Here is a 43,892-nt window from a genome sequence, read left to right on the forward strand (position 1 = left end):
GGGCTGCGGGAGGGCGGCGTCAGGCCGGGGCGCCCACCGCGACGTCCGTCGGGCCGTCCGGGCGCACCTCGCCGTCGTCGTCGACGTCCGGCGGGATCGTCGACAGCGCGGTGGCGTGCAGGTCCTTCGTGCGCAGCATCGTGAAGCCGATGATCGCGGCGATGAACCCGAGGATCGCGCTGAGGGTCATGGCGCCGTGGAAGGCGCTCATGAACGCGTCCTGCCCGGTGGCCAGCACCTTGTCGCGCAGGGGTCCCGCGGACTGGGCGACGGCGTCCAGGGAGCCGGCGCTGATGCCGTGGGCGGCCTGCTCCGCGGCGTCTGCGCCCAGCTGCTTGCCGACCGCCGACGAGGTGACGTCCTCGGACACGCTGTGCTGGAAGAAGGCGCCGACGCCGGCGATGCCGACCGCGATGCCGACCTGCTGGAAGGTCTCGTTGATGCCGGAGGCGACACCGGACTTGGCCGGCTCCGCGACCCCGATGGCCAGCGCGGCCCGGGCCGGGTTGAAGGCGCCCATGCCGAGGCCCGCGATGACCAGGGCCGGGATGAGCACGGTCCAGGACGAGTCGGCCTCGGTCAGGTTCAGGCACAGGATGCCGATCGCCATGACCAGGGTCGAGCCGCCGAGCAGCACCCGGAAGGACACCTTGCCGATGAGTCCGCCGCCGATGGCGCCGGCCAGGAACATCGCGCCCGTCAGCGGCAGGAACCGCAGGCCCGTGCCCCAGGCGTCCACGTGCAGGATGTTCTCCAGGTAGCTGGTCTCGAAGAACACCGACGGCAGGGCCCCGGCGTTGCCGATCATGGCGACCAGGGAGATGCCGACGAAGGTCCGGTTGCGGAAGAACGCGGGGTCGATCAGGGCGCGTTCGCCCAGGCGCCGCTGGATGGCGACGAACAGGACCAGGAAGAGCGCGCTGGCCGCGTAGACACCGAGCGTGGTGCCGCTGGTCCAGCCCTCCACGGGCCCGCGGATGGTGGCGAAGACCAGTGCCCCGAGCGCGAGGCTGAAGGTGGCGAGGCCGGCCCAGTCGGTGGGATGGGCCCGCTTGTTGAGCGACTCACGGACGCGCACGGCGCCGATGATGATGGCGATCACGCCGACCGGCACGTTGATGTAGAAGATCCAGCGCCAGGACAGCGAGTTGATCAGCGCGCCGCCGATGAGCGGGCCGGTGGCGACGGCGAGACCGACGGCGGCGCCGAACGCGGTGAACGCGGTCGCCCGCTCCTTGCCGTGGAACTCGTGGCTGAGCATCGCCGGACCGACCGCGAACATGATGGCGGCACCGACGCCCTGGACGGCGCGGGCCCAGCTCAGCTCGGCGGATCCGTCGGCCAGACCACAGGCCAGGGAGGCCGCGGTGAAGACAGCGAAGCCCACCTGGAAGACCTTCTTGCGGCCGATCCGGTCGGCCAGCGAGCCCGCCGCCACCAGGAAGATCGCCAGCGTGAGGGCGTAGGCGTCGAACACCCATTGCAGGTCGGCGAAGCTTCCGCCCAGGGACCGGTGGATCTGCGGCAGCGCGATGGAGACCACGCTCAGATCGAGCATGAGCATGAAGGAGCCCAACGCGACGATCCCGAGCGTCCACCACCTCGTGGGCGATGGTGCGCGTTCTGCGGACATGCGAAGACCTTCCAATCAGCGGGATGTCTAGATGATGGAAATCTAGATGATTGGAAAGCCGTACGTCAACGCCGATGGTGACCCGGCGCGGCCGAACGGGTGATCGGTCAATTGCCGTACAACTTTTGACCGTTGGCGTGGAAGTGCCCTCTGCGCGCACCGGCCGTACGCACGAAGAAGCGCGGCACCGGATCCACCGGTACCGCGCTTTTCTCGGGGTGTGCGTGCCGTCAGTCGGAACAGACGGACGCGGGCCAGCGCCCTGCCATCAGCACGCCGAGCATCTTCCGCAGCGCCTCGCGCTCGTCCCCGGCCAGCGCGCCGAAGAAGTTCTCCTCGACCTCGGTGGCCACCCGGTCCGCGGTCGCGAGGGCCTCGCGGCCGGACTCGGTGAGGATCAGGTTGTAGCGCCGGCGGTCGGCCGGATTGCGCCGCCGCTCCACGTGCTGGTTGCGCTCCATCTCGTCGATCACCGTCACGACCGTGGTCGGATCGAGGTTGAGCAGCCGGCTCAGGTCCTGCTGGGACAGCTCGGGTCCGCCCGCCAGGGCGGCCAGCACGAAGAAGTACCGGATGCGCATGCCGACCGCACCCAGCGCCTTCTCCACGTCCTCCACCAGGACCAGCCCCGCCTTGTGCAGCAGGTAGCCGGGACGCTCGGCGATGAGGAAGTCCTTGCGAGGTGACGTCCCGTGCCGCTCCGCGCTGTCGCTGCGCACCATGCCCGACTCCTTCGATCGTCGCAATCTCCACCATCGAAGATACAACGCTTCCCCGCAACGGACCCCACTGGCCAGGCACATCCCGCCGGAAGCCTCTCGCGGCCGTCACCCGGCGGCCGCCGGTGCGCGACGTCCGCAGGTCATGTCCTGGCCCCGGGAATTCATCCGTCCGTAACAATTGACCTTCCCGTCCATCTGTAATGGCGTTGCAAAGAACAACGGAACGAAAGTTTCCGCTTATCGCAAACCGGAACCGCTGGTTTGCCGCAAACCGGCGAGGTCACGTGGGGGGTGACGGTTTGCGCGAGCGCGCCCCGGGCCGCGCAACCGAATATGCGTGTGACCTGTACCACGTAGGGCCGAGTGGCGCGCCTGTTACGCTCGCCGAGTTACTGGCCGCAGGATTGCTCTCGACGGCCAGGACCACACGGGGAAGAAAGCGCTTGGCGCAACGGGGGAAACACAGAATGGTTCAACATTCGATCAGCTGTTGTCACAGGCAACGCTGACGGCGGGGAGACCGCGCCCATCGGCGCAGGTCCGAAGCGCCTGACCACACGACTCGCACTGTGCCGCACTGCTGTGCGCCGCGCAGCGTGCTCCTTTGTCCTGCATCGATCCATCACCACGGCCAATTGGCGGACAGGGCTGTCCTCAGACGCCTCTGTCCTCTCACGCATGGAATGGAACAACTCAATGCAACAGTCAAGTACCGACCTCGCGGAGATATTCGAGGAATGGCTCGGCGACCCGGAAAACAGCTCGAACTCCTTATCCTTCGCCGGGGCCCTGGAATTGGATGAACGGGATGAACTTCCCGCCGCCGGAATCGACCAGGTCCGTGCCTTCGGATTCAACCGGTACTTCGTTCCCGAGCGGCTGGGGGGCGATCTCCGGGCCGCCGAGGACATCCTCATACTCACCCGGGTGATAGCCCGCCGGGACATGAACGTCGCCGTCAGCGAGAGCACCCAGGTCTGGATGATGCTCGCCTGGATCGGCGGCGACGCCGAGCAGCAGGAGAAGTACGCGGCCACGGTCCTGCGCGGCGGGGTCGTCCCGTGTCTGGCCTACTCGGAGCCGGGGCACGGGGCCGACCTGGCCGCCAACCGGTTCACCGCCACCCCGGACGCCGGCCAGTACGTCCTGACCGGCGAGAAGTGGCCCATCAACCGGGGCCGGACCTCCACCCACGTGGTGCTCCTGGGAATCACCGGCGACGAGGACACGCCCGCCAAGCGGCAGCAGTCCATGTTCCTCGTCGACCGGTCGGAGGTCATCTCCGGTCAGGTGACCGGGGTGCCGCGCGTCCCGACCTACGGCCTGCGGGGCTGCGACATCAGCGGCGTCGCCTTCGAGGGCGCCCGGGTGAACGCCTCCGCCCGGCTGGGCGCCGAGGGCGAAGGGCTGGAACTGGCCCTGCGCGGCCTGCTGATCACCCGCACCTTCTGCACCGGCCTCTCGCTCGGCACCGGCGACACCATGCTGCGGACCGTGGCCGGATTCCTCTCCGACCGCGTCCTCTACGACGGTCCCGCCGACGAGATCCCGTACGTCACCGAGTCCCTCGCCAACGCGTACCTGAGCCTGCTGGTCGCGGAGTGCGAGAGCCTCGTCGCGATGCGCGGACTGCACCTCTACACCGAGCAGTTCAGCATCTGGGGGAACCTGGCGAAGGTGCAGGTCGCCCGCCTGGTCGACTTCAACAGCAAGGTGCTGGCCCGCACCCTGGGCGCCCGGTACTTCCTCCGTGCCGCCGAACACGTGGGGACGTTCCAGAAGATGCTCCGCGACGGGGCCGTCGTCTCGGTCTTCGACGGCAGCGAGCCGGTCTGCCTCGACAGCATCGCCCTGCAACTGCCCGCCCTCGCCAAGGCCCACGGGCACGACCCGGACGAGGACTGGCGGCCGCTGTACGACCTGCGCGCCGAACTGCCCCCGTTCGAACCGGACCGGGTCAGCGTGTTCGGCCGCGGCCGGGACGCCACGTTCGCCAGCCTGCCCGCGCTGACCGACCGCCTCGCCGCGCTGTCGCCGTCCGCCGGCTGCGACGAGCAACGCCTCGCCGTACTGCGCGAGCGGGCCGCGGAACTGCGCGACGAGCTCGACGCGCTGCTCGCACGGGTCCAGGAGGTCCGCCGGTGGGCCGCCGCCCAGCCGCCCACCAGGCCGTCGGCGTCCGCCAAGTCCACCCCGCCCCGGCTGATCCGGGTGGCGGAGGAACTGAGCAACCTGCACGCCAAGGTGGCGGCCCTCGGCGTGTGGCTGTTCAACCGCGACCACCTCGGCGGGTTCTTCGCCGAGGGCGAGTGGCTGCAGGCCGCGCTCGACCGCAGGCAGGTCCACCAGTACGACGCCGGCGACCTCGACCCGTCGACCGCCGCACGGCTCTTCGACCGGATGAACGCCCAGCGCGCCGACAACGAGTTCTTCTCCGTGCGCCCGGTCCGCATGGCCGCGCCCGGCTCCTCCGAAGCCGGCCCCGAGCGGGGATCCGCCGCCGCCTGAGCGTCCCCGCCCCGCCGAGGAACAGCGCCGCACACCACCGGACACGTACACCGAGAGGTACCGACCTGCCATGAGTACGAAGAACCTGACGATCGACGACGTGAAGAGGGTCCTCGTCGAGGCCGTGGCCGCCGAGGCCGGCATCGCCCCCGCCGAGCTGGCGACCGACCGCCCCTTCACCGACTACGGCCTGGACTCCATGGCCGCCCTGTCGGTGGGCATGGAGATAGAGGACGTCTGCGGACTCACCGKCCCGCCGGTCGACCTGCTCTGGGACCACCCGACGGTGGACACCCTGGCCCCGGCACTGGTGGCGCTGATGAACGCCGAGCCCGTCGCCGCCGCCACGGACGGCCGCTGATGGCGGCCGCGCGGACGACGGACCCGATGAACCCGTCACATCCGGCGCACCCGGCGGACCGGCCCGCCCCGGTCGATTCCGTGCGCCCCGCCAACGCGCAGCAGGCCGGACTCTGGTTCATCCACGAGACCGACCCGGGATGCTCCGCCTACCACATCGTGTTCGGCGCGGAGGTCACCGCCGACCCGCGCCTCGGTACCGAGGCCGGCGACATCGTCGACGCCCTCACCCGCGAGCACGACGCCCTCCGGACCGGCTTCCGCGCCGGCCCGGAGGGGCCCGAGCAGTTCGTGCGCGACACGGTCGCGCCCGACATCCGCCACACCGACGCACGGGAACTGGAGCCGAGGGCGCTGCGCGACCGCGTCAGGGCGGACAGCCGGACCCCGTTCGACCTGTCCCGGCCGCCGCTGTGGCGCGTGCACCTCTACCGCACCGCCGAACGCACCTGGGTGTTCACCCTCGTCATGCACCACATCGCGGCCGACTTCTGGTCGCTGGCGCTGCTGCTCTCCGAGGTGCGCAGCCGCCTGGAGGGCACACCGCACCGGTTCACGCTCGACGGCGACGCCTTCGCGGCGTACGCCGACCGGCAGCAGACCTTCCTGACCGGCGAGAAGGCGCGGGGGCTCCTCGACGGTGAGGCACGGCGGCTGGCGGACGCACCGCCGGCACTCGACCTCTACGGCGACCGGCCGCGCCCGCCCGCCCCGTCCTACGACGGCGGCTCCGCACCGTTCGCGCTGTCCGCCGGCGCGACCGAAGCGGTACGGCGCCTGGCGCGGGAGACCTCGTCGACGCCGTACACCGCGCTGCTGGCCGCCTACTTCGTGCTGCTGGGCCGGCTGAGCGGCCAGAGCGACCTCCTGGTCGGCACCCCGACCTCCGGCCGCCTCAACCGGAAGTTCCGCGACGCCCTCGGCAACTTCGTCAACACCGTCGTCGTACGCGGCGAGATCGACGAGGAGTCGACCTACCGTTCGCTGCTCACCACCTCCCGCGAGCGGGTGACCGAGGCGCTGCGGGCGCAGGAACTGCCCTTCCCGTGGCTGGTGCGGGAGCTGGCGCCACCGCGGGACCCGAGCCGGACACCGCTGTACCAGGCGGGCTTCGCCTGGGACCGGCTGCCGTTCCTCACCGACATGGACGCGTTCTTCCTGCTGGAACCGGGCCCCGGCGCCGAACTGGACGTCGCGGGCGCCACCCTGCGGCCGTACCCGCTGCCGCAGCAGGAGGGCCAGACCGACCTGTGGGTCGAGATGGGCGCGGAGCAGGACGGTGCGTTCGCCGGTGTCCTGCGCTACAACACCGACATCTTCGGGGCGGGCACGGCCCGGGAACTGGCCGCCACCTTCGTCACCACGGTGGAGACCCTGGTCGCCCACCCCGACGAACCCCTGCGCGACCTCGCACGGGGCGACGGGCGCCAGCGGGCCCGGCTCACCGAGTGGGGCACGGGGCCCGAGCGCGCCGTGCCGGCGGCCCGGCTGCCCGACCTGGTCCGCGACCAGGCCCACCGGACGCCCGGCGCGACGGCGCTGGTCGCGGGCGCCGAGCAGTGGAGCTACGCGCGTCTGCTCGCGTCGGTCGACGAGATCGCGGCGGCCCTGCGGACCGCGGGTGTCACGGCGGGCGACCGCGTGGCGGTGATGACAGGACGCGGCGCGCCGCTCGTGGCGACACTGCTGGCCGTGCTGGACACCGGCGCCGCGTACGTCCCCCTCGACCCGAACCTCCCCGCCGAGCGGCTGACCTACATGGCCGAGGACTCCCGCGCCCGGCTCCTGGTCGGCCGGTCCGACCTGCGCGACGGCCGGCTGCCGGGCCTGCCGCTGCTGGATCTGGACGACCTCGCCGCGGGCCCCGTGCCCGCGGACCGGGACGGCGGCGGCACGGACCCGACGGCCGCCCCCGCCGGGACCGACCCGGCGTCCGGCACCGCCGATCTGGCGTACATCCTCTACACCTCCGGCTCCACCGGGCGGCCCAAGGGCGTGGCGATCCCGCACCACGCGCTGACGAACCTGCTCCTCGCGATGCGGGAGGACACCGGGTTCGCGGCGTCGGACAGCCTGCTCGCGGTCACCACGATCTCCTTCGACATCGCCGGCCTGGAACTGTTCATGCCCCTGGTGGCCGGCGGCCGGGTCATCGTGTGCGACAGCGCGACGGCCGCCGACGGGGCCGCCCTCGCAACCCTGATCGCGGACTCCGGGGCGACCTGGATGCAGGCCACCCCCACCTCGTGGCGCATGCTGCGCGACGCCGGCTGGAAGGGCGCACCGCAGCTCAACGTGTTGTGCGGCGGCGAGGAACTCCCGCTGGAACTGGCCGAGTTCCTGCACGGCGCGGTGGCGAGCCTGCACAACGTCTACGGCCCCACCGAGACGACCGTCTGGTCCACCGCGGGCACCGTGGACCCCTCGTCCGGCATCGACATCGGCGCCCCGCTGGCCAACACCCTGCTGTACGTCCTGGACCCGCAGGGCCGCGCCGTCGAGCCGGGCTTCCCCGGCGAACTGTGGATCGGCGGCGACGGCCTCGCCCTCGGCTACTGGGACCGGCCCGAGCTGACGGCGGAGCGGTTCGTCACCGGACTGCCGGCCGCTCCGGACCAGCGCCTCTACCGCACGGGCGACCGGGCGCGCTGGACCAGCGACGGGCGGCTGCTGCACCACGGCCGCCTGGACAACCAGGTCAAGCTGCGCGGCTACCGGATCGAACTCTCCGAGGTCGAGACCGTCCTCGAAGCCGTCGACGGCGTCTCCACCGCCGTCGTCGTGGTCCGCGACGACCGGCTCGTCGCGTACCTGGTGGCCGAGCCCGGGGCCGAGCTGCGGACGGCGGACATCAAGTCGACGGCGGGCGTGTCCCTCCCGCCGTACATGGTGCCCGGCATCGTCATGGTCCTGGACGAACTGCCGCTGACCGCCAACAAGAAGATCGACCGCAACCGGCTGCCCGAGCCCGTCGTCTCCTCGGACGCCGGCTTCGAGAAGCCCCGCGACGCCACGGAGATCACGCTGGCGCGGATGTGGACCGAGATCCTGGACATCCCCCAGGTCGGCATCCACGACAACTTCTTCGACGTGGGCGGCCACTCGCTGCTCGCCGTCCGGCTCAGCGCGGCCGTCCTCGCCGAATGGGACGTGGAGATCCCCATCTCCGTCATGCTGCGCCAGGGCACCATCGCCGAGCTGGCCACCATCGTGCGCTCCGGCGGCCAGGAGACCGCGCGCGGACCGGTCGTCACCCTGCGGGAGGGCGACCCGCAGCGGCGCCCCGTCTTCCTGTTCCACCCCTTCGGCGGCACCGTCTTCTGCTACGTCGAACTGACCCGCCACCTCCCGCAGGGCAGGCCGGTCCTGGCGATCGAGGCACCCGGCATCGCGAACGAGGGCGAGGCCGAGATCAGCGTGGAGGCCATGGCCACCCGCTACATCGACCTCCTCAGGGAGATCCAGCCGACCGGCCCGTACGCCCTCGGCGGCTGGTGCTTCGGCGGCGTGATCGGCTACGAGGTGGCCGGGCAGCTGCGGGCCGCGGGCGAGGAGATCGAGTTCCTCGTCGGCATCGACAGCCGGGCGCCGATCGAGGAGAACATCCCGGACTCCGCCGACGACGCGACGATCCTCTCCTGGTTCGCCCGGGACCTCGCGGTGCCCGCCGGCAAGACCCTCGACATCTCCGCGGACCACCTGCGCGAACTCGGCGGCGACGCCGCCTTCGACCACATCCTGGAGCGGGCCGCCGCCATCGGCGTCCTCGCCGAGGACGCGGACCGCGCGCAGATCCTGCGCTATTTCGAGGCGTACCTCGCCAACGGCATCGCCCTGCAGACCTACCTCCCCGAACCGGCCGACCTCGACCTCGTGCTGCTGCGCGCGGCCGAGGAGGAGGCCGACTACGGGCCGAAGCTCGGCTGGGAGTCGCTGATCAAGGGATCACTGGACGTCATCGAGGTCTCCGGGGACCACAACTCGGTGATGTACGAACCGCACGCCGAGGCAGCCGCCCTGGCGATCGCCCCCCTCCTGGAAGGACCGACCGACGATGACGAAAACTGAGCAGGTCAAGGCCGAGTACGCGTTCGGCCTGCCGGTACCGCCGAAGGAGGCCTTCGCGCTGATCTCGGACCCGGCGCAGGACCCGGTCTGGCAGGCGGCCTGCGTGGACGTGCAGCTCCTCGACGGGGAGCCGCGGCCGGGCGCACGGTACGAGATCACCTTCCAGCTCATCGGCAAGCGCATGCAGTTCACCGTCGAGATCGACGAGTTCGAGCCGGGCCTGCGCTCCAGGTTCCACACCCTGGACGGTCCGTTCCACTACGTCGGCACCTACGTGTACGCCGAGAACGAGGACGGCACGACCACCGTGCACTGGACCTTCGAGGTGGAGCCCGGGGACTACTTCGGCATCATGCCGAAGTCCCTGCTCCGGAAGGTGCTCGTCAACTCGGTCAAGAAGGACTCCGGAAAGCTCGCCGCACAGCTCGGACAGGGAGCGCGTCACTGATGGCCACCAGCCACGAGGACCACACGAAAGTCGTCGTCACCGGTCTCGGGGAGACCACCCCGCTCGGCGGGAACGTCGCCGACACCTGGGACGCCATGCTCCGCGGCGAGAGCGGTTTGAGCCTGCTGGACGAGGAGTGGGCCAAGGACCTGCCGCCCCTGCTGGGCGGCCGGGCCAAGGTCGAACCCGGTCTCGCCCTCACCCACCAGCAGCGCCGGCGGCTCAGCCGCTCCGCCCAGTTCGCGGTCACGGCCGCGGCGGAGGCGTGGGCCGACGCGGGTCTCGACGACGCGTCCGGGGCCCCGCACCGGGTCGCCGTCGTGGTCTCGGCCGCGCTCGGCGACATGACCTCCATCATCGACGGCTGGGAGGCGCTGAAGACGCGCGGCTGGCGGCGCGTACCGCCCATGACCGTACCGATGTCCATGGGCAACGGCTCGGCGGCCGCGGTCGCCCTGCTGGTCAACGCCCGCCTCGGCGTGCACGCCACGGTCAACGCCTGCTCCTCCGGGACCCAGGCGCTGGTCACGGCGGCCGACCTGATCCGCCGCGGCGACGCGGACATCGTGCTGGCGGGCGGCGCCGAGGCACCCCTGCACCCCATGGTCCTGTCCTCCTTCGCGGCCATGCGGGCGCTGTCCCAGCGGGTGGACGACCCCGCCTCCGCCTGCCGCCCGTACGACGCGGACCGCGACGGGATGGTCCTCGGCGAGGGGGCCGGCGTCCTCGTCCTGGAGTCCGAGCGGCACGCACGCGAGCGCGGCGCCCGGATCTACGCCGAGCTGGCCGGGGTGGGCATCTCCTCGGACGCGTACCACATGGTGCAGCCGGAGCCGAACGGCGCCGGCACCGTCACCGCCCTGCGCACCTCCCTCGCGGACGCCGGGGTGCGGCCCGAGGACGTCGCGCACTTCAACGCCAACGGCACGGCGACCGGTCCCGGCGACGCGGCCGAGGCCCGTGCGGTGCGGACCGTCTTCGGGGACGCGGACCAGGGGCCCGCCCTCTCCGCCAACAAGTCGATGACCGGGCACAGCCTCGGCGCGGCGGGCGCGATCGAGTCCATCTCCACGATCCTCGCCCTCCACCACGGCGTGGTGCCGCCGACCCGCAACTTCACCCGCCTCGACGAGGGACTCTCGGTCGACGTGGTGCACGGCGCCCCGCGCAAGCTGGGACCCGAGCAGATCGTCGCGGTGAAGAACTCGGCCGGGTTCGGCGGTCACAACGTGGCCCTGACCTTCCGCGGCACGGACGACCGCACCTCCCACACCCCGGCCGGGAAGGACGAGTGACATGTCGCTGACCCTGGAGGACCGGGCGGCGTCACCCGTCACGACCGGGCGCACCGGGTACCGGCACGCCTCGCTGACCGTCCGGGGCAAGGACCGGCCGGGCATCGTCGCGGCTGTCGGCTCGGTGCTGGGCGAGCACGGCGCGAACATCGTCTCCCTCGACCAGTACTCGGACGATCCGCAGGGCGGCGCCTTCTTCCAGCGGACGGTGTTCGGCCTCGACCACCTCGGGAGCGCGCTGCCCGCCGTCGGGGAGGACCTGCGCCGCCGGCTCGACCAGGACTTCGAGCTGGAGTTCACGCTGCGCGACCTGTCGGTGCCCAAGCGGGTGGCGATCTTCGCCTCGAAGTCCGACCACTGCCTGCTCGACCTGCTGTGGCGGCACCGGCGCGGTCAGCTGCCCGTCACCGTCGCGATGGTGATCTCCAACCATCCCGACGCCGCCGAGGAGGTCCGCTCGTTCGGCATCCCCTTCTTCCACGTCCCGTCCTCGGGACCGGACAAGTCCGCCGCCGAGGCCGAGCACCTGCGGCTCCTGGAGGGCAACGTCGACTTCGTCGTCCTCGCCCGCTACATGCAGATCCTGTCGGCGGACCTCATCGGGCGGCTGGGGGTGCCGATCATCAACATCCACCACTCCTTCCTGCCCGCCTTCGTCGGCGCCGGGCCCTATGCGAAAGCGAAGGAACGCGGCGTGAAGCTCGTCGGTGCCACGGCCCACTACGTCACCGAGCACCTGGACGAGGGCCCGATCATCGAGCAGGACGTGGTCCGGGTCAGCCACGCCGACACCGCAGCCGAACTCCAGCGGCGGGGAGCGGACGTGGAGCGGGCGGTGCTCACCCGCGCGGTCCAGTGGCACGCGGAGGACCGGGTGATCCGCCACGGCAACCACACGATCGTCTTCGCATGAGCGGCCGACGGACCCGGACGGGGACAGGAACGGAGACACGGATCATGGAGGGGAGGCGGCGATGAGCCGGGACGACGACGTGCTCGTGACGGGTCTCGGCGCCCTGACACCGCTCGGCGGGAACGCGGCCGACTCGTGGCAGGCGCTGCTCGACGGCCGGTCGGGGATAACGGACCTGCGCGAGCGGCAGGACGACTGGCCCGAGGACCTGCCCGTGCGGATCGCCGGATCGGTGTCCGTGGACCCGGTCGACGTGCTCGGCCGGGTGCACGCCCGCAAACTGGACCGCGGCGAGCAACTGGCCGTGGCGGCGGCCCGCGAGGCGTTCCGCGACGCGGGCGCGCCCCAGGTGGAACCGGAACGGCTGGCCGTGGTCGTCGGCACCGGGATCGGGGGCGTGCTCAGCGCGCTCGGCCAGGACGACCTGTACGAGCGGTCGGGCATGCGGAAGCTGTCCTCCTACGCGGTCCCGATGCTGATGCCGAACGGGCCGGCGGCCTGGGTCAGCATCGACCTGGGGGCGCGGGCCGGCGCCCGCTCCCCGGTCAGTGCCTGCGCCTCGGGCGCCGAGTCGATCGCCCTGGGGCTTGACCTGATCCGCCTGGACCGCGCCGACGTCGTGGTGGTGGGCGGCACCGAGGCCTGTCTGCACCCGTTCATGGTGGCCGCGTTCGCGCAGATGAAGGCGCTCTCGCGGCAGGAGGGCGACCCCTCCCTGGTGTCCCGGCCGTTCGACGCCGCCCGCTCCGGGTTCGTGATGGCCGAGGGCGCGGCCGTCCTGGTCCTGGAACGCGCCGGGTTCGCCCGGGCCCGGGGCGCCCGGGCCTACGGCGCGGTGGCGGGCGCGGCCGTCACCTCCAGCGCCGGGCACATCTCGGCGTCCGACACCGAGGGGCAGGTCACCGCGGTGCGCGGAGCGCTGCGCGACGCACGGCTGGAACCGCGCGACATCGGCCACGTGCACGCGCACGCCACCTCGACCCCCGGCGGCGACCTCGCCGAGGCCGACGCGGTCGTCAAGGCCCTGGGCGACCACCCGGTGGTGACCGCGACCAAGTCCATGACCGGGCACATGCTCGGTGCGTCCGGGGCCTTCGGGGCCATGTCCGCGCTGCTGTCGCTGCGGCACGGCGTGGTGCCGGCCACCCGGAACCTGGACGTACTCGACCCGGGCGTCCGGCTGGACGTGGTCAGCGGCGAGAACCGTACGGGCCGGTGGGACGCGGCGCTCGCCAACTCCTTCGGCTTCGGGGGACACAACGTCAGCCTGGTGCTGACGCGTACGACATGAGCCGGGGCCACGGGCAGGACCAAGGCCAGAGCCAAGGGCAGGACCAAGGGCAGGATCACACGCGGGGGAGCGGGACCATGACGATCGGCGTACTGGGAACGGGCGGCATCGCCGTCACACTGGCGAAGATGTTCGCCCGGGCCGGACACGAGGTGCGGCTGGGCTCGGCCGGCGGCGGGAGCGGGACATCCGCCGTGCCCGCCGCGCCCGCTGTGCCGGGCGTGCCGGGCGTCGCCGTCGGGGGGTACGCGGAGGTCGTCGAAGCGGCCTCCGTGGTGATCCCCGCCGTCCTCGGCGTACAGGGGGCGGTGCAGCAGCTCAGGTCCTTACGCGCCGCCCTGCGCGGGAAGATCCTGGTGGACATCACCAACCCGTTCACCGGCGGGCACGTCGACTTCGTGGGGCCCTGGGCGGCCGGCGGCACCGCGGACCTCGCCGCCGCGTTCCCCGGGGCGCGGCTGGTGGGGGCCTTCAAGAACGTGTGGTGGGAGGCGTTCGACGGGGGCCCCGACCGGGTCGTCCCCGCCATCCGCGTGATCTCCGACGACGCGCGGGCGAAACGGACATTCCTGCGGCTGTGCGCCGCCACACCCCTCACCTACGTCGACGGGGGAGGGATGGACCAGGCGCGACGGGTGGAACGGATGGCACTCTCCGGTTCGGGACACATGTCAGGACCCATGTCAGGACCCATGTCAGGACACGTGTCGGGACGCACGTCCGGACACCTGTCAGGACACCCGTTCGGACACACCGGGCTGTCCGCCGCGTGACACGACCCACCGCCCCACCGACGTCCCGCGCCCCGGGGTCACGGCGCCGGCGTGCGCAGGACGCAGAACTCGTTGTCCTCCGGGTCGGCCACGACCTCCCAGGTGCGGCCGGCGCCCTGCCCCACGTCCGTCTTCCCGGCACCGAGGGCGAGCAGCCTCGCCACCTCGTCCTCGGTGCTGCGGTCGACCGGGCTGACGTCGAGATGGAGCCGGTTCTTCGCGGCCCTGCCCTCGGGCACCCGCTCCCACCGGCGGCGTCGGCGGCGGGGCAGGGGCCGGTGTCCCGCACCGGACGGCTCGTCACAAGGCGTCTGCCCACCCCTCCGGTGTTGCGGCATACTGACCGTGTGGAACCCCAGTCCCCGGACTCCTCATGCGGGAGCCGCCGCGCCTTACCGCGGCCCGTGTCCTTCGCCGTACTGGGTGAGCAGTACGCCCGCAACGGCGCCTGGGTGGTGACGGTGCGCGGCGACCTCGACCTCGAATCGCTGGCCGCTCAGCGCACGCAGCTGGAGAGGACGGCGGCCGCCGTCCCCGTCCTGGTGCTCGACCTGACCGCGGTCACCTTCGCCGATTCCACCTTCCTCAACCTGCTCCTGATGGTCCGTCGCGCCACCGACCTGCGACTGGCCGGCGTCCCGTGCCAGATCGTACGGCTGCTGGAACTGACCGGCGCCGACGAGGTGTTGCGCCTGTTCCCGACGGTGTCCGAGGCGCTCCCCGCGTCCGCACCGACGGGCCCCTGACGACGGGTTCCCGCGCACCGGCCCCTCGCGTCACCCTGGTCCGGGGTCTCACGGCGGACGTCACCCTGGTCCGGGGTCTCACGGCGGACGCCGACCGGGAAGTCCGTGGAAACACGTCGGGAACGGGCCGGGAACGCCCGTCGAGACGATTCGTCCGACGAAGGGCACGGCAGGTGTCGCATCGGATCTGAGACACGAGCCGCTCTCCCACGTATGGCACACGACCCGACCGGCGAGGTTCGAACAATGCTGCATGAGGAGTCCAAGTGAGCTCGAAACCTGTCGTACTCATCGCTGAAGAGCTGTCACCGGCCACGGTCGACGCCCTGGGCCCGGACTTCGAGATCCGGCACTGCAACGGCGCGGACCGGCCCGAGCTGCTGTCCGCGATCGTCGATGTGGACGCGATCCTGATCCGTTCGGCCACGAAGGTCGACGCCGAGGCCGTCGCCGCCGCGAAGAAGCTGAAGGTCGTCGCACGAGCCGGCGTCGGCCTGGACAACGTCGACGTCCCGGCCGCGACGAAGGCCGGCGTGATGGTCGTCAACGCGCCGACGTCGAACATCGTGACCGCGGCCGAGCTGGCCTGTGGCCTGTTGCTGGCGACGGCCCGTCACATCCCGCAGGCCGACACCGCCCTGAAGAACGGCGAGTGGAAGCGCAGCAAGTACACGGGTGTGGAGCTGGCGGAGAAGACCCTGGGCGTCGTGGGTCTGGGCCGTATCGGTGCGCTGGTGGCCCAGCGGATGTCGGCCTTCGGGATGAAGGTCGTGGCCTACGACCCCTACGTGCAGCCCGCGCGCGCCGCGCAGATGGGCGTGAAGGTCCTCTCGCTGGACGAGCTGCTGGAAGTCTCCGACTTCATCACCGTGCACCTGCCCAAGACGCCCGAGACCCTGGGTCTGATCGGCGACGAGGCGCTGCACAAGGTCAAGCCCTCGGTGCGCATCGTCAATGCCGCGCGCGGCGGGATCGTCGACGAGGCCGCGCTGTACTCGGCGCTCAAGGAGGGCCGCGTGGCCGGCGCGGGCCTGGACGTGTACGCCAAGGAGCCCTGCACCGACTCCCCGCTCTTCGAGCTCGACCAGGTCGTGTGCACCCCGCACCTGGGCGCCTCCACCGACGAGGCCCAGGAGAAGGCCGGCATCGCCGTGGCCCGCTCCGTGCGCCTGGCGCTGGCCGGGGAGCTGGTGCCGGACGCGGTCAACGTGCAGGGCGGTGTCATCGCCGAGGACGTCAAGCCCGGCCTGCCGCTGGCCGAGAAGCTCGGCCGCATCTTCACCGCGCTGGCGGGCGAGGTCGCGGTACGCCTGGACGTCGAGGTCTACGGCGAGATCACCCAGCACGACGTCAAGGTCCTCGAACTCTCCGCCCTCAAGGGCGTGTTCAAGGACGTGGTCGACGACGCGGTGTCCTATGTGAACGCTCCGCTGTTCGCACAGGAGCGCGGTGTCAAGGTCCGGCTGACCACGAGCGCGGAGTCCACGGAGCACCGCGACGTCATCACCGTGCGCGGAACCCTGTCCGACGGCGAGGAGATCGCCGTGTCCGGCACGCTGTCCGGTCCGAAGAATCTCCAGAAGATCGTGGCCGTCGGTGAGTACGACGTGGATCTCGCACTCGCCGAGCACATGATGGTCCTGCGTTACGAGGACCGTCCGGGTGTCGTCGGCACGGTCGGCCGGGTCCTCGGCGAGGCCGGCATCAACATCGCCGGCATGCAGGTGTCCCGCTCGGCGGCCGGGAGCGAGGCCCTGGCGGTCCTCACCGTCGACGACGAGGTCCCGCAGGACGTCGTCAACGAGGTCGCCGGCGAGATCGGCGCCGCGTCGGCCCGGTCGGTGAACCTGTCCGAATGAGGACGCGGTTCGGGAGCGGTTCACCACCCCGCCGCTCCCGAACGACCCCGCCGAGCGGAGGGACCGTCAGCCGAAGTCGTCGGGAACGATACGGAGTTTCTCCGCGATGCGCGTGAGGGCCTTCTGGTCGGCCGTGTTGAGCGAGTCGAGGACGATGCGGCGTACGGCGCGCAGATGCGTGGGCGCCGCCTCGTCCACGATGTCGAAGCCGGCGTCGGTGAGTTCGGCCAGGGTGTAGCGGCCGTCGGCCGGGTCGGGCTTGCGTACGACCCAGCCGCGCTGCTCACAGCGTTTGGTGACGTTGGACAGGCGGGAGAGCGACCCGCTGGCGAGGAAGGCGAGCTCTCCCATCCGCAGCCTGCGCTCCGGGGCCTCGGAGAGGTGGCTGAGCACGAGGTATTCGAACAGGGTGAGGCCGTGTTCCTGCCGCAGCGGTGACTCCAGCTTGGCGGGCAGCAGCAGGACGAGCGAGATCAGCCCCGTCCACGCCGCCTTCTCCTGCTCGTCCAGCCAGCGCAGCTCCTCCTCTTCCCCGCCGTGTGCGCTCGTGCTGCTCATGGACCCTCCCGTGCTGCTCATGGAACTTCCCGTCCCTTCGGCGCGACCGTCATCACTTTACGCGTGAAGTCATTGCGTGCTAGCTTCAGTTTACGCGTGAAGTCATGCGACGAAAAACGCGCCTCTATGGACCTCTATGGATCCCTATGGGCCTCTATGGACAGGGTGGGCAAACATCATGAGCACCGTCACCTTCGGCATCGCACCGGGCTACGGCGAGAAGCTGCACGCGGCCCTCGGCTACAGCGGGGCCGTCCGCGTGGACGACCGGGTCGAGATCTCCGGTCAGGCCGGGGTGGACGACGACCTGGTCGTCCCCGACTCGCTGGAGGACGAGATCGTCCTGGCCTTCGACAACGTCGAGCGCACGCTCGCCACGGTCGGCGCGACCTGGAAGGACGTCATCCACGTCAACTCGTACCACAAGGTCGCACCGGGAGACGCTGTCATCGGCGACGACCACAACGCGGTCATGGCCGAGCAGTTCCGCCGTCGCCTCGGCGGCCGCGCGCCGATCTGGACCGAGACCGGCGTCACGGTCCTGGGCCTCGCGGCCATGCGCGTGGAGATCCGCGTCACCGCCGTCGTCGGCTCCGGGAGCAGCTGAACCGCGCGTGCCCGCGGTTTCTTGAGCGGGCGATCCAGATACGTTACGGTGGGGCCATGGCAAGGACCCGGGAGTTCGACACCGAAGCGGCGGTGAGCCGCGCCATGGAGCTGTTCTGGGCGTGCGGCTACGAGGCGACCTCGGTACGCGACCTGACCCAGCACCTGGGGATCGGGCAGGGGTCCCTGTATGCGGCGTTCGGCGACAAGGACGGCCTGTACCGGGCCGCGTTGGAGCACTACCGCACCACCCTCGCGGCCGCTGCCCTGCGCGACCTGGCGGAAGGGGCGGACGCCCGCTCGGCGGTCCGTGCGCTGCTGGTCGAACGGATCCGCATCGCCGTCGGACAGGACGGCCAGGGCTGCCTGGCGGTCAACGCCGCCTGCGAGCGCCTGCCGGAGGACCCCTCGATCCGGCGCATCGTGCGGGACATGCAGGATGCGAGCCGGGACGCGCTCGCCGAGGTGCTGCGGGTCGCGGCGGAGCGGGGCGAGATCGAGGCGCGGCACGATCCGGACACCCTCGCCGCCTTCCTCGTCACTTTCCTCAACGGACTGCTGGTCTCCTCGAAGATCACCCCGAATCGGCGCGACCTCGAACCCCTCGTGGAGGTCGCGCTGGGCGCCCTCGGCTGACTTTTCCATGCCCAAAATCTGTATCGCACGATCCAGAAAAGGTGCGGCGGTTCCTCAGACCGGAGACCGGAGAGCGGGGACAGCGTCCCGGCGCCCCGCCGCTGCCCACCGAAAACCCTGGGGGACCCATGTCCCTCGCACCCGTCCCGAGCGCGCCCACCCCGGGCGCACGACACCCGCGCCACACCCACCCCTGGAAAGGCACCGAGCACATGATGTACGACCACGAAGGAACGCCCGTCCGTACCGGACGCGCCGCCGTCAACGGAACGAGCCTGCACTACCGCACGGCGGGCTCCGGCCCCGCGGTGGTCCTGCTGCACGGCGTGCCCAAGACCGGTTACCACTGGCGGCACCTGGTCGCGAAGTTCACGCCTCACCACACCGTCGTCGTACCGGACCTCCGTGGTCTCGGCGACTCCGCCCGGCCCGTGGACGGCTACGACTCCGCGACGATGGCCGACGACATCGCCGCGCTGATGGCCCACCTCGGACACGACACGTACGCCGTGGTGGGGGAGGACTGGGGAGCGGTGATCGGCTACCAGCTCGCCGCCCGCCACCGCGACCACGTCACCGCCCTGGTGTTCGCCGAGGCGCTGTTCCCCGGATTCGGCTTCGAGGACCACACCGCCCTCACCCCGGAGAACGTCTCCGGCGGCATGCACCTGTGGCACCTGGGCTTCTACTTCCAGCCCGACGTGCCCGAGATGCTGATCGCCGGACACGAACGCGAACTGATCACCTACATGATCAAGAATGAGCGCAGCCACCCCGACACCGCCACCCCCGACGCGATCGACGAATACGTGCGCTGCTACTCCATGCCCGGCGGCATCCGCGCGATGCTCTCGGTCTACCGGGCCATGCTCGTCGACGCCGAACAGAACAGGCAGGCCGCGCGGAAGAAGCTGGACGTCCCCGTCCTGGCGCTCGGCGGCTCGGCGTTCATCGGCGACCGCAACGCGTCCCAGATGCGCCTGATGGCCCACGACGTGACCGGCCACGTCTTCGACGCCGGCCACGACCTGGCGGAGGAAGTGCCCGACGAGATGGCCGCCGTCGTCCTGCCGTTCCTGGCCGCCGCGCCGTACGAGGGCCGGTCCGCGGCGCTCTAGGCCGGCTCACGTCAGCACCTGCGGACCGGGCCACCGGCGCGCCACGGACGGGTGCCCGAAGAGGCCCGGGAGACCGCCGGTGTGGAGGAACACGGTGCGCCGGTTCCTGCGGACGGTGCCGTCGGCGACCGCGGCGGCGAGACCCGCCAGCGCGCGGCCGGTGTAGACGGGGTCGAGCACGATGCCCTCGGTCCGTGCGGCGGTCTCCATGGCCGTGGCCACCGCGTCGGTCTGGACCGCGTAGCCGGGCCCGACCTGGTCGTCGCGGATGCGCAGGGCGCCCGGGTCCGGGGGCAGCTCGGTCAGGCCGGAGACGAGGTCGGACACGACGGTGCGCGGGTCGTCGACGGCCCCGGTGTGCACGCCCAGGACCTTGTCCGGTCCCAGGGCGGCGACCAGCCCGGCCATCGTCCCGCCGGAGCCGAGCGCCACCACCACCGTGTCGAGGTCAGGCACCTGTCCGAGGAGCTCGTGGCCGCCCTCGACGTACCCGCGCGCTCCCACGACGCTCGACCCGCCGAACGGGATCAGCGCCGCGGCCGGCAGGGAGGCGGCGAGCCGCGCCGCGGCCGCTGCCAGCCCGTCCTGGTCGACGTCGCCCGCCCAGACCGCACGGGCACCGAGGAGACCGTCCAGGACCAGGTTCCCGCCGCCTGATCCGCCTGACCCTTCGGCTCCTCCCGATCCTCCTGGTTCGCCGGGGAAGACGAGGACGGCGGAGAGTCCGGCGCGGGCCGCCGCGGCCGCGGTGAGCCGGGCGTGATTGCTCTGCGGCGCCCCGGTCGTCACCAGGGTGTCGGCGCCGGCGGCGAGCGCCTGGGCCACGGTGTGTTCCAGTTTGCGGATCTTGTTGCCGCCCCCGCCCAGACCGGTGAGGTCGTCGCGCTTGATCCACAGGTCGTCCGGCTCCAGGCCCAGGGCCCGTGCCAGGCGTGGAGCCGGCTCGACCGGAGTGGGCCAGTCGGCCAGGGGCAGTCGCGAGATCGTCATGAACCGTTCGTTCCTTGCTGGAAGAGGGCCGGGACCGGTCGGGCCCCGGCTCCACGGTAATCGGGGCGAACGGGCCGGTGCGGCTCGCCGAACTCGTACGTCCGGACAGTGCGAGGCGCGACCGTGACGCACTCGAACACGACGCCCTCGACCGCGACGCTCTCGAAGCGGAACGCAGGGCGGTCCCGGGCGATGCATCCGCACCTCAATCCCCCTAAAGTGGCCGGGGGTTGCACGGCCCACGGATCCTTCCCCGGAGGAGCGCATGTCCCGCACACCGCCCCGACGTGTCGCACTGCGTGGCCTGGCGGCCGTCGGGACCGCCGTGATCGGCTTCGACCCCTTCACCAGGAGCTGGGCGGCCACGGCATCCGGCCGCGACCGCCCGCTGCACGAGGTTCCCGGGCTGGACGGCAGCCTGCACACCGACGAGGCGTCGCTGAGCGCCGCCGCCGACGACTTCGGGCACGTCGTGCACCGCCGCCCGGCCGCGGTGCTGCGGCCCGGTTCCGTTGACGACGTCGTGACGATGGTGCGGTTCTGCGGCAGGCACGGCATCCCGGTCGCGCCTCGCGGGCAGGGGCACGGCACGAACGGTCAGGCGCAGGCCGAAGGCGGTCTGGTCGTCGAGATGTCTCCGCTCGCCGCCGTCCGGCCCGTCGTCCCGGGCAGTACGAGTGTGCGGGTCGGCGCCGGAGCCAGGTGGAGCGAGGTGGCTCGAGCCACGCTCGTGCACGGCCTGACGCCTCCCGTCTTCACCGACTACCTCGAACTCTCGGTCGGCGGAACGCTGTCGGTCGGCGGCCTCGGCGGCCAGGCGCACCGGGTCGGCGCCCAGGTCGACAACGTCCTGGAGCTGGAAGTCGTCACCGGCGCGGGGGAGTTGACCCGCTGCTCGCCGACCCGTCACCGGGAGCTGTTCCACGCCGTGCTCGCGGGCCTCGGTCAGTGCGCCGTGATCGTCGGCGCCACCGTGCGCCTGGTCCCGGCTCCCGAGTCCGTACGCCGCTACGTCCTGCCGTACGACGATCTGCGGACGTTCCTCGACGACCTGCGGCTGCTCGTGGGGGAGCGACGCTTCGCCTACGTCGAAGGGCAGGTCGTCGAGGACGCCTCCGGACGCTTCCGCCGCTACGTCATCGAGGCCGCCGCCTACGGACCGCCGGCCGGGGAGGCCCCTGACGACGCGGCGCTCCTGCGCGGGCTGCGGCACGATCCGCTGGGCGTGGAGGTCACCGACCTCGAGTACTACGCCTTCCTCGACCGGATCGCCCCCGGCGTCGCCGCGCTCAAGGAGGCCGGTCTGTGGGCGTACGCACACCCCTGGCTGGACGTTCTGCTGCCCGGCCGTGCGGCGGCCGAGGTCGCCGGCCGGATCCTGGACGCGCTCACCCCGGCGGACCTGGGCCCGGGCGGCGTGGTGCTGCTGTACCCCCTGGTGCGCAAGCACCTCCGGACGCCACTCTTCAGGGCGCCCGACGACCCCGTGCCGTATCTGCTGGCCGTCCTGCGGACCGCTCCGCCCGGGGACCCGGCGACGGTCCGACGCCTGCTCGCCGCCAACCGGTCCGCCTACGACCTCGCCCGCGCGGCCGGCGGCACCTGGTACCCGACCGGCTCCGTGCCCTTCGACAACGGCGACTGGCAACGACACTTCGGCCCTGCCTGGCCCCGACTGGCGGCGGCGAAGAAGAGGTACGACCCACGGGGCATCCTCACCCCTGGCCAGGCAATCTTCCACCCCGACCGACGCCCCGCCATGGACAGCAAGCGGTGAGTGCGGCGGAGGAGCCCTTCCTGATGCCCGTCGAGGACGTCTTCCGCCTGCGGCAGGGCAGGGAGGTCCTGGTGACGGGCCGGATCGAACGCGGCGGCGTGCACGAGGGCGACACGGTGGAGACAGTCGGCCCGAACGGCGGCGCGACCGCCCTCGTCTCAGGCATCGAGCACAACCGGACGCCGGTCGGTATGGCGAAGGCGGACATGAACGTGGGACTGCTGCTGCGCGACGTTTCCGCGGACGTTGTCGAGCGGGGCCAGGTGCTCGTGACGCCGGGCTCGGTCCGGGTCCACGGTGTCTTCACCGCCGACATCACCGTGCTGTCCGAGGGGCAGGGCGGCGCGGACGTGGCCTGCGGCGACCGCCTCCGTTTCCACATCCGTACGGCCGGGGTGTGGGGCACCGTGACCCTGCCCAGGGGCACCGGCACGGTCCGGCCGCTGCACGGAGCCGAGGTGACGGTGACACTCGAAGAGCCGGTCGCGCTGACGGAAGGCCAGCCCTTCGCCTTCCGCCACCACGCCCGCGCCGCAGGCACCGGCACCGTGACACGACTACCGCACTGAGCCTTGTCCTGCCACCGGTTGGCGTTGAGGAAGCCCTCCAGCAAATCGGCCCGATGACGAAGTGGGTTCTGCGGCTACGCTCCTCTGGGCACTCGACAACTGGCAGGCATCCGGGGGAAACCGTGAACCGACCACTGCTGTTCCTCGACGTGGACGGCCCACTCAATCCTTACGCGGCCCAGCCCGAGAGACGTCCCGACGGCTACACCACCATCAGAGTGCCGCTGGCCGATGACGTCCATGAGGGGAACAGGGGCTTGTCGCGCCGGCGGTGCCCCCTGCGGGTCTGGCTCTGCCCGGAGCACGGGCGGTTCTTGCTCGGGCTCGGGTTCGAGCTGTGCTGGGCCACCACATGGATGGATGACGCCAACCGCTGGATCGCACCGGTGCTCGGCCTTCCGGAACTTCCCTACGTCGACTTCGGCGATCTCCTGCTGAAGGAACGCCCCGACGGAGTGCACTGGAAGACCGGTCCACTGGTGGACTACGCCGACGGCCGTCCCTTCGTCTGGGTGGACGACGAACAGAGCGAGCTGGACCAGGCGTATGTGACCGCCCGTCATCCCGGGACGGCGCTTCTGCACCACGTCAATCCCCGGATCGGCCTGCGGGAGGACGACTTCCTCATGCTCGCCGACTTCGCCCGGTCCCTCCCCGCACGGGCGCACGCCTGTGAGGTGGAGGGTGGTCGGTCAGGTGTGGTCGTGGAGGGTGATTCGGTAGCCGTCGGGGTCGGCGAAGGTGAAGGTCCGGCCGAAGGGGCCGTCGATCGGTGCGGAGACGATGGTGTGGCCGTCGGCGGCGAGGGCGTCGTGGATGGCCTGGACGTCCGTGGCGTGGAGCCAGATCGCGGCACCGATGCCGGGCTGGGGCACGGACGTGAGGTCGGTGCCGGGGACGACGTCCCGCAGCGCGAACGCGATCGGCTTCGTCTCGAAGACGACGGCGTGCGGAGGTCCGGCCTGCGACCGGACGAGACCGAGGTACTGCTCGTAGAACGCCTGTGACGCGTCGAGGTCGCGCGTCTGGAGCGAGATGAAGTCGGGACCGGTGACGGGCATGGTGATGCTCCTTCTCCTCATGTCAGTTTTCTGACACGCACCAAGGTATGTCAGAATACTGACATGAGTCAAAAGGGTGAAGGCGTCGATCTGGAGACGTCACTGGGCTACCTGCTGAAAGAGGCGTCGAGCGCACTGCGCGTGGCCATGGAGGAGGTGCTGCGGCCGCTCGGCATGAGCATCACCCACTACTCGTGCCTCGAACTGCTCGCTCAACGGCCGGGCCTGTCGAACTCCGAACTCGCGCGGGGCGCGTTCGTGACGCGGCAGTCGATGAACGTGCTGCTGCAAGCCCTAGAGAGGGACGGTTACGTGACCAGGCCCGCGGAGGCACCCGTCGGGAAGAGCCTTCCCGCGCGGCTCACACCCCGTGGCCGGCGGAGTCTGGAGAAGGCGACCGCGGCGGTCCGGTCCGTCGAGGTCAGAATGCTGTCCGGCATGACGGAGACGGAGCGGTCGGCCGCGTTCCGGAGCCTGCAGAGCATGATCCGTTCCCTGCGCGGCGACAGCGACGGCAGCAGCGAAAGCGCATAGTTCGTCGGGTCTTGACGCACGTGGAGCAGTCAGCGGTGCCTGGCAGTTGGCTCGGCGCGAGGGGCGCACCGCTGACCCGGCCCCAGAACCTCAGGACGTGCAGGTGAAACTCGCGGCGCTGTCCGGGTCGCCGCCGCGGTACCGGGGCCACCCCGGGTACTCGCACAGGGGACGGGTGCGGTGGTGGGCCATGTCGGTCACCACCGTCCTCGCGGGCGGGCGGTCCTCCTCGACCCAGCGTTCGAGCGCGGAGAGCGAGTCCGTCCCGGCGGCGAACGCCGGAGTGCCGAAGTTGGCGTGGTTCGCGCCGGGCACGAGGTAGTACCGCAGGAACGTCCGGGTCGCCCGGGGCCCCAGCAGGTCCCGTACCCGCTGGTAGTAGTCGTTCGTCGAGCGGTGGGAGACCAGTTCGTCCGCGGCGCCGTGCAGCAGTATCAGTTTGCCGCCGGCGCGGGCGAACGGCCCGAGGTCGGTGTCGTTGCGGTCCTGGACCGTGGACAGGTGGCTGATGCGCGCGAGCCACTTCCCGGGACGCCGGGGATCCACGTCGAGGGGATCGTGCCGCGGGTCGCGGGTCAGGAAGTACTTGACCCACTGGTCCCAGTACTGCATCCCGTACCCGCTGGTCACCGGCATGGGACTGGCGGGCGCGGTCGTGCCGAAGCCGAGGAAGGGGGTCCTCATGTCCGCCCCCGACAGGAACGGGAACCCCGGATAGCCGGTCTCGCCGCTGGCGATGCGGTACGGCCACCTGAACGGCGAGGACATGGCTCTGACGGCCCCGATCTGGGGATCCGACAGACAGGTCGGTCCGGTGTCGGCTCCGCTCGGGCAGCGCAGCGCGGCGGGGTCGAACCGGCAGCCGCGCGGGTTCGAGACGATGCCGTCCTCGGCGCCGTCCAGGCCGTCGCAGGCGTCGATGACGCTGTCGTAGAGGAGCCCCTGCTTCTGGGGCCCGGGGAAGGTGCCCGGGCGCGACAGCACCTGCGTCAGGTACCCCAGGTCCAGGACCTCGCTGAGGTTGTTCCAGGCGGGATAGGCGGAGATCACCCCGTCGAAGGCGGTGGGCCAGCGCTGGGCCGCGACGAGGGCTTCGCGTCCCCCCGTCGAGCCGCCCGCGAAGTAGACCTCGGCGGGCCGTGTCCCGTAGGCGTGCCGGATGAGGAACAGGGCGGCGTCGCGTGTCTTCTTGACCGCGTCGCCGGCGGCGAAGTTGTGCAGCGCCTCGTCGTTCAGGCCGAACGACCCGTCCAGCGACGGCGGCGCCGCGGGGTTCTGCCGGTGGCCGGAGTCACCGGCGAAGACCGCGTAGCGCCGGGCCAGCGGCGCCGGCCGGTCCGCCGGGCCGAACGGCACGTTCTGCGTCAGGTCGGGGACGGTGCCGTTGTAGCCGCCACCGCCGAACATCAGCGCCTTGCGGTTCCAGCCGTGGGGCAGGTCGAGGCGCATCCCGATGGCGGGCGCGGAGGCGTCGACGGGGAAGAGCTCCGCGTCGACCCGGCAGTGCTCGACCGTCTCACCGCTGACGACGCTCGTCATGACCGAGGCCGACACCACGCGCCCACCGGTGGTCGGCAGGCTCATGGCCGACGCGGGGATCCGTGTCCCGGCCAGCGCGGCGCACCGCGGAACCGCCGTCGAGCCGCCGGTCGCGACCGGGGCGGACGCGGTGGCGCGTTCGGCCCCGTGGACCGGAAGCGCGCCCGCCAGCAGCACCATGGCCGCCAGTGCGGTGAAACGCCGGACCGCGACGCCTCGTACCGGTGATCTCCTCACGCCAGCTCCTCGTCTCCGCCACGCGTGTGCGCGGACCGTCTCGTGTGTGTGGACCGTCTCCGCGGCGCGGAACGCCCCCGGCGTACGGCGTACGGCGTACTGGATCCCCCCGGCAGGGCGCACAGGGCTCCCGTCGCCCGCCCTCCTCCTACCGGTAGAGCTGTGCGCCGGGGAGGGCATGCGGATCGGCGCGGACCTCCGCGGAGTTCGTCTCGGGCAGGTACCAGGCACTGGCGAAGGTGATCAGGCCCATGGCCATGATGTACGCGGCGACCGGCACGGTGCTCCCGGTCCGGGCGATGAGCGCCGTCATGAGGAACGGCGTGCCGCCGCTGACGACGATCGCGGAGAGCTGGTACGCCAGCGACGCGCCCGAGTAGCGGACGGCGGGCGCGAAGAGCTCGCCGAGAAAACTGGCGATCGGCCCGTAGGTGAGGCACTGGAACACGAAGCCCACGGTCACCGCGACGAAGATCAGCGGCAGTGACGCGGTGTCGACCAGCCGGAAGTAGGGGAAGGCCCACACGGCGACCCCCAGCCCGCCGACGAGGACGAGGGGCCGGCGGCCGATCCTGTCGGACAGGTGGCCCGACCAGGGGATGACGACGAGCATCGCCACGGAACTGGTCAGCACGACCGCGAGCAGGGGGTTGCGGTCCAGGTCCAGGGTGCCGGTGCCGTAGCTCAGCAGCCCGGAGATGCTGACGTAGAAGAGGCTGTTGGTGGCGGACAGGAGCCCGCAGCCGAGCAGGATGGTCGCCCACCGCTCGCGGACGACCCGGGCCAGCGGAGCCCGGACCACCGTGCTCTGCGTACGCGACGCCTCCCGCTGCAGCTCGCGGAACTCCGGCGTGTCCTCGACCTTGGTCTGGATGTAGAGGACCACCACGAACATCACGACGCTGACCAGGAAGGGGATGCGCCAGCCCCAGCTGAGGAAGGCGTCGTCCGGCATCAGGGTGCTGCAGGCCACGAAGATCAGGTTCGAGATGATCACGGCGACGGGGACGCTGGTCTGCCCGAAGGTGCCGGCGAAGCCGCGCTGTTTGGGTCCGGCGGACTCGGTGAGCAGGAGCATGATGCCGCCCCACTGGCCGCCCGCCGCGAGCCCCTGGACGAAGCGCAGTGTCACGAGCAGGGTCGGAGCCAGTGCGCCGACGGCCGCGGCGCTGGGGAGGCAGCCGATCAGGAAGGTCGCCGCCCCCATCAGCGCCAGACAGGTGATGACGACCGGCTTGCGTCCGTACCGGTCGCCGAAGTGTCCCGCGAGCACCCCGCCGATCGGCCGTGCCACGAAGCCCGCCCAGAACGTGCTGAAGGCCAGCAGGGTCCCCGTCAGGGCCGAGGAGTGCGGGAAGAACACCTTCGGGAACACCAGCGCGGCCGCGGTGCCGTAGAGGAAGAAGTCGTACCACTCGATCGAGCTCGCGATGAGCCCCGCGCCCAGCAACTTGCGGGAGGCCCGGCGGCGCAGCGGGGACGAGCCGGTAGCGAAGTGCTCCGACTGTCCTTCGGGTTGGGCAAGCGGAGTCGCCATACATGCCGCCTTCGTCGGTCGTGCAGGAAGGTGATGACGGTGACATTAAGGCGCCGTTACGCTGTGGTTGAGGTGTACATCACCCACACATCGCGCCGACCCGGTGGGGTTTTCCCCCACCCGAGCCGAGGAGGGACGACACGGTGACCAGCGGCCCCGGCGGCGAGGAGGAGGCGTACTCGCTCATGCGCCGGCAGCGCGAACTGACCTCGCTGTACGCCACCGCCAAGTCCCTCACCGCGCTGGGTGAACTGGACGAGGTGCTCCAGTCGATCGTCCACCACGCCCACGACCTGATCAGCACGGACTTCACCTACCTCTCGCTGGTCGGCGCGGACGGCAAGCTGTCGGCCAGGGCGGCGGAGGGAACGATCTCCGCCTCCTTCCTCGCCGCGTGCATCCCGCCCGGCACGGGGCTCGGCGGCAAGGTGCTGGCCTCGCAGAGCCCGCACTGGGTGTGCAACTACGCCGCCGCGACCCTCATCGAGCACGACCCGGACTTCGACCGCCTGGTCGGCACCGAGGGACTCGTCGCGCTCCTCGGTGTGCCGCTGGTCATCCGGGGCGAGGCGGTGGGCGCCCTGTTCGCGGGGGACCGCTGCGAACGCTCCTTCCAGGCCGACGAGATCGCGCTGCTGAGCGCGTTCGCCCACCACGCCGCCATCGCCCTCGACAACGCCCGCCTCTACCAGGCGAGCCGGACCGCCCTGCAGGAGCTGCAGGGCGCGTACCGCAGGATCGAGGAGCACATGGCAGCCGTCCAGCGTGCGCAGGACATCCACGAAGCCCTGACCGGGGCGGTGCTCGGGGGCGGCACACCGGGCGACGTCGCACAGCTCCTCGCCGATCAGCTGGGCGGGTGCGTCACCCTCCTCGACCGGACCGGCGCCGTTCTCATGGGCCGGGAGGCGGCGTCGGACCCGTGCCCGGTCCCGTCGGAGTCCGACCTGGCCGATGCCCTCGGGACCGCGCACCGCTCGGGCCGCTGCACCACCTCGGTCGACGAGGCCGGGATCGCCCACAGCGTGGCCGCGATCCAGGCGGGTGACAGGTACCTCGGCGCACTGACCTGGAGCTGGCACCGTGACCGGGCCCAGAACCGGAACGGGAGCCGGGAGGCGGCCGCCGACCAGGGCGCCCCGGACGACACGGACCTGCGGACCCTCGAACGGGCCACCCACATCATGGGACTGCTCATCCTCAAGGAGCAGGCCGTCGCCGACGCCGGTGAGCGGCTGAGCGGAGAGCTCCTGACCGAGCTCATGGTCGGCAGCCCCGGGATCAGCGCCGCCCAGCGCGCCCGCACCCGGGCCCGCAACATCGACGCCGACCGCCTGGACCTGGTCCTCGTCGCGGACTCGGCCCTGTGCCCACCGGCCGAACTCGCGCGCCACCTGCACGACATGGCCCGGGACCGCCAGGGACTGGCGGGCGAGCACCTGGGCAAGGCCACGCTCGTCGTCCACAGCGCCGACGACGACCGGACCGCCGAGGAGGTCCACCGCCGGCTGCGCCGCACCCTGGGCGGCCCCGTCGCCGTCGTCGGGGAGCGGGTGGTCAACCACGACTGGGCGCGCGCCCACTCCCTGGCCGGCCGCTGCGGTGCCGTGATGCGGGCGCTGGGACACACCGACCTGGGCGCCACGACGGGCCGGTACGCCCTCTACTCCCTGCTCTTCGACACCGAGCGGGTCCACGAGCTCGACCGTTTCATCTCCGGCTCCATCGGCCCGCTCCTCGACCACGACCGGCGGCGGGGCACCGAACTGGTCGACACCCTCAGCGCCTACTACGTCCACCGCACCAACGTCGCGGCCACCGCGCGGGCGCTGTACATCCACGTCAACACCCTGCTGAAGCGGCTGGACCGCGTCGGCCACGTCCTCGGCGCCGACTGGCGCCACGGGAACGACCTGGAACTGCAACTCGGGCTCCGGCTGCACCAGCTCAAGACGCTCACCGCCGCCTCTCCCTGAGACACCGCGCGAGCCGCCGGCTCATGCGATACGCGTCGCCTCGCGCAGCGCGCTCTTCGACAGCTTGCCGGTGCCCGTCTTGGGCAGGCTGCCCATGAACACGATGTCATCGGGCAGCCACCACTTGGCGACCATCGGCGTGATGTGCCGCAGGAGTTCGCCGGCCGTGGCGGCGCTGCCGTCCCGCAGGACGACGTAGGCGACGGGGCGTTCCGTCCAGCGCGGGTCGGGACGGGCGATCACGGCGACCTCGACGACGTCGGGGTGCGAGGCGAGGGCCGCCTCCAGCTCGACGGAGGAGATCCACTCGCCCCCGGACTTGATCAGGTCCTTCATCCGGTCCACGAGCCGCAGATAGCCGTCGGCGTCGAGGGTGGCCAGGTCCCCGGTGCGCAGCCAGCCGTCCTCGGTGAAACTGCCGCCGCCCTCCACCCCGTAGTAGCCACCGGCCACCCAGGGCCCGGCGACCTGCAGTTCACCCACGGCGAGGCCGTCGCGGGGCAGCTCCCGGCCCGTCTCCACGTCGACGATCCGCACGTTCACGAGCGGCAGGGGCTGGCCCTGGGCCGCCCGCACGGCCACCCGCTCCTCCGCGGTCGCCCGCCGGTGCTGGCTGCGCGTCCCGCCTATCGTCCCGACCGGGCTGACCTCCGTCATCCCCCAGGAGTGGGTGATCGGTACGCCGACCGCCGCACGGTAGGTCTCCGACAGCGCCGGGGGCACGGCCGATCCGCCGCCTAGCAGGAACCGCGTGGCGCCCAGGTCGTACGACCGCAGCGCGGAGGCCATGCTCACCCACACCGTGGGAACGGCACCGGCGACGGTCACCCGCTCGGTCTCCATCAGCCGCAGCAGGTGATCGGGGTCCGCGGAGGGGCCGGGCAGGACCAGGGAGGCGCCCGCCATCATCGCGCCGTAGGGCAGACCCCAGGCGTTGGCGTGGAAGAAGGGCACGATCGGCATCACGACGTCGCTCTCCCCGATGCCGATGAGGCCGGCCGCGAGGGTCCCCAGGCAGTGCAGGACCGTCGACCGGTGGCTGTACAGCACACCCTTGGGCGGGCCGGTCGTCCCGGAGGTGTAGCACAGCCCGGAGGCCAGGTTCTCGTCCGCGAGCGTGAACATGTCCTCGAACGAGCCCGTGAACGGGTCGTGGCCGCCGACCAGTTCGTCGTAGTGCAGGATGCGCGGGTCCGCCGGGACGGCCGTGTCGCTGCCGTCGGGCAGCACCACCCAGTGCCGTACCCGCGTCAGCCGCCCGGCGCTCGGCCAGATCCGGGGGAGCAGTCCGCGGTCGACGAACACCACGTCGTCCTCCGCGTGGTCGACGATGTACTCGATGTGCTCCGGCGAGAGCCGGATGTTGATGGTGTGCAGCACCCGCTTGGTGGCGGGCACCGCCAGATACAGTTCGAGGTGGCGCCGGCTGTTGCTCGCGAACGTGGCGACACGGGCGCCGGCCGGGACGCCCAGGGAGTCCAGCGCGGTCGCCAGGCGGCGGGCACCGTCGGCCACGCCGGCGTAGTCGAGCCGCTCGGCTCCGGCCGTCACGACGTACTTGCGCGCGTAGAGCCGCTCGGCGCGTTCCAGGATGTGCGCGATGGTCAGGGGGCGCGGCTGCATCAGCCCGTCCATGGCGTCGTCCGCCCCGACCGCCCTCAGCACCGGGGCCCACCCTCGGCGGGAAGGGTGACGTCGAGGGCGGAGCCCACGCCCCGAACGGTTCCGGTGACGGTCGCGACGCAGGACTGATCAGGCATGGTCCTTCTCTCTCGGTCGGCGGGCCGGCGGTCCGGCCGCGGGAACGGGCACGGATCGACGGATGCGTGAGGTCCGACGGGTGCCCGTTCGTCGTGTCGTCCGCGTGTCGTCCGCTACGTACCGCACGCCACCCTAGGCGCGGTCCCGGACCGGGGAGAGGTGGGAACCTTCCACTCCGTCACCCCTGTCGGCGGTGCATGCCCACACTGCGTCGCACGCCCGGAACGGACGACGACTTCGACGTCATCGCATGGACGACATCGCTGTTGTCATCGGATGGATGACATGCTAAAACAGTGTCCGTGAGGCGCATTGGCAGCAACTGCCCGAACCTGCTGGAGGTGTTTTCACGATGTTGATGCGCACTGATCCTTTCCATGAGCTGGACCGGCTGGCGCAGCAACTGGTGGGCCCGGGGACCTGGTCCCGCCCGTCGGCGATGCCGATGGACGCCTACCGCGAGGGCGACGAGTACGTCGTGGCCTTCGACCTGCCGGGCGTCGCCGCGGACGCGATCGACATCGACGTCGAGCGGAACATGCTCACCGTCAAGGCCGAGCGGAGGCCGGCGGCGAGGACCGACGACGTGAAGATGGAACTGTCCGAGCGGCCGCTGGGTGTCTTCTCCCGCCAGATCGTGCTCGCCGACAGCCTCGACACGGAGCGCATCCAGGCCGACTACGACGCGGGCGTGCTCACTCTGCGTATCCCGATCGCCGAGCGTGCCAAGCCGCGCAAGATCTCCATCGGAGCCGGTGCCGGAACCGGATCCGGCCGCAAGGAGATCGCCGGCTGACACCGGCCGGACGCATGCGGAGGGCGGGCGCCCGACGATCCCCCTCGTGGTCCGCCCGCCACGTCCCTGTGGGCAGTCCGAAGCGGAAGGGGTGGCCGGCCGACATGACCCTGCGACGCGAGGCGTTCCTCGGTCACGTGAAGGAACGCGGCAAGTACGACTCCACGGAGGAGGCCGAGCGCGCGGCCCTCGTGGTCCTCGCCCTCCTCGGCGCGCACCTGGTCGGGGACGTCCGCGCCCAGCTCGCGGCGCGCCTGCCCGAGGCGTTCGCCCTGATCCTGCTCAACCCGCTGCAGAGCGCCGAGCCGCTGACCCCGGAGCGGTTCGTGCGTGCGACCGCCGCGTGGATCGAGGGCGCCACCGAGCAGACCGCGGCCTGGGACGTCGGCGCCGTGCTGTCGACCGTCGCCGACGCCGCCGGCGAGGACCTGATGGGCCAGATCCTGCTTCAGCTTCCCGCCGACTACGACCTCCTCTTCGGCCGCCCCCGGCCCACCTGAAGGTCCAGAGAGATCAGAGAGATTCAGAGAAAGACCAGAGAGGGACCAGAGAGAGAATGGCAGCAACCCCCGTGATCTCCGACCGGCCCGCACCGTCCCGGCAGGCGTACGGGAGGGCGTACGAGCAGATGCTGGACAAGGTCCGCTACGAGGGCGCCTACCCCACCCGGGAGAGGGCCGACGAGGCCGTCCGCCTGGTCCTCGCCGGACTGGGACGCCAGCTGACCGGCGACGAACGGGTCGACCTGGCCGGAAGCCTCCCCCCGGAAGCGGCACGCGTGCTGACCGAGCAGATCCCCGACCGGCAGCCGCTGACCGGCTGGTCCTTCGTCAAGGACCTCGCCACCCGCACCGGCGCGTCCCTGGCCACCACCCGCTGGGACACCGGCTCCGTCTTCTCCGCCGTCGCCGCCTGCGCCGGTCCCGAGCTGGTCACCCGCATCCTCCAGCAGCTCCCCACCGGCTACGCCCTGCTGTTCGGCCGCGTGGAACTCGTCCCTGCCGCCTGAACGCCGGCGTACGACGGAGCTCCGGTCGGCGGCCGACCGGAGCTCCGTCGTGCGTCCGCGCCGGCGCGATGCCGGCGCGTGCGGCGGCCCGGAGGTCCGGGCGCCACCTCACCTGCCGAGAAGGCCTGACGGCAGCAGCTTCGAAGGCGACGCGACCGGGTTCCCCACCTCCAGCGCCCCGAGAACGCTGTGGAGGAGACCGGCGCCGGGCGCACCGGCGGACGGGACGGGAGCCGACGCGGCCTGAGCGGGAGCCGACGCGGCCTGGGCGGCGGGAGCGGCCGCCAGGAGGGCGGCGGCCAGGACGGAGACACAGGCGATTTTCTTGATCATGCCTACCCCAACGACCGGCCGCCCGACGGGCAACGCCCATGTCACCCGCTTGTCCTCAACGGCCGCGGGACGTACGGAGCTCCTCCAGCCGCTCGTTGACGGCATCGGCCAGCGGTCCGCTGGAGGCCGGGTTCTGACCGGTGAAGAGGTTGCCGTCCTGGACGACGAAGGGCTCGTAGGGAGCGCCCTTCTCAAGGCGTGCGCCCTGCTCGGCCAGACGGTCGGCCTGGAGCCAGGGGGCGTTGTCGGCGGTACCGAACAGTTCCTCCTCCTCATTGGTGAAGGCGGCGATACGGCGTCCCTCGAAGGCCCAGCGGCCGTTGTCGTCGACGGCGCTGAGCAGGGCGGCGGGCCCGTGGCAGACCGCGCCGATGACGGTGTTCCGGTGGTCGGCCGCGATCAGGAGGCGGCCCAGGTCGCGGTCCTCGAACAGGTCGACGACGGGACCGTGGCCGCCGGGCAGGAAGATCGCGTCGTAGGCCGAGGCGTCGACGTCTTCGAGCGGGAGGAGCGGTCCGAACTCGCCGAGCGCCTTCTGCGCGTGGGCCACGTAGTGGGCGCAGTTCTCGCCGGCGATCGCGGGGTCCGCGCTGTGCCGGTCGAGCGGCTGCAGGACTCCTCCGGGCGAGGCGAAGTCGACGGTGTGCCCGGCCCGGACGAACCTCTCGTGCGGGGCGGCGAGTTCCTCGGCCCAGTAGCCCGTGGGGTACGCCGTGCCGTCGGCGCGCTCCCAGACGTCGGCGGCGGACATGACGATGAGGATGTTGCTCATGACGTGGACACCCGTTCCCTTTTGGCGGTGGCAGCGGTGGCAGCAGTGGCAGCGGTGATAGCGGTGTTGGCTGGCGTGCGGCCGGTGGCGAGGCGTGGGCCGGACCCTCAGGCCTGCGGGAAGTCCGTGGCCGGGGCTTCGGCGGCCGTGGCGTCGAGGTCGGCGCGCAGGGCCTCGACCTTCGCGGTGGCGTAGGCATGGGCGTCGGAGCCCAGCAGCTGGCGCAGCGGGCCGTCGTCGACGGTGGCCCGCGCGATGATGGCCGCGGCTCCCTTGACGGGATCGCCGAGCTGGTGGCCCTGAAGCTTGATGTGGTCCTCCACCATGGCGCGCACGGCGGGGTAGTGCCGGGAGGTCTCGGCGGGCAGGGCGAGGGAGTCCGGGGTGAGGAAGGACGTACGGAAGTAGCCGGGCTCGACGACGGTGACCTTGATGCCGAACTCCGCGACCTCGGCGGCGAGGGCCTCGGACAGGCCTTCGAGCGCGAACTTGCCCGCGCAGTAGAGGGCCCAGCCGGGGACCGCGGTCAGGCCCAGGACGGAGGAGATGTTGATGATGCGGCCGCCGCGCTGCTCGCGCATCACCGGCAGTACGGAGCGCAGGACGTTCCACACGCCGACGACCTGGACGTCGAGCATGTCCCGCACGTCGTCCCGACCGGTCTCCTCGACCGCGGCGAGGTAGCCGTACCCCGCGTTGTTGACGGCTACGTCCAGGCGGCCGAAGCGCTCGACGGTCCGCTCCACGGCCGACCCGACCTGGCTCTCGTCGGTCAGGTCCACGGTCAGCGGCAGAAGCCGGCCGGTGTCGGCCATGTCTCCCAGAGCGGCCGTCAAACGCTCGGCGGAGCGTGTCGTGGCCGCGACGTTGCTGCCCTGGGCGAGCAGCTGGCGGACCAGTTCCAGGCCCAGGCCGCGGGAGGCGCCGGTGACGAACCAGGTGGAGGAAGGGGCGATGCCGGTCATGACGAACCTCTGTGGGTGGGAGTCGTGAGGGGGAGGCCGGACCAGGCTGCTGTTCCGGCGCTGACACCACTGTGGCCCGCGGAAGGACGCCCGCGACCGCCATGAGGAGCCCTCCGCACCCCAGGTCCCCGCTGACTGGGTCCGACAGACCCACCTTGGGCGTCCATCGCCGTCATGAGTCGGTCAGACTGTTCCCATGGCCGCTCCCAACCGCGAACTCGCCGACTTCCTCAAGCGCTGCCGCGCACAACGCGACCCGGATCAGGCGGGGTTGCCGCCGGACGGACGGGTCCGGCGCGTGCCCGGGCTGCGGCGCGAGGAGGTCGCCCGCCTGGCCGGTGTCTCCGCCGACTACTACGGCCGCCTCGAACAGGGCCGTCCGATCACGCCTTCCCCCGCCGTCGTCGAAGCCATCGCGCACGCCCTGGGCCTGGACGCGGCGGGCCGGGCCCACCTCGACGACCTCATCGGCGTCACCGGCACCCGTCCGCAGACGCACACTCCCACCGTCCAGCGTCTGCGGCCCGGGCTCCACCAGCTCCTCGACTCCCTGGACGCCGCCGTGCCCGCGCTCGTCCTGGGACGCCGCTCCGCCGTGCTCGGCGCCAACCGCATGGCCCGGGCCCTGTTCGCCGACTTCGACGCCCTGCCGCCCGCCGAGCGCAACTACACCCGGTGGCTCTTCCTGGACCAGGACGCGCGGGCCCTGTTCGTCGACTGGGAGGTCCAGGCCCGCGCCGCGGTGGAGAACCTGCGCCTGGACGCCGTACGGGAGACCGACCGCCGGGCCACGCAGGAACTCGTCGCCGAACTCAGGGAGCACAGCGAGGAGTTCGACCGGTGGTGGCGGCAGCACCGCGTCCACCGGCGCACCCACGGGTCCAAGCGCCTGCTGCACCCGATGGTCGGAGAACTCACCGTCCAGTACGAGACGCTCTCGCTGCCGGGCGACAGCGAGACCACGATGTTCCTCTACACCGCGGAGGCAGGGTCGTCCTCCGCCCAGGCACTGGATCTGCTGGCGTCCTGGACGCTGCCCAGCCGGCAGCGAGCACCTGAGCGGCCTCGCGAATGAGGGCTCCCGACGCGGGGATCCCCGGCGGTCACCTCCGTCATGCGCGGCCCCGGCGCCGGGCGGCCATCCACTGCCAGACGCGGGTGCCGTCGATGCTGGGGTCGTTGCGGGCGACGTAGATCCACGACCAGTGGCCCGAGAACCGGTAACCGTTCCATGTGACGTCGTCGTAGAGCGTCATCAGCGAGCCCGGGATGAGCTCGTGTGCGTGGACGGTGTTGGCCAGCGGGTCCACGGTGGTGTCGTCGCGCGAGGCGACGAGCCAGCTGGGGGTGCTGATCCGGGCCAGCTCGCTGTCGGGGATCAGCGGTGCGCCGCCGGCCGGGAAGGAGGTGACGACGCCGCAGATCGGCACGGAGGCGGCGAACAGGGTGGGGTAGACGGTGGTCATCTTCATGCTCATGTAGCCGCCGTTGCTGCAGCCGGCGACGTAGATCCGGTCGTGGTCGACATGGTTCGTACGCGTGACGTCGTCGATGATCTCGCGGATGAGGGGGGCGAAGCGGGGTCCGTCCTGCATCCAGGCGGAGGTGCTCTGCGGGGCGAGGACGTAGGCTCCGCCGAAGATGCGCTGCGCCTCAGGAGTGGCGAAGCCCAGTGCGCCGCGGTTGGCCCGCAGCGTGGTCTCGTTGTCGTAGTAGTCGTCGGGCAGTGACGCGCCCTCGCCTCCGCCGTGCAGCCAGACGACCAGCGGGCGCCTGCCCCGCCGGGAGGCGTGGGCGCCGGTGGGGGAGTACAGCCGGTACTTCATTCCCGAGCCCGAGACGTGCGAGCTGAACGCGTCGACCTCGGGGTCCGACAGCCCGCGGTTCTGCACGAAGTCCGTGATGGTGATCGACCGGTGGTCGCGCAGGGGGATGGGGACGCGCTGGGTGAGGGTGTAGGTGAGGTCGAGCACGACGTTGCGGCCCCGGCCCGCGATGTAGCCGAGGGTGCCGGCGCCGCTCTGCCCCTCGCCGTGGCTCAGGTCGAGCACGATGTTGCCGCGGCGGTCCAGCCGGGCGGCGGTGACCGTGCGGTCGAGGTCGTACTCGCCGAAGATGACGTCGCCCGCGCTCAGGGGCACCGGGCTGGTGGCCTTGGCGTGCACGGCGAAGGTCTCGGTGGTCAGGCCGGCCGGGTCGATCCGCCCGAGCCGGGCGGTGTCGAGGATGAGCGAGGTGACCTGTTCGCCGCCGTCGAGCACCTGGGCGTTCAGAGTGAATCTCACGCGGGTGGTCGCGTGTCCGCCGGCGTACGCGGAGGCCGCGGGCAGGGACAGGCCGACGGCGGCTCCGGTGCCCGCGGCCAGAACGGCGCGACGGCTGAACGGTGGTGTCATGCGGACTCCCTGTGGGGGTGGGGAGGCTTCGTCGCGGTCCGTGGGCCGGACCCGGTGCCGAAGCCGCTGAGGAGTTGACGGCGGCCACCCTGTAGGGGAACAGGGTGGCCGATGTCGTGAGCAGGACAAGGCTGAGCATCGTCGGCAGGTTACCCGTGTCACCGCGTGGCCGACAGGTGCCTGCTTCGGCTTTTCTCCTCGGGTACGCCCTCGGGGGCCGCACGGTCGGCTCGCTCCCCGAGCCCGCCCTCGGGAGACCGCGCGGTCGGCTCGCTCCCCGGCCGTGCGGTCAGCTGTCTCCCGGGCCGTGCGGTCGGCTGTCTCCCCGGCCGTACGGGATCCGGGCGGCTCCGGTCAGGTCTGCGGGCAGGCGGTGCGGTCGGGCGTGCGACGGGAGTGCAGCCACTGGGCGAGCAGTGCGAGAGCGGCGAGGAAGGCGACCGTGGCGGCGTAGGCGACGGACGTCTCGTGAAGTCCCGTGTGGGTGGCGGCGATTCCGGCGGCGACCGCGGGCAGGCTGAAGGACAGGTAGGAGATCACGAAGACCACGGAGAACAGTTCACCGCGCTCGGCGGGTGCGGCCATCCGGGCCAGCGTGCCGAAACTGGCGAGGGAGGAGGCGCCGAACCCGACCCCGGCGATCAGGGTGCCGAGCGCCGCGGTGAGCAGTGAGTCCTCCTCGACCCCGGTCAGGGCGACGACCGTGCCGGCGAACAGGAGGCCGGCGCCCAGGGTGAGGGTGCGCGAGGCCGGCCAGCCGCGCAGCGCCATCGCGGTCAGGCAGGCGGGTACGGTCAGCAGGGTGACCACCAGCCCGCCGACGACATGGCTGGAGAGGCCGAACAGGCCCACGGCGACCGACGGGCCCAGGGAGAGGTACAGGCCGCCCAGCGCCCAGCTCGCCACGAGGATCGGCACCAGGCGCAGCAGGTCGGCCCGCAGATGGGGCGCCACCCTCAGGCGCGGCTGGAGCGAGCGCGCCGCCCCGGGCCGCCGCAGCGACGTCTCGGGCAGCACCGCGACCACGGCCGCGGCCAGGACGAGGCCCGCCAGCAGCAGCACGTAGACGAGGCGCGTGGGGTGCGGCCCGTACTCGACGAGGACACCGCAGCCCAGTGCGCCCAGACCCAGCCCGAAGGTGGGGGCCGCGCCGGTGACGACGCCGGCGCGGTGCGGCGCGTGGGAGGGGTTCAGGTCGGCCAGGGCCGCGCCGAGGGCGGTCATGGCGGCGCCGGTGGCGACGCCCTGGACCAGCCGGGCGACCAGCAGCAGGGCCACGCTGTCCGCCGTGAGGAAGAGGGCCATCGACACGGCTTCGAGCGCGATCGCGGACAGCAGGACCGGGCGGCGACCGAGGTGGTCGGACAGTGCGCCGAGCACCAGCAGGGCCGCGATCATCCCGAGCACGTAGACGGCGAAGACCGTGGTGAGGGTGGTCGCCGAGAAGTTCCACTGCTGCTGGTAGACGACGTAGAGGGGGGAGGGCGCGCTGGAGGCGGCCATGAAGAGCACGAAGACGACCGCGAGGGCGGCGAAGGCGGCCGGGCGGTTCAGCTCGCGGCGCTTTCGGCGGGGCGGTGCGGCGCCGGACGGCGGGGGTGTCTGGTTGCCGGGCAGGGCGGAGACGGACACGACTCTCTCCAAACGCAGTGATTGATGCGTTAAGGACGCTACCACTAACGCAGCGATCGGTGCGATAATTTCTCCATGGTCGATGCTCCCGCTCAGGTACGCCCCGGTGGCCGCTCCGCGAAGGTCCGCGCAGCCGTACACCACGCCGTCGCACAGCTCCTCGCGGAGGAACCCGCCGAGGCGCTGACGATCCCCGCCGTTGCCGCCCGCGCGGGCGTGCACCCGACCACGGTGTACCGGCGCTGGGGCTCGGCCGCCCAGCTCCTGGGCGACGTCGCCACCAGCCGTTTCAGCGGCGACGTCGTCGTGCCCGACACCGGCACCCTCGCCGGTGACCTCGAACGCTGGCTGGGCGACGTGGCCACCGACCTCACCGACCCCGACACCCTCGCCCTCATGCGCGCCACCATCGGCTCCGGGCCGGAGGGCGGCTGCGCCTGCATCGGGGACCGCCACGAGCAGCTCAGCGCGATGATCGAACGCGAGCGCTCGCGCGGCGGCCGCACCCCCGAGGTGGAGAGCGCCGTCGACTTCCTGCTCGGACCGCTCTACTACCGCGCCATCTTCAGCGCCCAGCCGGCCTCCAGCGACTGGGCGCGGGAGCTGGTGGCCACGTTCCTCGCGGCGTCCGAGGCCCTGGCCTGAGGCCTTCTCCGGGACCTGGCCCGGGACCTGGCCCGGGCCTGGTCTGGGACCTTGCCTGGGGCCTGGCCTGAGGCCTTGCCGAAACGGGCGGTCCGCTCGGCAGGCGCCGCCCGGGCCGGGGGCGGACGCGCGAAGTGGGCCCGCGCGAAAACCCGTTGGCGGACCGCGACGGCCCCTGTTACCTTCCCGGAGGCCGTGCGAGAGGACGAGGAGGTGGTACCCGTGGACGCAGTATCGACATGGGTGCTCCCCTCCGGGGTCACGGTCGGACGGCAGGTCGTCCGGGAGCGCCGCTGTGAGCGCACTCCCGAAAGGCACGACCATGCGATTCACTTCCGAACAGCGCCTCGACGACGGCGTCGTGGAACGCGAATTCACCCTCGGCGAGATCCCCGGCACCCTGTGGACGCCTGAATCCACCGCACCGGTCCCGCTGGTCCTGATGGCCCACAACAACGGCCTGCCCAAGGCGGAACCCCGGCTGGTGGCCCGGGCCCGGTACACCGCGGCGCGCGGCTACGCGGTGGCCTCCATCGACGCCGCCGGATGCGGTGACCGCCCCCGGTCCGCCGCCGAGGAACAGGCCCGCGCCGACCTCGGCCGGGCGATGCGCGCCGGTGAACCGGTCGACGAGATCTTCGAGTCCTTCATCGGCCCGCTGGTCGAGAAGGCCGTCCCGGACTGGCGGACCACCCTGGACGCCCTCCTCGAACTGCCCGGCATCGACGGCCCGGTCGGGTACTCGGGGGGATGGGCCGCTCTCGGCATCCGGCTGGCGGTGACCGAGCCGCGTATCGCCGCCGCGGGCTTCTTCGCCGGGGGATACGTACCGCGCGCCCAGCGCGAGGAGGCCGGGCGGGTGACCGTCCCGCTGCTGTTCCTGCTCCAGTGGGACGACGAGGGGAACCCCCGGCAGCGGGCCCTGGACCTGTTCGACGCCTTCGGCAGCAAGGAGAAGACGCTGCACGCCAATCCGGGCGGGCACATCGGTACGCCGTGGTTCGAGCTGGAGGACGGGTGCCGGTTCCTGGACCGGCACCTGAAGTGAGGGGCCGGCATCTGAAGTGAGGCACCGGCACCTGAAGTGAGGCCCGCTCGCCGGGGAAGGCAGGCCCCTGCCCTCCCCGGCGAGCGGCGTCCGGCCCGGCTCTCAGCCGGTGTGCGGGCAGTTGCCGCGGTACTCCTCGATGGTGCTGCTCGCCGCGGGCAGCGGGCACAGGAACTGCTCGTAGCGGGTGTCGTTGTCGATGAACCGCTTCAGCCAGGAAATGCTGTACTTCGCGACCGTCGTGTTCGACGAGGTCGGGGCGGAGTGCGTGGCGCCGTTCAGCTCCAGGTAGGCGCGGTCCAGGGTGGACGGCAGGCTCGTGTAGAAGGGCTCGGCGTGCGAGGAGACCGGGGCGACGGTGTCACCGTCCGCTCCGACGACCAGCGTGGGCGTCCTGACCTCCGGCCAGGTCTTGTCCGTGTTCCACGGGGTGAGCGGGATCGAAGCCTGCAGCGACGGCCGGTCCTTGGTCGCCTCCAGCGAACCGCCGCCGCCCATGGAGTGCCCCATGACACCGAGGCGGCTGCTGTCGATCCGTGTGCGGACGCTGCTGCTCTGGGTCAAGTAGTCGAGGGCCGCGAGCAGTTGGTCACCGCGGCTGGCCGGCTGGTCGAGGGTGCTGAGGGTGTCGATGGTGATGACGACGAAGCCCTGCGAGGCCAGCCGGGGACCCAGCCACGAGACCGAGGACTGGGAGGCGGTGAACCCCGGGGAGACGGCCACCGCCCCGAACGTGCCGTCGCTGGTGCTGGTCGGGTAGTAGACGGTGCCGCCTCCGAAGCCGGACACACTGGCCCGCGCCACCGTCGTCTGCGAGACGGCGTACGAGCCCCGCGCGGCCTCGATGCTGGAGTTGGTGGGCGCCGGGCCGCGTTCGTACGGGTTGTCCGCGGCGTCCGCGACGCCGGTGAAGGACGTGGTCAGACCGGTCAGGGCGGCGGCCGTGACGAGCAGGGTCATGAGCCGGCCGCGCGGTCTGCGGCGGCGGGGCGCGCTCTCCGTCCGCGCGGCCGGCTCATGACCCTGCTCGTCCGGCACCCACCCGGCCGCAGGCCGCCATTCGCCCCCGCAGGCAGCCCAGTCGGGCGATGCCACCGGCGCGGTGCGCCGGCCGCCGGGCCCTGCGAGAAGGGTTGTCAGCCGCCTTCCAACGATGTAGGCACCTGCTTGCACCAGTCAGCGGTCCCTCGCGCAACTCCACGCCACCGACGTCCCGACAACGTTGTCTGCCCTCGGCAGGCCCACCCCCCCCCACGGAGGTTCACGTGACTGTCCGACCGACCGGGTCCCTCGCCAAGGCCCTGGCCACCTTGCTGACCGGCGGCCTGGTGGCGATGTTCTCGCCCTCGGCCGCCGTCGCGGCGCCCGAGTACTCCACCGCCGAGGCGGGCAACCCCTTCGTCGACGGCTGGTACGCCGACCCCGACGTCGCGGTCTACGACGACACGTTCTGGGTCTACCCGACGGCGTCCAGGCCCTACGCCCAGCAGACCTACCTCGACGCGTTCTCCTCCACCGACCTGGTCCACTGGACCAAGCACAGCAACGTCCTCAGGACGGCGGACGTCTCCTGGGCCGAGTACGCGGTGTGGGCCCCGGCGCCGGTCGAGCGCAACGGCAAGTACTACCTGTACTTCGCCGCCAACGACATCCAGAACGACTCCCAGCTCGGCGGCATCGGCGTGGCCGTCGCCGACCGCCCCGAGGGCCCGTACAAGGACGCCCTCGGCAAGCCGCTCATCTCGCAGTTCCACAACGGCGCCCAGCCGATCGACCAGGACGTGTTCATCGACGACGACGGCCAGGCGTATATGTACTACGGCGGCTGGCACCACTCCAACGTCGTCAAGCTCAACCCGGACATGACCAGCCTGGGCACCTTCGAGGACGGCTCCACCTACAAGGAGATCACCCCGGAGAACTTCACCGAGGGCTCCTACATGTTCAAGCGCAACGGCACGTACTACTTCATGTGGTCCGAAGGAGGCTGGACCGGCCCCGACTACTCGGTGTCCTACGCCATGGCCGACTCGCCGACCGGCCCGTTCCGCAAGATCGACAAGGTGCTCGCCCAGGATCCGGCGGTCGCCAAGGGTTCCGGCCACAACTCCGTCGTCAACGTGCCCGGCACCGACATCTGGTACATCGTCTACCACCGCCGCCCGCTCGCCGAGAGCGACGGCAACCACCGCCAGCTGGCCTACGACCGCCTGCACTTCAACGCCGACGGCACCATCCGGCGCGTCGCCATGCAGGTCAAGGACAACTTCGCCGACGACAACGCGCTGGGCTGGAAGACGTACGGCGGGACCTGGACGGCCGCCGACGGCCGCTACCGGGTGGGCCGCGACCGGGGCGCCAAGGCGCTGCTGGACACCAACTTCGCCGACTTCACCTACGACGCCGACGTCACCGTCACCGCGGGCGGCGGGGACGCCGGGCTGACGTTCAGGGTCAGCGGCCCCTCGGTCGGCCCGGACAGCTACTCGGGCTACTACGCGGGCATCAGCCCGGGCGGCAAGGTGGTCCTGGGCCGGGCGAACGGCTCCTGGACCCAGCTGGCGAGCGCACGTGCGAGCGTCACCCCGCACAAGGCCCACCGCCTGCGCGTCACCGCGGTCGGCTCCTCGATCAAGGTGTTCGTCGACGACATGACGACCCCCAGGATCTCCGTCACCGACGCCACCTACCGCAGCGGCGCGACCGGCCTGCGGGTCTTCGACACCGGGGCCTCCTTCGACAACGTGACGGTCGCCCCCGCCGGCTGACACACCCCAGGAC

The 43,892-nt window shown here is 71.6% G+C and carries 39 protein-coding genes and 1 pseudogene; 25 read left to right on the forward strand and 15 right to left on the reverse strand.

Features of this window, described 5'->3' with window-relative positions:
• Nucleotides 1-19: 19 nt before the first annotated feature.
• Entirely contained in the window at nucleotides 20-1,633 is a 1,614-nt protein-coding gene (locus FGF04_RS30030; protein ID WP_149514508.1) for an MFS transporter, read from the reverse strand.
• A gap of 230 nt (nucleotides 1,634-1,863) precedes the next feature.
• Nucleotides 1,864-2,355, reverse strand: a complete 492-nt coding sequence (locus FGF04_RS30035; protein WP_149514509.1) for a MarR family winged helix-turn-helix transcriptional regulator — start codon at nucleotides 2,353-2,355, stop codon at nucleotides 1,864-1,866.
• Nucleotides 2,356-3,051: 696 nt separating this feature from the next.
• Here FGF04_RS30035 and FGF04_RS30040 point away from each other — a divergent pair.
• The 8 genes from FGF04_RS30040 to FGF04_RS30075 all read left to right on the forward strand — a co-directional run bounded on the left by FGF04_RS30040 (nucleotide 3,052) and on the right by FGF04_RS30075 (nucleotide 14,011).
• Complete coding sequence (locus tag FGF04_RS30040) at nucleotides 3,052-4,863, forward strand: acyl-CoA dehydrogenase family protein (RefSeq protein ID WP_149514510.1); 1,812 nt, start codon at nucleotides 3,052-3,054, stop codon at nucleotides 4,861-4,863.
• A 70-nt stretch (nucleotides 4,864-4,933) separates the two neighbouring features.
• A complete protein-coding gene (locus tag FGF04_RS30045; protein ID WP_149514511.1) occupies nucleotides 4,934-5,224 on the forward strand; it encodes an acyl carrier protein in 291 nt (96 codons plus the stop codon).
• Nucleotides 5,224-9,291, forward strand: coding sequence for a non-ribosomal peptide synthetase (locus tag FGF04_RS41890; protein WP_328596418.1), 4,068 nt, complete (start codon nucleotides 5,224-5,226; stop codon nucleotides 9,289-9,291). Before FGF04_RS30045 ends, FGF04_RS41890 begins: the two co-directional genes overlap by 1 nt.
• Nucleotides 9,278-9,739, forward strand: coding sequence for an SRPBCC family protein (locus FGF04_RS30055; protein ID WP_149514512.1), 462 nt, complete (start codon nucleotides 9,278-9,280; stop codon nucleotides 9,737-9,739). Before FGF04_RS41890 ends, FGF04_RS30055 begins: the two co-directional genes overlap by 14 nt.
• Nucleotides 9,739-11,034 (forward strand): beta-ketoacyl-[acyl-carrier-protein] synthase family protein, encoded by a 1,296-nt coding sequence (locus FGF04_RS30060; RefSeq protein ID WP_149514513.1) that lies wholly within the window; start codon nucleotides 9,739-9,741, stop codon nucleotides 11,032-11,034. The genes FGF04_RS30055 and FGF04_RS30060 overlap by 1 nt, the downstream gene beginning before the upstream one ends.
• Before the next feature lies 1 nt (nucleotide 11,035).
• On the forward strand, nucleotides 11,036-11,947 hold the full coding sequence (gene purU, locus FGF04_RS30065; RefSeq protein ID WP_149514514.1) for a formyltetrahydrofolate deformylase: 912 nt from the start codon (nucleotides 11,036-11,038) through the stop codon (nucleotides 11,945-11,947).
• A gap of 61 nt (nucleotides 11,948-12,008) precedes the next feature.
• A complete protein-coding gene (locus FGF04_RS30070; RefSeq protein ID WP_149514515.1) occupies nucleotides 12,009-13,238 on the forward strand; it encodes a beta-ketoacyl-[acyl-carrier-protein] synthase family protein in 1,230 nt (409 codons plus the stop codon).
• Nucleotides 13,239-13,315: 77 nt separating this feature from the next.
• Nucleotides 13,316-14,011: an NADPH-dependent F420 reductase gene (locus FGF04_RS30075; RefSeq protein ID WP_188114291.1), complete on the forward strand. Its 696-nt coding sequence runs from the start codon at nucleotides 13,316-13,318 to the stop codon at nucleotides 14,009-14,011.
• 38 nt (nucleotides 14,012-14,049) lie between these two features.
• On the opposite strand, the gene FGF04_RS30080 is transcribed toward FGF04_RS30075, so the two are convergent.
• A complete protein-coding gene (locus FGF04_RS30080; protein WP_188114292.1) occupies nucleotides 14,050-14,349 on the reverse strand; it encodes a VOC family protein in 300 nt (99 codons plus the stop codon).
• A 66-nt stretch (nucleotides 14,350-14,415) separates the two neighbouring features.
• Between FGF04_RS30080 and FGF04_RS40270 the strand changes: the two genes are divergently transcribed.
• Nucleotides 14,416-14,757: an STAS domain-containing protein gene (locus FGF04_RS40270; protein WP_188114293.1), complete on the forward strand. Its 342-nt coding sequence runs from the start codon at nucleotides 14,416-14,418 to the stop codon at nucleotides 14,755-14,757.
• A gap of 266 nt (nucleotides 14,758-15,023) precedes the next feature.
• Nucleotides 15,024-16,616 carry a phosphoglycerate dehydrogenase gene (gene serA, locus FGF04_RS30090; RefSeq protein ID WP_149514519.1) on the forward strand — a complete coding sequence of 531 codons (1,593 nt, stop codon included), beginning with the start codon at nucleotides 15,024-15,026 and terminating at the stop codon, nucleotides 16,614-16,616.
• A gap of 66 nt (nucleotides 16,617-16,682) precedes the next feature.
• On the opposite strand, the gene FGF04_RS30095 is transcribed toward serA, so the two are convergent.
• Nucleotides 16,683-17,174, reverse strand: a complete 492-nt coding sequence (locus FGF04_RS30095; protein ID WP_149514520.1) for a MarR family winged helix-turn-helix transcriptional regulator — start codon at nucleotides 17,172-17,174, stop codon at nucleotides 16,683-16,685.
• A 178-nt stretch (nucleotides 17,175-17,352) separates the two neighbouring features.
• Between FGF04_RS30095 and FGF04_RS30100 the strand changes: the two genes are divergently transcribed.
• The 3 genes from FGF04_RS30100 to FGF04_RS30110 all read left to right on the forward strand — a co-directional run bounded on the left by FGF04_RS30100 (nucleotide 17,353) and on the right by FGF04_RS30110 (nucleotide 19,534).
• Nucleotides 17,353-17,781, forward strand: coding sequence for a Rid family hydrolase (locus FGF04_RS30100; protein WP_149514521.1), 429 nt, complete (start codon nucleotides 17,353-17,355; stop codon nucleotides 17,779-17,781).
• Between the two features lie 56 nt (nucleotides 17,782-17,837).
• Complete coding sequence (locus tag FGF04_RS30105; protein WP_149514522.1) at nucleotides 17,838-18,416, forward strand: TetR/AcrR family transcriptional regulator; 579 nt, start codon at nucleotides 17,838-17,840, stop codon at nucleotides 18,414-18,416.
• A 212-nt stretch (nucleotides 18,417-18,628) separates the two neighbouring features.
• Nucleotides 18,629-19,534, forward strand: a complete 906-nt coding sequence (locus FGF04_RS30110; protein ID WP_188114294.1) for an alpha/beta fold hydrolase — start codon at nucleotides 18,629-18,631, stop codon at nucleotides 19,532-19,534.
• A gap of 6 nt (nucleotides 19,535-19,540) precedes the next feature.
• Here FGF04_RS30110 and FGF04_RS30115 read toward each other — a convergent pair whose 3' ends face one another.
• Nucleotides 19,541-20,524: a pyridoxal-phosphate dependent enzyme gene (locus FGF04_RS30115; RefSeq protein ID WP_149514523.1), complete on the reverse strand. Its 984-nt coding sequence runs from the start codon at nucleotides 20,522-20,524 to the stop codon at nucleotides 19,541-19,543.
• A 265-nt stretch (nucleotides 20,525-20,789) separates the two neighbouring features.
• Here FGF04_RS30115 and FGF04_RS30120 point away from each other — a divergent pair, with 265 nt between their 5' ends.
• The 3 genes and pseudogenes from FGF04_RS30120 to FGF04_RS41380 all read left to right on the forward strand — a co-directional run.
• Complete coding sequence (locus FGF04_RS30120) at nucleotides 20,790-22,301, forward strand: FAD-binding protein (RefSeq protein WP_149514524.1); 1,512 nt, start codon at nucleotides 20,790-20,792, stop codon at nucleotides 22,299-22,301.
• Nucleotides 22,298-22,870, forward strand: coding sequence for an EF-Tu C-terminal domain-related protein (locus FGF04_RS30125; RefSeq protein ID WP_149514525.1), 573 nt, complete (start codon nucleotides 22,298-22,300; stop codon nucleotides 22,868-22,870). Before FGF04_RS30120 ends, FGF04_RS30125 begins: the two co-directional genes overlap by 4 nt.
• 122 nt (nucleotides 22,871-22,992) lie before the next feature.
• Nucleotides 22,993-23,523 (forward strand): annotated as a pseudogene (locus FGF04_RS41380) (hypothetical protein); the annotation flags it as partial.
• 39 nt (nucleotides 23,524-23,562) lie between these two features.
• Here FGF04_RS41380 and FGF04_RS30135 read toward each other — a convergent pair.
• Nucleotides 23,563-23,931, reverse strand: coding sequence for a VOC family protein (locus FGF04_RS30135; protein WP_149514526.1), 369 nt, complete (start codon nucleotides 23,929-23,931; stop codon nucleotides 23,563-23,565).
• Nucleotides 23,932-23,994: 63 nt separating this feature from the next.
• Between FGF04_RS30135 and FGF04_RS30140 the strand changes: the two genes are divergently transcribed.
• The gene (locus FGF04_RS30140) at nucleotides 23,995-24,465 is read left to right on the forward strand and encodes a MarR family winged helix-turn-helix transcriptional regulator (RefSeq protein WP_149514527.1); all 471 of its coding nucleotides are present in this window, start codon (nucleotides 23,995-23,997) and stop codon (nucleotides 24,463-24,465) included.
• 90 nt (nucleotides 24,466-24,555) lie between these two features.
• Here the strand turns inward: FGF04_RS30140 and FGF04_RS30145 are convergent, their stop codons facing one another.
• Complete coding sequence (locus tag FGF04_RS30145) at nucleotides 24,556-26,241, reverse strand: tannase/feruloyl esterase family alpha/beta hydrolase (RefSeq protein ID WP_235882571.1); 1,686 nt, start codon at nucleotides 26,239-26,241, stop codon at nucleotides 24,556-24,558.
• A 148-nt stretch (nucleotides 26,242-26,389) separates the two neighbouring features.
• Nucleotides 26,390-27,778, reverse strand: coding sequence for an MFS transporter (locus FGF04_RS30150; protein WP_149514528.1), 1,389 nt, complete (start codon nucleotides 27,776-27,778; stop codon nucleotides 26,390-26,392).
• A 143-nt stretch (nucleotides 27,779-27,921) separates the two neighbouring features.
• Here FGF04_RS30150 and FGF04_RS30155 point away from each other — a divergent pair, with 143 nt between their 5' ends.
• Nucleotides 27,922-29,754: a helix-turn-helix domain-containing protein gene (locus FGF04_RS30155; RefSeq protein ID WP_235882572.1), complete on the forward strand. Its 1,833-nt coding sequence runs from the start codon at nucleotides 27,922-27,924 to the stop codon at nucleotides 29,752-29,754.
• 21 nt (nucleotides 29,755-29,775) lie between these two features.
• Here FGF04_RS30155 and FGF04_RS30160 read toward each other — a convergent pair whose 3' ends face one another.
• Nucleotides 29,776-31,419, reverse strand: a complete 1,644-nt coding sequence (locus tag FGF04_RS30160) for a long-chain fatty acid--CoA ligase (protein ID WP_235882573.1) — start codon at nucleotides 31,417-31,419, stop codon at nucleotides 29,776-29,778.
• A gap of 448 nt (nucleotides 31,420-31,867) precedes the next feature.
• Between FGF04_RS30160 and FGF04_RS30165 the strand changes: the two genes are divergently transcribed.
• From FGF04_RS30165 to FGF04_RS30175, 3 genes are all read left to right on the forward strand, one after another.
• Nucleotides 31,868-32,311, forward strand: a complete 444-nt coding sequence (locus tag FGF04_RS30165) for an Hsp20/alpha crystallin family protein (protein WP_149514529.1) — start codon at nucleotides 31,868-31,870, stop codon at nucleotides 32,309-32,311.
• 104 nt (nucleotides 32,312-32,415) lie between these two features.
• Nucleotides 32,416-32,811 (forward strand): DUF2267 domain-containing protein, encoded by a 396-nt coding sequence (locus FGF04_RS30170; RefSeq protein WP_149514530.1) that lies wholly within the window; start codon nucleotides 32,416-32,418, stop codon nucleotides 32,809-32,811.
• 56 nt (nucleotides 32,812-32,867) lie between these two features.
• Nucleotides 32,868-33,320: a DUF2267 domain-containing protein gene (locus tag FGF04_RS30175; protein ID WP_408055690.1), complete on the forward strand. Its 453-nt coding sequence runs from the start codon at nucleotides 32,868-32,870 to the stop codon at nucleotides 33,318-33,320.
• Nucleotides 33,321-33,428: 108 nt separating this feature from the next.
• On the opposite strand, the gene FGF04_RS30180 is transcribed toward FGF04_RS30175, so the two are convergent.
• From FGF04_RS30180 to FGF04_RS30190, 3 genes are all read right to left on the reverse strand, one after another.
• Entirely contained in the window at nucleotides 33,429-33,653 is a 225-nt protein-coding gene (locus FGF04_RS30180) for a hypothetical protein (RefSeq protein WP_149514531.1), read from the reverse strand.
• A gap of 55 nt (nucleotides 33,654-33,708) precedes the next feature.
• Entirely contained in the window at nucleotides 33,709-34,425 is a 717-nt protein-coding gene (locus tag FGF04_RS30185) for a type 1 glutamine amidotransferase domain-containing protein (RefSeq protein ID WP_149514532.1), read from the reverse strand.
• A 107-nt stretch (nucleotides 34,426-34,532) separates the two neighbouring features.
• Nucleotides 34,533-35,390 (reverse strand): SDR family NAD(P)-dependent oxidoreductase, encoded by an 858-nt coding sequence (locus FGF04_RS30190; RefSeq protein ID WP_149514533.1) that lies wholly within the window; start codon nucleotides 35,388-35,390, stop codon nucleotides 34,533-34,535.
• 196 nt (nucleotides 35,391-35,586) lie between these two features.
• Between FGF04_RS30190 and FGF04_RS30195 the strand changes: the two genes are divergently transcribed.
• On the forward strand, nucleotides 35,587-36,465 hold the full coding sequence (locus tag FGF04_RS30195; RefSeq protein ID WP_149514534.1) for a helix-turn-helix transcriptional regulator: 879 nt from the start codon (nucleotides 35,587-35,589) through the stop codon (nucleotides 36,463-36,465).
• A 37-nt stretch (nucleotides 36,466-36,502) separates the two neighbouring features.
• On the opposite strand, the gene FGF04_RS30200 is transcribed toward FGF04_RS30195, so the two are convergent.
• Both FGF04_RS30200 and FGF04_RS30205 read right to left on the reverse strand, forming a co-directional pair.
• Nucleotides 36,503-37,786, reverse strand: coding sequence for a prolyl oligopeptidase family serine peptidase (locus FGF04_RS30200; RefSeq protein ID WP_149514535.1), 1,284 nt, complete (start codon nucleotides 37,784-37,786; stop codon nucleotides 36,503-36,505).
• A 354-nt stretch (nucleotides 37,787-38,140) separates the two neighbouring features.
• Complete coding sequence (locus FGF04_RS30205) at nucleotides 38,141-39,418, reverse strand: MFS transporter (RefSeq protein WP_149514536.1); 1,278 nt, start codon at nucleotides 39,416-39,418, stop codon at nucleotides 38,141-38,143.
• 75 nt (nucleotides 39,419-39,493) lie between these two features.
• Here FGF04_RS30205 and FGF04_RS30210 point away from each other — a divergent pair, with 75 nt between their 5' ends.
• Both FGF04_RS30210 and FGF04_RS30220 read left to right on the forward strand, forming a co-directional pair.
• Nucleotides 39,494-40,063, forward strand: coding sequence for a TetR/AcrR family transcriptional regulator (locus FGF04_RS30210; protein ID WP_149514537.1), 570 nt, complete (start codon nucleotides 39,494-39,496; stop codon nucleotides 40,061-40,063).
• A gap of 322 nt (nucleotides 40,064-40,385) precedes the next feature.
• On the forward strand, nucleotides 40,386-41,111 hold the full coding sequence (locus tag FGF04_RS30220; protein ID WP_149514539.1) for a dienelactone hydrolase family protein: 726 nt from the start codon (nucleotides 40,386-40,388) through the stop codon (nucleotides 41,109-41,111).
• Nucleotides 41,112-41,213: 102 nt separating this feature from the next.
• On the opposite strand, the gene bdeA is transcribed toward FGF04_RS30220, so the two are convergent.
• A complete protein-coding gene (gene bdeA / locus FGF04_RS30225; RefSeq protein ID WP_456340034.1) occupies nucleotides 41,214-42,149 on the reverse strand; it encodes a bis(hydroxyethyl) terephthalate hydrolase in 936 nt (311 codons plus the stop codon).
• 227 nt (nucleotides 42,150-42,376) lie between these two features.
• Here bdeA and FGF04_RS30230 point away from each other — a divergent pair, with 227 nt between their 5' ends.
• Entirely contained in the window at nucleotides 42,377-43,879 is a 1,503-nt protein-coding gene (locus FGF04_RS30230) for a glycoside hydrolase family 43 protein (protein WP_223146415.1), read from the forward strand.
• Nucleotides 43,880-43,892 lie beyond the last annotated feature (13 nt).

It is taken from the genome of Streptomyces apricus, assembly GCF_008369065.1.
In the GTDB taxonomy this organism is placed as follows: domain Bacteria; phylum Actinomycetota; class Actinomycetes; order Streptomycetales; family Streptomycetaceae; genus Streptomyces; species Streptomyces apricus.

Coding starts and splice junctions, on each gene's coding strand:
- FGF04_RS30035 (WP_149514509.1), bottom strand. CDS start 2,355: ATGGTGCGCAGCGACAGCGCGGAGCGGCACGGGACGTCACCTCGCAAG.
- FGF04_RS30185 (WP_149514532.1), bottom strand. CDS start 34,425: ATGAGCAACATCCTCATCGTCATGTCCGCCGCCGACGTCTGGGAGCGC.
- FGF04_RS30120 (WP_149514524.1), top strand. CDS start 20,790: ATGTCCCGCACACCGCCCCGACGTGTCGCACTGCGTGGCCTGGCGGCC.
- FGF04_RS30195 (WP_149514534.1), top strand. CDS start 35,587: ATGGCCGCTCCCAACCGCGAACTCGCCGACTTCCTCAAGCGCTGCCGC.
- FGF04_RS30070 (WP_149514515.1), top strand. CDS start 12,009: ATGAGCCGGGACGACGACGTGCTCGTGACGGGTCTCGGCGCCCTGACA.
- purU (WP_149514514.1), top strand. CDS start 11,036: ATGTCGCTGACCCTGGAGGACCGGGCGGCGTCACCCGTCACGACCGGG.
- FGF04_RS30220 (WP_149514539.1), top strand. CDS start 40,386: ATGCGATTCACTTCCGAACAGCGCCTCGACGACGGCGTCGTGGAACGC.
- FGF04_RS30200 (WP_149514535.1), bottom strand. CDS start 37,786: ATGACACCACCGTTCAGCCGTCGCGCCGTTCTGGCCGCGGGCACCGGA.
- FGF04_RS30105 (WP_149514522.1), top strand. CDS start 17,838: ATGGCAAGGACCCGGGAGTTCGACACCGAAGCGGCGGTGAGCCGCGCC.
- FGF04_RS30190 (WP_149514533.1), bottom strand. CDS start 35,390: ATGACCGGCATCGCCCCTTCCTCCACCTGGTTCGTCACCGGCGCCTCC.
- FGF04_RS30210 (WP_149514537.1), top strand. CDS start 39,494: ATGGTCGATGCTCCCGCTCAGGTACGCCCCGGTGGCCGCTCCGCGAAG.
- FGF04_RS30030 (WP_149514508.1), bottom strand. CDS start 1,633: ATGTCCGCAGAACGCGCACCATCGCCCACGAGGTGGTGGACGCTCGGG.
- FGF04_RS30075 (WP_188114291.1), top strand. CDS start 13,316: ATGACGATCGGCGTACTGGGAACGGGCGGCATCGCCGTCACACTGGCG.
- FGF04_RS30170 (WP_149514530.1), top strand. CDS start 32,416: ATGACCCTGCGACGCGAGGCGTTCCTCGGTCACGTGAAGGAACGCGGC.
- FGF04_RS30080 (WP_188114292.1), bottom strand. CDS start 14,349: ATGCCGCAACACCGGAGGGGTGGGCAGACGCCTTGTGACGAGCCGTCC.
- FGF04_RS30135 (WP_149514526.1), bottom strand. CDS start 23,931: ATGCCCGTCACCGGTCCCGACTTCATCTCGCTCCAGACGCGCGACCTC.
- FGF04_RS30175 (WP_408055690.1), top strand. CDS start 32,868: ATGGCAGCAACCCCCGTGATCTCCGACCGGCCCGCACCGTCCCGGCAG.
- FGF04_RS30060 (WP_149514513.1), top strand. CDS start 9,739: ATGGCCACCAGCCACGAGGACCACACGAAAGTCGTCGTCACCGGTCTC.
- FGF04_RS30115 (WP_149514523.1), bottom strand. CDS start 20,524: ATGACGATCTCGCGACTGCCCCTGGCCGACTGGCCCACTCCGGTCGAG.
- FGF04_RS41890 (WP_328596418.1), top strand. CDS start 5,224: ATGGCGGCCGCGCGGACGACGGACCCGATGAACCCGTCACATCCGGCG.
- FGF04_RS30140 (WP_149514527.1), top strand. CDS start 23,995: ATGAGTCAAAAGGGTGAAGGCGTCGATCTGGAGACGTCACTGGGCTAC.
- FGF04_RS30150 (WP_149514528.1), bottom strand. CDS start 27,778: ATGGCGACTCCGCTTGCCCAACCCGAAGGACAGTCGGAGCACTTCGCT.
- FGF04_RS30040 (WP_149514510.1), top strand. CDS start 3,052: ATGCAACAGTCAAGTACCGACCTCGCGGAGATATTCGAGGAATGGCTC.
- FGF04_RS30095 (WP_149514520.1), bottom strand. CDS start 17,174: ATGAGCAGCACGAGCGCACACGGCGGGGAAGAGGAGGAGCTGCGCTGG.
- FGF04_RS30100 (WP_149514521.1), top strand. CDS start 17,353: ATGAGCACCGTCACCTTCGGCATCGCACCGGGCTACGGCGAGAAGCTG.
- FGF04_RS30165 (WP_149514529.1), top strand. CDS start 31,868: ATGTTGATGCGCACTGATCCTTTCCATGAGCTGGACCGGCTGGCGCAG.
- FGF04_RS30110 (WP_188114294.1), top strand. CDS start 18,629: ATGATGTACGACCACGAAGGAACGCCCGTCCGTACCGGACGCGCCGCC.
- FGF04_RS30055 (WP_149514512.1), top strand. CDS start 9,278: ATGACGAAAACTGAGCAGGTCAAGGCCGAGTACGCGTTCGGCCTGCCG.
- FGF04_RS30180 (WP_149514531.1), bottom strand. CDS start 33,653: ATGATCAAGAAAATCGCCTGTGTCTCCGTCCTGGCCGCCGCCCTCCTG.